Source organism: Streptococcus sp. SV2, from assembly GCF_030440175.1.
Lineage (GTDB): Bacteria > Bacillota > Bacilli > Lactobacillales > Streptococcaceae > Streptococcus > Streptococcus raffinosi.
The window spans coordinates 1-54035 of the sequence record NZ_JAQFJQ010000012.1 but is presented as its reverse complement, the minus strand read 5'-3'; the positions used below and the strand labels follow the sequence as shown (position 1 = coordinate 54035).

Annotated in this window: 45 protein-coding genes, 3 pseudogenes and 1 riboswitch; of the genes and pseudogenes, 35 read left to right on the top strand and 13 right to left on the bottom strand. The window is 40.5% G+C overall.

Going from position 1 to position 54035, the window contains the following annotated elements; genetic code table 11:
- Window positions 1-193: 193 nt before the first annotated feature.
- Window positions 194-598, bottom strand: a pseudogene (locus PCY14_RS07410) (restriction endonuclease subunit S); the annotation flags it as partial.
- Window positions 599-683: 85 nt separating this feature from the next.
- On the opposite strand from PCY14_RS07410, the gene PCY14_RS07405 reads away from it, so the two are divergent.
- The 8 genes and pseudogenes from PCY14_RS07405 (at window position 684) to PCY14_RS07370 (ending at window position 7888) form a co-directional block, all read left to right on the top strand.
- The gene (locus tag PCY14_RS07405; RefSeq protein WP_037612914.1) at window positions 684-1694 is read left to right on the top strand and encodes an ADP-ribosylglycohydrolase family protein; all 1011 of its coding nucleotides are present in this window, start codon (window positions 684-686) and stop codon (window positions 1692-1694) included.
- 5 nt (window positions 1695-1699) lie between these two features.
- Window positions 1700-3058 carry a cytosine permease gene (locus PCY14_RS07400; protein ID WP_301363359.1) on the top strand — a complete coding sequence of 453 codons (1359 nt, stop codon included), beginning with the start codon at window positions 1700-1702 and terminating at the stop codon, window positions 3056-3058.
- Entirely contained in the window at window positions 3059-3949 is an 891-nt protein-coding gene (locus PCY14_RS07395) for a PfkB family carbohydrate kinase (RefSeq protein ID WP_301363357.1), read from the top strand.
- A gap of 200 nt (window positions 3950-4149) precedes the next feature.
- Window positions 4150-4512, top strand: a pseudogene (gene pnuC, locus PCY14_RS07390) (nicotinamide riboside transporter PnuC); the annotation flags it as partial.
- A 139-nt stretch (window positions 4513-4651) separates the two neighbouring features.
- Window positions 4652-5083, top strand: a complete 432-nt coding sequence (locus PCY14_RS07385) for an Rrf2 family transcriptional regulator (RefSeq protein WP_301363356.1) — start codon at window positions 4652-4654, stop codon at window positions 5081-5083.
- A gap of 77 nt (window positions 5084-5160) precedes the next feature.
- Window positions 5161-6165 carry an NADP-dependent oxidoreductase gene (locus PCY14_RS07380; RefSeq protein ID WP_301363354.1) on the top strand — a complete coding sequence of 335 codons (1005 nt, stop codon included), beginning with the start codon at window positions 5161-5163 and terminating at the stop codon, window positions 6163-6165.
- A gap of 12 nt (window positions 6166-6177) precedes the next feature.
- On the top strand, window positions 6178-7014 hold the full coding sequence (locus tag PCY14_RS07375) for an alpha/beta hydrolase (RefSeq protein ID WP_293936113.1): 837 nt from the start codon (window positions 6178-6180) through the stop codon (window positions 7012-7014).
- A 1-nt stretch (window position 7015) separates the two neighbouring features.
- The gene (locus PCY14_RS07370) at window positions 7016-7888 is read left to right on the top strand and encodes an SDR family NAD(P)-dependent oxidoreductase (RefSeq protein WP_293936110.1); all 873 of its coding nucleotides are present in this window, start codon (window positions 7016-7018) and stop codon (window positions 7886-7888) included.
- A gap of 63 nt (window positions 7889-7951) precedes the next feature.
- Here PCY14_RS07370 and PCY14_RS07365 read toward each other — a convergent pair whose 3' ends face one another.
- Genes PCY14_RS07365 through PCY14_RS07355 form a run of 3 tightly spaced genes read right to left on the bottom strand, consistent with a single transcriptional unit; the run spans window position 7952 to window position 9344 of the window.
- The gene (locus tag PCY14_RS07365) at window positions 7952-8284 is read right to left on the bottom strand and encodes a glucuronide permease (protein WP_164376208.1); all 333 of its coding nucleotides are present in this window, start codon (window positions 8282-8284) and stop codon (window positions 7952-7954) included.
- Window positions 8285-8319: 35 nt separating this feature from the next.
- Window positions 8320-8790 (bottom strand): HXXEE domain-containing protein, encoded by a 471-nt coding sequence (locus PCY14_RS07360; RefSeq protein ID WP_042771825.1) that lies wholly within the window; start codon window positions 8788-8790, stop codon window positions 8320-8322.
- Window positions 8791-8804: 14 nt separating this feature from the next.
- Window positions 8805-9344: a TetR/AcrR family transcriptional regulator gene (locus tag PCY14_RS07355; RefSeq protein WP_231087381.1), complete on the bottom strand. Its 540-nt coding sequence runs from the start codon at window positions 9342-9344 to the stop codon at window positions 8805-8807.
- 280 nt (window positions 9345-9624) lie between these two features.
- Between PCY14_RS07355 and PCY14_RS07350 the strand changes: the two genes are divergently transcribed.
- From PCY14_RS07350 to PCY14_RS07295, 12 genes and pseudogenes are all read left to right on the top strand, one after another.
- Entirely contained in the window at window positions 9625-10521 is an 897-nt protein-coding gene (locus tag PCY14_RS07350) for a cation diffusion facilitator family transporter (protein ID WP_060933795.1), read from the top strand.
- Between the two features lie 110 nt (window positions 10522-10631).
- The gene (hemH, locus tag PCY14_RS07345; RefSeq protein ID WP_301363352.1) at window positions 10632-11726 is read left to right on the top strand and encodes a ferrochelatase; all 1095 of its coding nucleotides are present in this window, start codon (window positions 10632-10634) and stop codon (window positions 11724-11726) included.
- Window positions 11727-11822: 96 nt separating this feature from the next.
- A complete protein-coding gene (locus tag PCY14_RS07340) occupies window positions 11823-12860 on the top strand; it encodes an alcohol dehydrogenase catalytic domain-containing protein (RefSeq protein WP_060933797.1) in 1038 nt (345 codons plus the stop codon).
- 6 nt (window positions 12861-12866) lie between these two features.
- Window positions 12867-13160: pseudogene (locus PCY14_RS07335) on the top strand (IS30 family transposase); the annotation flags it as partial.
- 164 nt (window positions 13161-13324) lie between these two features.
- Window positions 13325-13720, top strand: coding sequence for a CopY/TcrY family copper transport repressor (locus PCY14_RS07330; protein ID WP_060933798.1), 396 nt, complete (start codon window positions 13325-13327; stop codon window positions 13718-13720).
- Between the two features lie 18 nt (window positions 13721-13738).
- Entirely contained in the window at window positions 13739-14110 is a 372-nt protein-coding gene (locus PCY14_RS07325; protein WP_060933799.1) for a cupredoxin domain-containing protein, read from the top strand.
- A 10-nt stretch (window positions 14111-14120) separates the two neighbouring features.
- Window positions 14121-16343, top strand: a complete 2223-nt coding sequence (locus PCY14_RS07320) for a heavy metal translocating P-type ATPase (RefSeq protein WP_301363350.1) — start codon at window positions 14121-14123, stop codon at window positions 16341-16343.
- 360 nt (window positions 16344-16703) lie between these two features.
- Window positions 16704-18479 carry a pyruvate oxidase gene (spxB, locus tag PCY14_RS07315; RefSeq protein WP_301363349.1) on the top strand — a complete coding sequence of 592 codons (1776 nt, stop codon included), beginning with the start codon at window positions 16704-16706 and terminating at the stop codon, window positions 18477-18479.
- Between the two features lie 314 nt (window positions 18480-18793).
- Entirely contained in the window at window positions 18794-19510 is a 717-nt protein-coding gene (locus PCY14_RS07310) for an ABC transporter ATP-binding protein (protein ID WP_037599909.1), read from the top strand.
- A 1-nt stretch (window position 19511) separates the two neighbouring features.
- Window positions 19512-20594 (top strand): ABC transporter permease, encoded by a 1083-nt coding sequence (locus tag PCY14_RS07305; RefSeq protein ID WP_301363348.1) that lies wholly within the window; start codon window positions 19512-19514, stop codon window positions 20592-20594.
- A 23-nt stretch (window positions 20595-20617) separates the two neighbouring features.
- On the top strand, window positions 20618-21241 hold the full coding sequence (locus tag PCY14_RS07300) for a TetR/AcrR family transcriptional regulator (RefSeq protein WP_301363347.1): 624 nt from the start codon (window positions 20618-20620) through the stop codon (window positions 21239-21241).
- 201 nt (window positions 21242-21442) lie between these two features.
- Window positions 21443-22207 carry a nucleoside phosphorylase gene (locus PCY14_RS07295; RefSeq protein ID WP_021151848.1) on the top strand — a complete coding sequence of 255 codons (765 nt, stop codon included), beginning with the start codon at window positions 21443-21445 and terminating at the stop codon, window positions 22205-22207.
- 63 nt (window positions 22208-22270) lie between these two features.
- Here the strand turns inward: PCY14_RS07295 and PCY14_RS07290 are convergent, their stop codons facing one another.
- On the bottom strand, window positions 22271-22906 hold the full coding sequence (locus PCY14_RS07290) for an HAD hydrolase-like protein (protein WP_301363346.1): 636 nt from the start codon (window positions 22904-22906) through the stop codon (window positions 22271-22273).
- A 72-nt stretch (window positions 22907-22978) separates the two neighbouring features.
- Window positions 22979-25693 (bottom strand): DEAD/DEAH box helicase family protein, encoded by a 2715-nt coding sequence (locus tag PCY14_RS07285; protein ID WP_301363345.1) that lies wholly within the window; start codon window positions 25691-25693, stop codon window positions 22979-22981.
- A gap of 214 nt (window positions 25694-25907) precedes the next feature.
- Between PCY14_RS07285 and PCY14_RS07280 the strand changes: the two genes are divergently transcribed.
- Window positions 25908-26876 carry an iron-siderophore ABC transporter substrate-binding protein gene (locus tag PCY14_RS07280; RefSeq protein WP_301363344.1) on the top strand — a complete coding sequence of 323 codons (969 nt, stop codon included), beginning with the start codon at window positions 25908-25910 and terminating at the stop codon, window positions 26874-26876.
- A gap of 44 nt (window positions 26877-26920) precedes the next feature.
- Here the strand turns inward: PCY14_RS07280 and PCY14_RS07275 are convergent, their stop codons facing one another.
- The 5 genes from PCY14_RS07275 to PCY14_RS07255 form a co-directional block, all read right to left on the bottom strand.
- On the bottom strand, window positions 26921-28261 hold the full coding sequence (locus PCY14_RS07275; RefSeq protein ID WP_301363343.1) for an MATE family efflux transporter: 1341 nt from the start codon (window positions 28259-28261) through the stop codon (window positions 26921-26923).
- Window positions 28262-28342: 81 nt separating this feature from the next.
- Window positions 28343-29041 (bottom strand): ABC transporter permease, encoded by a 699-nt coding sequence (locus PCY14_RS07270; protein ID WP_164376214.1) that lies wholly within the window; start codon window positions 29039-29041, stop codon window positions 28343-28345.
- Window positions 29034-29861: an ABC transporter ATP-binding protein gene (locus PCY14_RS07265; RefSeq protein WP_164376215.1), complete on the bottom strand. Its 828-nt coding sequence runs from the start codon at window positions 29859-29861 to the stop codon at window positions 29034-29036. Before PCY14_RS07265 ends, PCY14_RS07270 begins: the two co-directional genes overlap by 8 nt.
- 290 nt (window positions 29862-30151) lie before the next feature.
- Window positions 30152-31696: a hypothetical protein gene (locus PCY14_RS07260; RefSeq protein WP_164376216.1), complete on the bottom strand. Its 1545-nt coding sequence runs from the start codon at window positions 31694-31696 to the stop codon at window positions 30152-30154.
- 173 nt (window positions 31697-31869) lie between these two features.
- Window positions 31870-33528, bottom strand: coding sequence for an NFACT family protein (locus tag PCY14_RS07255; RefSeq protein WP_301363342.1), 1659 nt, complete (start codon window positions 33526-33528; stop codon window positions 31870-31872).
- 669 nt (window positions 33529-34197) lie between these two features.
- On the opposite strand from PCY14_RS07255, the gene PCY14_RS07250 reads away from it, so the two are divergent.
- The 10 genes from PCY14_RS07250 to nt5e all read left to right on the top strand — a co-directional run bounded on the left by PCY14_RS07250 (window position 34198) and on the right by nt5e (window position 44977).
- The gene (locus PCY14_RS07250) at window positions 34198-34998 is read left to right on the top strand and encodes a TraX family protein (RefSeq protein WP_301363341.1); all 801 of its coding nucleotides are present in this window, start codon (window positions 34198-34200) and stop codon (window positions 34996-34998) included.
- A 132-nt stretch (window positions 34999-35130) separates the two neighbouring features.
- The gene (locus PCY14_RS07245; RefSeq protein ID WP_301363340.1) at window positions 35131-35679 is read left to right on the top strand and encodes a DJ-1 family glyoxalase III; all 549 of its coding nucleotides are present in this window, start codon (window positions 35131-35133) and stop codon (window positions 35677-35679) included.
- Between the two features lie 338 nt (window positions 35680-36017).
- Entirely contained in the window at window positions 36018-36791 is a 774-nt protein-coding gene (locus PCY14_RS07240) for a dihydroorotate dehydrogenase electron transfer subunit (RefSeq protein ID WP_301363339.1), read from the top strand.
- Window positions 36792-36800: 9 nt separating this feature from the next.
- A complete protein-coding gene (locus tag PCY14_RS07235; protein ID WP_301363338.1) occupies window positions 36801-37757 on the top strand; it encodes a dihydroorotate dehydrogenase in 957 nt (318 codons plus the stop codon).
- 235 nt (window positions 37758-37992) lie between these two features.
- Entirely contained in the window at window positions 37993-38688 is a 696-nt protein-coding gene (gene pyrF, locus PCY14_RS07230) for an orotidine-5'-phosphate decarboxylase (RefSeq protein WP_293930813.1), read from the top strand.
- A gap of 87 nt (window positions 38689-38775) precedes the next feature.
- Entirely contained in the window at window positions 38776-39405 is a 630-nt protein-coding gene (gene pyrE, locus PCY14_RS07225) for an orotate phosphoribosyltransferase (RefSeq protein WP_002888403.1), read from the top strand.
- A gap of 84 nt (window positions 39406-39489) precedes the next feature.
- A complete protein-coding gene (locus PCY14_RS07220) occupies window positions 39490-40941 on the top strand; it encodes an amidase (protein ID WP_301363337.1) in 1452 nt (483 codons plus the stop codon).
- A 108-nt stretch (window positions 40942-41049) separates the two neighbouring features.
- Complete coding sequence (locus PCY14_RS07215) at window positions 41050-41898, top strand: transporter substrate-binding domain-containing protein (RefSeq protein ID WP_293930311.1); 849 nt, start codon at window positions 41050-41052, stop codon at window positions 41896-41898.
- A 58-nt stretch (window positions 41899-41956) separates the two neighbouring features.
- Complete coding sequence (locus tag PCY14_RS07210) at window positions 41957-42610, top strand: amino acid ABC transporter permease (RefSeq protein WP_021145352.1); 654 nt, start codon at window positions 41957-41959, stop codon at window positions 42608-42610.
- A 111-nt stretch (window positions 42611-42721) separates the two neighbouring features.
- Entirely contained in the window at window positions 42722-44977 is a 2256-nt protein-coding gene (nt5e, locus tag PCY14_RS07205; RefSeq protein WP_301363336.1) for a cell surface ecto-5'-nucleotidase Nt5e, read from the top strand.
- Between the two features lie 248 nt (window positions 44978-45225).
- On the opposite strand, the gene mnmE is transcribed toward nt5e, so the two are convergent.
- Complete coding sequence (gene mnmE / locus PCY14_RS07200; RefSeq protein ID WP_301363335.1) at window positions 45226-46596, bottom strand: tRNA uridine-5-carboxymethylaminomethyl(34) synthesis GTPase MnmE; 1371 nt, start codon at window positions 46594-46596, stop codon at window positions 45226-45228.
- A gap of 125 nt (window positions 46597-46721) precedes the next feature.
- The gene (locus PCY14_RS07195; protein ID WP_002888394.1) at window positions 46722-48065 is read right to left on the bottom strand and encodes a sodium:alanine symporter family protein; all 1344 of its coding nucleotides are present in this window, start codon (window positions 48063-48065) and stop codon (window positions 46722-46724) included.
- A 95-nt stretch (window positions 48066-48160) separates the two neighbouring features.
- A riboswitch (glycine riboswitch) is annotated at window positions 48161-48267 on the bottom strand.
- A gap of 312 nt (window positions 48268-48579) precedes the next feature.
- Between PCY14_RS07195 and pcrA the strand changes: the two genes are divergently transcribed.
- From pcrA to PCY14_RS07175, 4 genes are all read left to right on the top strand, one after another.
- The gene (gene pcrA, locus PCY14_RS07190; RefSeq protein ID WP_293917109.1) at window positions 48580-50889 is read left to right on the top strand and encodes a DNA helicase PcrA; all 2310 of its coding nucleotides are present in this window, start codon (window positions 48580-48582) and stop codon (window positions 50887-50889) included.
- Window positions 50890-51007: 118 nt separating this feature from the next.
- Window positions 51008-52288: an O-acetylhomoserine aminocarboxypropyltransferase/cysteine synthase family protein gene (locus PCY14_RS07185; protein ID WP_204322913.1), complete on the top strand. Its 1281-nt coding sequence runs from the start codon at window positions 51008-51010 to the stop codon at window positions 52286-52288.
- Window positions 52289-52646: 358 nt separating this feature from the next.
- Window positions 52647-53141, top strand: a complete 495-nt coding sequence (tpx, locus tag PCY14_RS07180; RefSeq protein WP_021151875.1) for a thiol peroxidase — start codon at window positions 52647-52649, stop codon at window positions 53139-53141.
- Between the two features lie 127 nt (window positions 53142-53268).
- The gene (locus PCY14_RS07175; protein WP_021145363.1) at window positions 53269-53889 is read left to right on the top strand and encodes a restriction endonuclease subunit S; all 621 of its coding nucleotides are present in this window, start codon (window positions 53269-53271) and stop codon (window positions 53887-53889) included.
- The last annotated feature ends 146 nt before the right edge of the window (window positions 53890-54035 follow it).

Genomic DNA, 54035 nt, shown 5'->3' with positions numbered 1-54035 from the left:
TCTCATAAGTTCTTCCTAATGATGGTTTGGTTGCTTTTCATTATAGTTCTTATGGGACTTTTTGTCTGCATTCAAAAAGCTCTATAATCTCTATGGTGGTTTTACCCACTACAGAAATTATAGAGCCGCAAGAACTCACATGGGTGACTTTTGTGTTTAATAACGTTTCATGATCATCGGGTGCTTCCTCAGATCGCTTTAGCTCATTAGTTCTTGAAAAAATAAAATAACTATCAAGTTTATTTTGATCAGGAACAATTGATTGAAACCCTTGATTAGTTGTATCTTCTTTGGCTAATATAGCGGTGTTTCCAATACCAGCACGAGAAGTAAATAAGACGGTTCCTACTGGTAAAATTCGAGCTTAACTCTTCTTTAGACCTAGTTCAGTAATAGTCTTTTTACTTTTACTAACATAACTTTGTTCTCCCATTTCAGCTGGTGCATACCAATCAATATCACCGTCCCAGTATTCAGGGTTCGATGTACTTTGTGTTCCACCACCAACAATATTAGATAATTCTCCTAACTTACGCTCTTCCCAAGCGTATCTACTTAAGGATAAAAAGTTTAACAAAAAGCGCCAACCACAAGACATTCCGCAACAGATAAGTTATATTATCAATATAAGTAGAAAGTACTTTTTTTTTAAAAATACAAAATTCAGAAAGAGAGGTGCAGACATGCGCAGCAAAGACAAAATCCTCGGCGTCTTATACGGCCAAGCCATAGGTGATGCAATAGGAATGCCATCGGAATTATGGCCAGTCGAGAATATTCGAGATCAATTTGGTGGAAAAATTACTACTTTTCTTGATGGCCCTGACAATAACGATATCGCCAAAAACTTTAAAAAAGGCCAATACACCGATGACACCAATCAGGCACTAGCTATATTGGATGGACTAATCGAAAACAACTGGCAACCCAATTCAGAGATCTTGGTGAAGCATATTATGGCATGGGCAGAATCAGTCGGTGCTTGGGAGAACAACATCCTTGGACCAAGTAGTAAGGCTGCATTGTCGGCCATCAAAGCCGGCCAAGACCCTCGCCCGATTACGGATCAGGCACTGACTAACGGTGCAGGAATGAGAATCTCACCAATTGGTGCTTTATTTGAGCCAAATCAACTTCCAAAACTTGTCCAAATGGTCTTTGATATTACAAAGATCACACATTCCAGCGATGTTTCAATCAGTGGAGCGTCAATGATTGCTGGAGCCGTTACGGCATCTATGGCCGATCAGAATTGGGACGACATAATCGATTTTGCCTTAAGAGCCAATGATGCTGGTTTCAAATTAGGTGCCCCCACATGGGCAGCCAAGACACATGATCGTTTGCAGTTAGGAATTGAGATTGCTCATAAATATAAGGATGATGACGGCAAATTTAGTCAGCATATTTACGACTTGATCGGCACAGGAACAATGATTTCTGAAAGCATCCCCGCTGCGGTTTCAATCGCTTATTATTGTCGCGATGTTCAAAAATGCGCCTTAATGTGCGCCAACCTTGGTGGTGATACTGACACCATTGGTGCGATGGCAACCGCAATTTGTGGCGCCAAGAATGGTCAATCTTCCATTCCTGTGGAGTGGGTTAACTTAATCGATCAGCAAAATCCCGAGCATGACTTCAATGAGTACGCGGATAAAATTTTACAGTTCCACATTAACCAAAAGGGGTGATATTCATGGATGACAATATTATCAAGATTCCAGATTCGGAGAAAACGTTGACTGCTGGCAAACTCTTTTACAACTGGTTCGCAGCCAATATCGGTATCATGGGCTTTGTGTTTGGTGCCATGATCGTCAGTTATCATCTATCATTTTTTCAAGCTATTATTGCGTCACTTGTTGGTGCGCTGTCCTTCGCGATCCCTGGTTGGGTCGCAATGATTGGTCAAAAAGAAGGGGTCACAACTTTTAAATTGAGTCGGGCGGCCTATGGCACGCATGGCAATAAAATTCCTAATGCGATTGCCTGGTTTAACATGGTTGGCTGGCTTGCCGTTAATGTCATTACGGGAACATTGTTGTTGGTATCACTATTCAGTATTATCAATGTTGAAAAGTCTTCAGTTACCACAGCGGTCGCCCTGGTGATCTTTGGTGGGCTAGTTGTTCTATCCGGTTTGTTAAAAGAAGATACCCTCGCTAAAATACAAACCTGGTTGAGTTGGATATTTGGAATTTTAACTGTGCTGATTCTCGTGTTGTTCCTCTTAAAAGCCAAATGGCAGGAAGCTTTTAGTCTACCATCGGGAAGTTGGATTACTGGAGTCCTTCCTGCTGTGAGTATCGTTGCTGCCGGATCTGGTATTTCATGGTCGATGGCTGCTGCCGACTGGGGAGCCTATGTGACCAAAAAGACAAAGCCGTCTGCTACTTTTTGGAACACTACAATGGGCGGAGCCGTTCCTTTGTTTGTCTTAATGGCCGGAGGAGTAATGCTCAGTACAATTGAACCCTCATTGGCAACTACTGGTGATCCGTTTGGCGTCATGTATTCTGCTTTACCAACTTGGATCGGGCCAATTTATTTCTTAGTTGCAGCTGGCGGACTCATTCCGCAATGTATTATTTCGTTTCGATCTGCACGCATTAATTTGGCGACAATTGGAATTAACGTCACTCAACGAACCTCATTAATGATTCATGGGGCCATCGTTTTGGCAATTCCGATTTATGTATTGTTTATTTCTGGAAACTTTCTCAGTAATTTTGAGCTCTTCTTAAATTTCTTGGGCATTTGTCTAGCAAGTTGGGTGGCAATTTTCTTATGTGATAGTGTCATGTTCAGATCACAAAGTTATGATGTTGCTCTGCTTGAAAATGATTCAAAGACACATTTCAATTGGCTGGGAATTATTTCTTGGATCTTGGCTACAACTACTGGATTCTTGTTCACAAATAACGCAATTTGGAATGGGCCATTTGCTCATGGTATCTTTAGAAATAATAGTTTAGGAGTCTTTGTCTCCGCGATTATCGCGATTATTTGCATGTTGTTGTGGAAGGTTGCCGTTCCAAATAAGAAGGGGGCATAAATGAGTAAAACATTAGTGATCGGAGCGGCCTTTGTTGATGTGTTAATGGACGTTCCAAAGCTACCAACGACTGGTGAAGATATTAGTGGTCATCTACGGGCAAATATCGTAGGTGGATCAGCCTTTAATGTATATGGCGCGATTAAATATACGGGGCAAGATGCTGATTTATTTGTGCCAGTTGGGGAAGGCCAATACGCGGACTTGGTATCGGAGGATATGGCTAAGATGGGTATTCAACCTCATCTAAAAGTTAATGGTGCAGATAATGGCTGGGATATTTCATTTGTGGAGCCGGATGGTGAGAGGAGCTTTTTGACTGTTAACGGCATTGAACAGCTCTGGCAGCCTGATTGGTTCGAGAATATCGACATTTCTAATTATGATTCTTTTTATATTAGTGGTTATGAAATGGAAGATGATAAGGTTGCGGGAGTCATCCTGGATGCGTTGGATAAACGAAATTCTGATTCTCAGGTGTTATTTGATGCTTCACCAAGAATTGAGTATATTTCTCAAAAGACCCTTCAGAGATTGTATGACAATCACGTTATGATTCACTGCAATGAAGACGAAACTAGATATCTGTTTCCGGGAGTAAGCAGCTTGGAGATGAAGTGCCAGGAAATCTTTGTTAAAACTCACGCACCAATTGTTCTGACCTTAGGTGAAGAAGGGGCTTATCTTTATGCAGGGAAGCATCATTCTGAGATGGTCCGTTCGGCCAAAGTCAAGGTTGTTAATACGCTTGGAGCTGGTGATACGTTCTGCGGTGGTTTTCTGGCTGGTCTAAGTCAGAATATGAGCTTGCCAGAGGCCGTTCAGCAGGGCAATGAGCTGGCGGCTCTTGTTGTTGGTCAAGATAGTGGGACCTTGTTGAATAAGCAATAGAATAATAGGTTCTGTTGCGAAGTTTGAAAATCAAACGCGCCCTCTCTGAACTCCAAATATCTTAGGCTGTTATTCCCATTAATACCTTGATTTCAGTGGCTCTTTTCTACCATTTGTCAAGTCTATCAAGGCTTTAAGTAAAAAAAAGAGATAAGACAGTATCTATTCTGAGGTTACTGTCTTATTATTAACACTTTTTGATCTATCAAGCCCAGTTCAAAAAAGAACAGCAGGAATTTGTTGCCCGTAAATTGGATGCGGTGGGATGGATCAAGTACTCATCAATTAGTGTGCTTTGGTGGTTAACCTTTGGTTTCATTTACCAATCCGTTGGCGCCAATCGTCCGTTCCGTGATTCTATTATCGATGCGACAAATGGTGTTGGTCAGCTCTTGATGACAGCTGTTTACCGTGAACAATGGATTTTTTGGGCTGCTACTAATGTTTTCTCTATCTACTTGTGGTGGGGAGAAAGCCTACGAATTCAAGGGAAATACTTTATTTACTTGATCAATAGTCTAGTTGGTTGGTACCAATGGAGCAAGGCAGCTAAGAAAGCTTAGTACTAATGTTTGTCAATTAATAAGAGGATTCCATAGGGTCCTCTTTTTGTTTTTTAACAGTGAAGCACAAGTCTTGCTTTTCTTTTTATTTATGGTATACTTGTTCCTGTATCAGATACAAGTTGGAAAAGGAGTCAATATGGATACGAGATTTTCAGTTGCTTTGCATATCTTAACGATGATTAGTGAGAGTAAGGAAACTCTGAGTTCTCAGGCATTGGCAACTAGTGTTGGAACTAACGCTAGTTACATTCGAAAGCTAATCGCCTTGTTGAAAAATGCAGGCTTGATTAGCTCCCAGCAAGGGAAAACAGGTTATCAACTTAACAAGACTGCAAAGGAAATGACATTGTTAGAGATCTATTACGCTACTCAAGAAATCAAACATATCAGTTTATTTCCTGTTCATCAAAATAGCAATCCGGATTGTCCCGTTGGAAAACATATCCAAGGAGCAGTTTCTCCACTTTTCGCTAGGGCAGAATCTCAGTTAGAGAAGGAATTGTCAAATCAAACTTTAGAAGATGTTATTAACAATCTTTATAAAGATGCCAAACAAAAACGAAACTGATTTGCATGCAGATCAGTTTTAAAAAGACTAGACTTGTATCTTTGCCAGATACAACAAAGAATAGAAAAGAGAAGACAATGAAAGTAGCACAACACACTACCTATAACCAAAACAATATCACACTGAACATTACAGAAATCGCTAAACCAAGTATCACAGACAAAGAAGTTTTGGTCAAAGTCACCGCAGCTGGTGTTAATCCTCTGGATAACATGATTTCCCGAGGAGAAGTCAAGATGATTGTCCCTTATAAACTCCCACAAACTGCTGGAAATGAAGTAGTTGGGGTTGTTGAAGAGACCGGTAGACAAGTCAAAAATCTCAAAGTCGGGGACCGTGTCTTTGGGCGTCTCCCACTCGACCACATCGGTGCCTTTGCAGAATACGTAGCTGTCGATAGTCAGGCTCTAGCCAAGGTTCCAGACTATCTTTCAGACGAGGAAGCGGCTGCTGTTCCTTTGACTGCCTTAACCATTATGCAAGCCCTAGAACTCATGGGAGCACAAGCTGGCAAGACTATCTTTATCTCTGGTGGTACTGGAGGAGTTGGTGGAATGGCTATTCCAATTGCCAAAGCCGAAGGTTTGAAAGTCATCACCAATGGAGCTGGAGATAGCGCTGAGCGAGTTTTGAAGCTAGGAGCAGACCGCTTTATCGATTACAAAACAGAGGATTATACAAAAACTGTTAGCCAGGTTGATTATGTCCTTGATACTCTTGGGGGTTCTGAGACTGAAAAACAAATGTCTGTCATGAAAAAAGGTGGTCAGCTTGTGTCCCTTCGGGCTATGCCAAATGGTGACTTTGCCAAACGGATGAACCTGCCAAAATGGAAACAGATGATTCTTGGCTTAGCCGGTCGCAGATTTGATAAGATGGCTAATAAATACGGCGTTCACTACCATTTTATCTTTGTAGAAAGCAATGGTGCTCAATTACAAGAGGTAGCTGACCTCTTTAGCAAATTAGAAATCAAACCATCTATCGATACAGTCTATCCATTTGAAGAAGTGAATAGCGCCTTAGACAAGGTCGCTAATGGTCGCTCACGTGGAAAAACAGTCCTCAGTTTTAAGAAATAAAAGGAAAAGATAATGTCATATCTTACAACTAAAAATCAATACATCACTGTCGACGGGAACAAAATCGCCTATCGCGAACTCAGCAAAGGCAAATCAAAACTGCCTCTTCTGATGCTGGTCCATTTGGCAGCAACTCTCGACAACTGGGATCCAAAACTATTGGACTTGATTGCTGAAAAGCACCATGTGATTGTAGTCGACCTTCCTGGTGTCGGAGCCAGTCAAGGCAAAGTGGCGCCAACCATTCCTGGAATGGCTGAGCAGACAATTGCCTTTATAGAAGCTCTTGGTTACGATAAAATCAATCTCCTAGGTCTCTCTATGGGGGGCATGATCGCCCAAGAAATCATCCGAATCAAGCCTGATTTGGTCAATCGTCTCATCTTGGTAGGAACAGGACCTCGAGGTGGAAAAGAGGTCGATAAGGTCACAGGGAAAACATTTAACTATATGTTTAAAGCTGGACTCGAGCGCATCGATCCTAAACGCTATATCTTCTATAACCATGATGAACAAGGAAAAATCGAAGCTTTTAAAGTTCTCGGACGAATGGGGATGAGAACCAAGAAATTTGCGGACAAAGACATGAGTGTGCCTGGTTTCTTGACGCAACTCAAAGCTATTAAACGTTGGGGGAAAGATTCTCAAGACGACCTAACATTTATCACTCAACCAACCTTAATCGTCAACGGGGACAAGGATATGCAGGTTCCAACAGAAAATTCTTATGACATGCATGAGAAAATAAAAGATAGTAAGCTCATCATCTATCCAAATGCTGGGCATGGTTCGATTTTCCAGTATGCAGAGGAGTTTTCAAAAGAACTCATTGCTTTCTTGGAGGACTAATATGGTCAAAACCATTCTAATAACAGGTGCTACGGATGGCATTGGAAAGCACTTGGCAAAGAAACTGGCCAGTGAAGGGCATCAGGTCATTCTTCATGGACGAAATCCTCAAAAACTTGAGTTGGCGCTTCAAGAGGTTCGGGCCGTTTCCCTGAGAAGCAGAGTTTCTAGCTACTTGGCTGATTTTTCAAAATTAGATGATGTCTATCGATTTGTGGAGGAAATCAAGCGAGACTTTCAAAGGATCGATGTCTTGTTTAACAATGCAGGCCTGTATGCAGGAAAAGAGCGAAAAGCGAGTGCTGAAAATGTCGAGTTGACTTTTATGTTATCTGTTCTGGTTCCCTATATGTTAACAACTGAGCTAAGTCCCTTGTTAGAAAAAGCGCCTGACGGCCGTGTCATTATTACCTCTTCCTATTTGCATCATTTTGCCAAGGTCAAGGGTTTGGACTTTGGATTTGAAAACAACTATCATCCAGGATTGGCCTATAATAATTCCAAACTCTATACCATCTGGATGACACGCTATCTAGCAAGAGACTTCTTTTTAAGAGGTTCAAATATCACCATCAATTCTTACCATCCGGGCTTGATTTCAACTAACTTAGGGAATAATTCTAGTGATGAAAAGACGAAAAAGTCTCTCTTTGGGCGCTTGATGAAGTCTCTCTCAAAAGATTTAGATCAGGGAATCGAAACAGGTTATTATCTCACCTTATCAGAGGAAGTCAGGGGCTTGACTGGCTACTATTTTGATGAAAAGAAATTCAAGTCTGTATCCGAAGAAGGCTACTCATTTGAAAAAGCACAGAAATTAATGGATTACTGCCAAGAAAAGGTCAAAATTTTTAAAGAAAAGCAGGATTTTTAATTCCTTATTGATTTCTTAACTACCAAAAAACTCAAGTTTTCATTGATAAAACTTGAGTTTTTCTTAGATGAGGGCTAACAAAATGGTAAGAATCATAGCGATTCCAAGCCGAATGACATGGTGGGCTGGATTGAAGTTTTCTTTGTGCTTGCCATTCCAATAGGCTCCGTAGCAAATCAACCCACAACCAATCAGCCAAAGGGATAGTGCGACAATCGAGAAAAAGAAGTAGAGGAAGAGAGACAAAGTCGCAAGGCTACTTCCGATGAGGAGAAATTGATTTCCTAGAGTGTGATTTCCTTTTTTAACTTCAGAAAGGGAGGCCAATAAATGAAGCAGGACAAAAGCAAGCGCTAAGAAGACTGTGATGATGCTAAAGATGGGATAAAGTGACATAGATGTTTCCTTTCCAAGATATGATTGTCTAAGTACTATTTTTTATGACTGATTTTATTAAGAATCATAAATGATACTACAAGATTTAAAACGATAACCAGTAAAGTCAAAAAAGAGTAACCATAGAGTTTGACTGAACTTTCAATTTTTAGAAATGTGATGGAGAACAAGCTCGTTAAAATGCCCGTTAACAAGCCGGGAATATATTTTCGAAGGACAATTGTCTGAATCAAATGTCCGAAAATATGGTAGATATAAGCAATTACAATGGTTGCATAAATAGTATAGTTGCTAAACTGGTAGCTAAGAAAAAGTGATAGAAGCAGGATCAGAAACTGCTCCAAGACAATGGCATTGAAAGTAAAAGGAGTGTAATAAGAAAGGAATCGAATATCTGGAAACTGTGCTGATAGTTTTTTGACAAAGGATGGCATCCATATGATTTCCTCAAGTTCGTGAAGCATGAATAAGGCTGGAAAGAGAAAATAAAATTGAGTGAGGGTCATTAAAAAACTTCTTTCTAGTTTGAACCAACTTTCAGTATCTCCAAATAAAACTGGACAACTTCCTGCTCGCTATAGGACTTACCTTTTTTCAGCCACCAGCTGAGAGTTTCAATGAAGTGGCTGACGACCAGATGCTTAAGGTAAGAGTGGGGAATGTTGGGGTGAGCTTTAATCAGTTCGTCAGCCACCATTGGGTAGACATCGTGTTCCAGCTCTTTTCGCAGCTGACGGATGAAATAATCGTTTTTAGATAGCAGGAGACTGGTTACATGGTCTTGATTTTTCTTGAAATGCTGAAAGATATGGGTCAGGTAGTCTTGAGGAGAGAGGTGTTGAGCACGCTCAAACAAATGGTGAAAGAGCTTTTGACAGAGCTCATCTAGTAGTAACTCCTTGCTCTCATAATGGCTGTAAAAGGTCGATCGCCCGACATCAGCCAGGTCAATGATTTCTTGAACCGTTATGGTTTCATAGCCTTTTTGGTTGAGTAACTGTAAAAAAGCGCTATAGATAGCTTTTCGAGTCTTAGTAATGCGACGATCTTGAGCTGGCATATGGACAATTTGAACAAACTGTTCAATAACGTACACAGAGAACGGTTTGCTTCTATCCTTTCTGTTGATAGTATTGGATAATAGATAAAGAAGAGAAGAGATAATAGTCTCATTTCTCAGAATATCTATAGAAATAAATGTTTGACGCAGTAGCTGATTGGACTCTTCTTTCGCTATTTGGCTCAGAAGAGCACCTAATCAGCTTTGCGGGGGTGAGACTAGGAACAAATTTAAAAAATTTGCTCAGTCTCACTCCCATTATATCAAAGGATTAAGTAATATGAAAACAAAATGTGCGGTTTGGCTGGCTTTTTTCTTGAATCTAAGCTTTGCCATTGTTGAGTTTATTGCGGGTGGAATTTTTGGTTCTAGTGCAGTTCTCGCTGATTCGGTCCATGACTTTGGGGATGCGGTTGCCATTGGCATCTCGGCTTTTCTAGAGAGCATTTCCAATCGGAAAGAAGACAGCCATTACACCTTGGGCTACAAGCGTTTTAGCCTTTTAGGGGCCATGGTGACCGCTGTGATTCTGATGACAGGGTCTGGTATGGTGATTTTGGAAAATATGGTCAAACTGTTTCACCCACATCCTGTCAATGAAGAGGGACTTCTCTGGCTTGGAATTATTGCCATCAGTGTGAATGTCTTAGCAAGTCTGGTCATTCGTAAGGGACAAACCAAGAACGAATCTATTCTCAGCTTGCACTTTTTGGAAGACACCTTGGGTTGGTTGGCTGTCATCTTGATGGCCATTGTTCTCAGGTATACTGACTGGTATATCCTGGATCCTCTCTTGTCTCTAGTCATTTCTTTCTTTATTCTCTCAAAAGCCATTCCTCGTTTTTGGTCTACGCTCAGGATTTTCCTCGATGCCGTGCCAGAAGGGGTGAATATCCAGAAGATCAAGACGGATCTGGCAGAGTTGGACCATGTCGCTAGTATTAACCAGCTTAATCTTTGGACCATGGACGGCTTAGAAAAAAATGCCATCGTCCATGTATGTCTGGAGCATGTCAAGCATATGGAGGTCTGTAAAGAGTCTATTCGAGACTTGCTCAAAGAGAGGGGCTTTCAAAATGTCACCATCGAAGTTGATGAAGACTTGGCAACCCACCGAGCTCACAAGCGAAATATCGAAGAGCTGGAAGCAGAAAGTGAGAAAGAGCACCATCATTAAGGTTTGTTTTTTAACTCTTAGAGGCTTCTCTAGGAGTTTTTTTGACACTAAACTCTCTAAAGTATGCCTTTTCATGCTAAAATAGAACAAACGTGAAACAAGGAGTAATTATGAGTAAGAGAGCTGTGTTGATGATGACCTTTGGGTCACCAGAAGAGATTACCTATGAAGGAGTAGCGGAGTTTTTCACGAATATCCGGCGTGGTGTTCGTCCTGAACCACATGAAATTCAGACTTTATATGACAATTACCTCCGAATTGGTGGAACTCCACTTCAAAGGATAACTAGAGAAGAAGTGGATTTGGTTGCTTCTGCTCTTGGAGAACGAGTGTCGGTCTACTTTGCTAATAAATTTTCCCGCCCTTTTATCACTGATGTAATCAAAGAGATGGAGAATGACGGAATTGAAGAATGTTTGTGCTTGATTTTAGAGCCTCATTATTCTTACTATTCTGTCATGGGATATGAGAAATTTTTAGAAAGTGAGCAGATTAGGTTCCAAATTATCAAGGATTGGTACCAAGAACCTTCACTTCTTCACTACTGGGCTGATGAGATTAGAAATATTTTAGATCAAATTGGAGATGACAGCTATAAGGTGATTTTTTCAGCTCACAGTGTACCAGTTTTGGCCCTTGATTTTGGCGATCCTTATATCGATCAGATTTATGACAATACTCGCTTGATTGTGGAATTTTTAGGCCTTGAAGAAGACCAGTATACCAATACATGGCAGAGTGAAAGTGATATTGGTATTCCTTGGATTAAACCTGATGTCTTAGAATACCTTCATGATGAGAAGGAACACCCTGACCACTATATTTTTGCCCCGATAGCTTTTATTAGTGAGCATATTGAGGTTCTTTTTGATAATGATGTGGAGTGTAAGGAGCTTTGTCATGAGCTTGGTGTGGCCTATCACCGTCCTCCTATGCCAAATAGCGATTCTCGTTTGATTAAAGCCCTTCTTTCAACCATTCAGTCTCATATAGACGGTGACTATCGTTACTATCAACCTCAACTAGAGACTTTTGATGAGTTGGAAGCTCCTTCAAACACAGGACAGATTTTAGAAGAGGAAGCAGATATTCAGATGCCTGATTTCGTCAAAAAATTGATTGCTAAAAAAGGTCGAGAGAATGTCAAGATGCCATATCTAGTTAAGAAAATGCTTGAAAAGAAGTATGGAAAAAAATATGATTAAGTAACTAAATATGATCCGTAATAGGGAGTGTTTGATGTGAGTGATTTCTTGTTAAAAAGTGTATACTATCAGAAACGAAAGAATAGAGGTTATTAAATGAAATCAGCAGTTTATACCAAAGCTGGGCAGGTTGGTCTAGCAGAAATTGATTGCCCACAAATCGTGGCAGCAGATGATGCCATTATCAAGATAGTACGTACTTGCGTTTGTGGATCGGACCTTTGGAGTTACCGTAATCCGGAAATGGAAGAAGGACATAGAAATAGCGGTCATGAGGCTATCGGAATTGTCGAAGAAGTTGGCGAGGAAGTTACTACAGTAAAACCAGGTGACTTTGTCATTGCCCCTTTCACACATGGTTGTGGACAGTGTGATGCCTGTCGTGCTGGATTTGATGGCTCTTGTGACAACCACCCAGGTAATAACTGGTCTGGGGGCGTGCAGGCTGAGTATATCCGTTTCCACTTTGCCAACTGGGCCCTTGTCAAAATTCCTGGGCAACCTTCAGATTATAGTGAAGGTATGCTCAAGTCACTTTTGACACTGGCTGATGTCATGCCGACGGGTTACCATGCAGCGCGTGTGGCTAATGTGCAAAAAGGTGACAAGGTGGTCGTTATCGGAGATGGGGCTGTTGGTCAATGTGCTGTCATCGCAGCTAAGATGCGTGGTGCTTCACAAATTGTCCTTATGAGTCGTCACGAAGATCGTCAAAAAATGGCTTTGGAGTCAGGAGCGACAGCAGTTGTTGCTGAACGTGGCGAAAAAGGCATTGCTAAAGTCCGTGAAATCCTCGGGGGAGGAGCAGATGCAGCTCTCGAATGTGTCGGTACAGAAGCGGCAGTAGATCAAGCTCTTGGAGTCCTTCATAATGGTGGCCGTATGGGATTTGTTGGTGTTCCACACTATGAAAACCGTGCCATTGGCTCAACCTTTGGACAAAATACAACGATTGGTGGCGGACCAGCCTCTGTCACAACCTATGATAAACAAGTTTTGTTAAAAGCTGTTCTTGATGGCGACATCAATCCAGGTCGAGTCTTTACGACAAGTTATAAATTGGAAGATATTAATCAGGCCTATAAAGATATGGATGAACGCAAGTCTATTAAATCTATGATTGTGATAGAGTAACGAATTAAGTCGATCACTTTTGATTGCGGAAAAGAATTTTCTAATTGGAAATCTATTTCGAATGCACATGACATTGATATTTTCTTTGCGGATCCAGGATGTCCTGGGCAACGAGGTCTCATTGAACATTCTAATGGCTTATTAAGACGAAATGGACTACCTAAACAAATGGATTTTACGAATATTTCTCAAAATTATTTATCAGCTACAGCTGATAAAAGAAATAGAATTCCTAGGAAGTCTTTGAATTATCAAGCACCATCCCAAGTTTTTCTGAGTTACATGAAAAATCTAACTTAATTTGACAATTTAGGGAGATAAAAATAGGGAGTGAAAAAAGCCCAACCAGACAAATCTTCAAAGGAAGATTTGTTTTTTTTAAAAACTTTTGGTTGACAAGTGTAAATCTTAGGTGTAAAATAACATCATAAGGTTTACAAATGTAGATTTAGAAAGGAGAAGCCATGCAAATTTCCAATGCGGAATGGCGCATCATGAAGATTATCTGGATGGAAGGCAAGCAGACCAGCACGGATTTGATCGCCGTCTTGTCCGAGCGCTTTGACTGGTCGAAGTCGACGATTAAGACTCTCTTGACCCGCTTGGTGGAGAAAGGATGTTTGACTAGAGAAAAATCAGGCAAAGCCTTTGTTTACTCGGCTTTGTTGAAGCAGGACCAGGGTTTAGACTTGGTGGCTGAGGATGTGAAAGACAAGGTTTGCTCAAAAAGAATTGTCCAGGTGCTTGAGAACTTGATTCAGGAGAGTGACTTTACGCTTGCAGATCTTAATCAGCTGCAGCAGGTGCTCGAAGAAAAGAAAGCAGAGGCTGTCGAAACAGTCCCTTGCAATTGTATGTAATAGAAAGAAGGAAATTCCATGTTTGGATTAGTGATTAGTATTGTTTGTTTACTTTTGGTTGTCTTTATTGCTTGGTGGTTCTTTGCAGAGCATGAAAAGGTAAGCGGCCACGCTCGTCAGAAATCAGGTTATCAAGAAATTGAAGTCGAAGTCATGGGGGGCTATTCGCCTGAAACCATTGTCCTGAAAAAGAATGTTCCAGCCCGGATCATCTTTAATCGCAAGGATCCATCTTCATGTCTGGCTCAAGTGATCTTTCCAGATTTTGGCGTTCATGAAGATTTGCCTTTAGGTGAAAAACATGTCATTGAAATTACGCCAGAAAAAGCGGGCGAATATGGGTATTCATGTGGAATGAACATGATGCATGGTCAAATGATTGTGGAATAAAGGAGTAGGTATGGTAGAAAAACAAAAAGCAGTTGTGGAAAACGGAGTGCAAAAGATCCGTATTACAGCAGAAAAGGGCTATAGTCCCAAAGAATTTCAACTTCAAAAAGGGATCCCTGCTGAAATCACCTTCCATCGGGTCAATCCTTCCGGCTGTTACAAGGAAATTTTGTTTGAAGATCAGGGGATTTTAGAGCCTTTGGAAGTCGGTGTGGATAAGGTGATATCCTTTACCCCGACAGAAACAGGGAACTTTGAGTTTTCATGTGGAATGAAGATGCAAAAGGGTTCCTACACGGTTGTGGAAAAACGCCGTCGTGTCTTAAGTTTACTGGGTCGCTTTTGGATTACTAGTATCTTTACCCTTCCTTTATTGATCTTGATGATTGGGATGTGGGCAGGATTTGTCTCCCATCCAGTCAATCGCTGGGGAGGCTTTCTAGCGACAACGCCGATCATGTTGGTAGCAGGAGTACCTTTTATCAAGAGTGCCTGGGCCTCATTTAAGAAGCACCATTCCAATATGGATACCTTGGTAGCTCTTGGAACCCTGGTAGCCTATGTCTATAGTGTATTTGCCCTTTTTACTGGTCAGCCAGTATACTTTGAGGCTGCGGGTTTTATCATCTTCTTTATCCTCTTAGGGCAAATCTTTGAAGAACGGATGCGTAACAATGCCTCCGAGGCTGTGGAAAAGTTGTTGGATTTGCAGGCAAAAACGGCTCAAGTTCTCCGTGATGGGAACTATGTCGAGGTGGCGGCAGAAGATATCCAAATTGATGACTTGATTCGGGTCCGTCCTGGGGAAAAGATTGCGGTTGATGGGACGATTGTAGAAGGAAGTACGACCATTGATGAGTCGATGGTGACAGGTGAAAGCTTGCCTGTGGAAAAATCAGTTGGTGATGCAGTTATCGGCTCCACTATCAACAGCAATGGGACCATTCTCTTTAAGGCTGAAAAAGTCGGTAGTGAGACCCTCTTATCTCAAATTGTGGACTTTGTCAAAATGGCCCAATCCAGTCGTGCTCCCATTCAAGATTTGACGGATAAGATTTCAGGTATCTTTGTTCCAGTGGTGACGATTTTGGCCATTGTGACTTTCTGGGTTTGGTCCGTGCTTCTGGGCGCATCGCTTCAAGAGGCCATGCTCTATGCAGTCTCTGTCCTCATTATTGCCTGTCCTTGTGCCCTTGGTTTAGCAACCCCAACAGCCCTGATGGTCGGAACCGGCCGTAGTGCCAAGATGGGGGTTCTGATTAAAAATGGAACAGTTCTTCAAGAAGTGCAAAAGATTCAAACCGTTGTGTTTGATAAGACAGGGACCATTACCATTGGCCAACCACTTGTAACCGATGTTGTAGGAGATGAAGCGCGTGTCTTGACACTGGCTGCTAGTCTTGAAACTTTTTCAGAACACCCACTAGCCCAAGCGGTGTTATCACAAGCAGAAGAAAAAGGTTTGGTGTTATCCCCTGTGAAAAACTTCCAAGCGATTGAAGGAAAAGGGGTCCAAGGTCAGATCGACCAGCAATTGGTGATCTTGGGAAATGGCAAACTTCATGACGGGACAGCGATGGATCCGGAGTTTGAAAAACGGATGATAAACTTGCAAGAGCAGGCCAAAACAGTGATCAGTTTGTCTGTGGATGGGCAAGTGATTGGCTTGATTGCCATTCAAGATGCTCCGAAGGCCAGCTCAAAAGAAGCGATCAAAAAGCTCAAAGAACGGGGCTTGAAAACGGTCATGTTAACGGGGGATAATGAACGGGTGGCCCAGGCTATTGCTAAGCAAGTGGGAATTGACACCGTCATTGCTGATGTCCTTCCTCAAGAAAAAGCTAGCGCCATCCAAAAACTGCAAGAAGATAGCAAGGTCGCGTTTGTTGGAGATGGGATCAATGATGCTCCAGCTCTCTCGATCGCGGATGTGGGGATCGCTATGGGATCTGGAACGGATATTGCGATCGAGTCCGGTGGCATCGTGCTCACGCAAAATGATTTGCTTGGCGTTGTGCGTGCCTTTGACATGAGTCAAAAGACCTTCCGCAGGATTTTACTCAATCTCTTCTGGGCCTCTATCTACAATATCCTTGGGATTCCAATTGCTGCTGGAGTCTTTGTAGGACTGGGATTGACCCTTAATCCAGAACTAGCAGGTCTTGCTATGGCCCTTAGTTCTTTGTCTGTTTTGACTAGCTCGCTGCTTCTCAATGTTGCGAAAATAGATTAGACTCAATAAAAAAATGGTACAGAATTCATTTAATATTCTGTACCACTTTTTTGTCTTCTCTTACAGCCACAAGAGAAGACGGGTACATAGATTTTATAATAAAATATCCTATTATAAGATAGTTTGTGAAAATTTCTCAAATTCAGCATCTGTAATGTAATAGGGATTGAGCATCTCTGAGCAAATCCTTATACATGTGAATCTCTTTGTGCTAAATTAGTACTGTAATCGTTTTGTAAAACGTTTTCATGAGAACAGTCAGAATAAATTCATTTTCAAGACGAGCTTTAATCGCAAAGATGAAGTAGAAGCGCTATGCTTCATTTTTCAGGATCAAATTAGAAATAAAGGAGAGTTAGAATGACTCAAGGGAAAATTACTGCATCTGCAGCAATGTTGAACGTATTGAAAACATGGGGCGTAGATACCATCTACGGAATCCCATCAGGAACACTTAGCTCATTGATGGACGCTTTGGCTGAAGACAAAGATATCCGTTTCTTGCAAGTTCGCCACGAAGAAACTGGTGCTCTTGCAGCAGTTATGCAAGCTAAATTTGGTGGCTCTATCGGGGTTGCAGTTGGTTCAGGTGGACCTGGTGCGACTCACTTGATCAATGGTGTTTATGATGCAGCTATGGATAACACTCCATTTCTTGCTATTCTTGGATCACGTCCAAACAACGAACTCAACATGGATGCTTTCCAAGAATTGAACCAAAACCCAATGTACAATGGTATCGCTGTTTACAACAAACGTGTAGCTTATGCAGAACAATTGCCAAAAGTGATTGACGAAGCTTGCCGTGCTGCTGTTTCTAAAAAAGGTCCAGCTGTTGTTGAAATTCCAGTAAACTTTGGTTTCCAAGAAATCGACGAAAACTCATACTATGGATCAGGTTCTTACGAACGCCGCTTCATCGCTCCTGCCTTGAACAAAGCTGAAATCGACAAAGCTGTTGAAATCTTGAACAATGCGGAACGCCCAGTGATCTACGCTGGTTACGGTGGTGTGAAAGCTGGTGAAGTGATTACTGAATTGTCACGTAAAATCAAAGCACCAATCATCACAACTGGTAAAAACTTTGAAGCGTTCGAATGGAACTACGAAGGTTTGACAGGTTCTGCTTACCGTGTTGGTTGGAAACCAGCCAACGAAGTGGTCTTTGAAGCAGACACAGTTCTTTTCCTTGGTTCAAACTTCCCATTTGCTGAAGTTTACGAAGCCTTCAAGAACACTGAAAAATTCATCCAAGTGGATATCGACCCTTACAAACTTGGTAAACGTCATGCTCTAGACGCTTCAATCCTTGGTGATGCAGGTCAAGCAGCCAAAGCAATCCTTGACAAAGTGAATCCAGTTGAATCTACTCCATGGTGGCGTGCAAACGTGAAGAATAACCAAAACTGGCGTGATTACATGAACAAACTCGAAGGTAAAACTGAGGGTGAATTGCAATTGTATCAAGTTTACAATGCAATCAACAAACATGCTGATCAAGACGCTATCTATTCAATTGACGTCGGTGACACTACTCAAACATCTACTCGTCACCTTCACATGACACCTAAGAACATGTGGCGTACATCTCCACTCTTTGCGACAATGGGGATCGCCCTTCCTGGTGGTATTGCTGCTAAGAAAGACAATCCAGATCGCCAAGTATGGAACATCATGGGTGACGGTGCATTCAACATGTGCTACCCAGACGTTATCACAAACGTTCAATACGCCCTTCCAGTTATCAACGTTGTCTTCTCAAATGGTAAATATGCCTTCATCAAGGATAAATACGAAGACACAAACAAACACTTGTTTGGTTGTGACTTCCCTAATGCTGACTATGCGAAAATCGCTGAAGCTCAAGGAGCTGTTGGATTTACAGTTGACCGTATCGAAGATATCGATGCAGTCGTTGCAGAAGCTGTGAAACTCAACAAAGAAGGTAAGACAGTTGTGATCGATGCCCGCATCACTCAACACCGTCCACTTCCAGTAGAAGTACTTGAGTTGGATCCAAAACAACACTCAGAAGAAGCCATCAAAGCATTTAAGGAAAAATACGAAGCAGAAGAACTCGTACCATTCCGCCTCTTCTTGGAAGAAGAAGGATTGCAATCACGCGCAATCAAATAATTCCTCTCGTCGAAAATCAAAAATAAATTTGTAAACTTCTTTATTAGGTTACTGCCGACGATTTCATCATTGAAACCTTAATTTTCAATGATGGAATCTAGTGCGGAGCCTTTAAAAAGTGGATAGGAGAGATTATTTCAGAGTATAGTGAATAGATTCTTAACATCAGAAGTTTTTGTCATAAACATTGGATGCTATCATCCAGTGTTTTTATTTAAAAAAAAATTCAAATTATCACTTGACAAGTGAGTGAACACTCACTATAATAATCTCGTATTTAAAAAGTGAGTAAACACTCACTGAGGAGGATGCATATGAAAACATTGCTACATTTACAAGATTTACAAAAATCTTTTGGTCAACAACTGGTGTTAAACCACGTTGGTTTTGAATTACAGTCTGGGGAAATCATTGGTCTAATCGGTCCTTCAGGTGCTGGTAAATCAACCATGATTAAAACCATGTTAGGAATGGAAAAGGCAGATAGCGGTATTGCTTTAGTCTTAGAAAATACCATGCCCAATCGTCATATTCTAGGAGATATTGGCTACATGGCTCAGTCAGATGCCTTATATGATGCCTTATCAGGTCAGGAAAATTTGCAATTTTTCGGTAAGCTCAAAGGACTTTCTAAGAAAGACTTGTCATCTGAAATTGCCCATGTAGCTCAAGTGGTAGATTTGACAGATCACTTAAACAAGGCTGTATCTGGTTATTCAGGAGGGATGAAAAGACGTTTGTCACTAGCCATAGCACTTTTAGGAAATCCTCAACTCTTGATATTGGACGAACCGACAGTTGGGATTGACCCTTCTCTTCGAAAGAAAATTTGGAAAGAGTTGATGGCGCTCAGAGACAATGGTGTAGGAATCTTGGTTACAACCCATGTCATGGATGAAGCAGAGCTGACAGATAAGGTCGGACTACTATTAGGTGGAAAAATCATTGCCTTTGATACACCATCCAAGCTAAAAGAATCTTATGGTGTTTCAAGTATTGAAGAAGTCTTTTTGAAAGCAGAAGGAGAATGAAATGAGAACAATTGTCATTGCAAAAAAAGTCTTCAAAGAATTGCTTCGTGACAAACGGACACTGGCCCTTATGTTTGTAGCACCAGTCTTTATCATGTGGCTGATGAACCTCATGTTTTCGGCTAGTACAACTGTAAATGTCAAGTTAGCGATACAAGATGTGCCAAGTAGTTTGGTAAGTAAGATGGACGACTTAGAACATGTCAGTGTCAAAACCTACAAAGACTTGGATCAAGCTAAAGAGGCTTTAAACGATGAAAAAGTAGATGCAGTTATCTCTTATAAGGATGGGGAATATCATGTAACCTATGCCAATACAGATGCCTCTAAAACTTCGGTGACCCGACAAGTATTACGCACCAGTATTGCCAGTGAAGGTACCAATCAATTATTAGCTTGTGTGAAGCAATCCCTTCCACAATTACAACTAAAGGTAAAATCTCCTGAAATTAAGGAATCTTATGAATATGGTAACGAGGACACCGGCTTCTTTGCTAAAATGATTCCTGTTTTGATTGGGTTCGTCGTTTTCTTCTTTGTCTTTTTGATTTCAGGTATGGCACTCTTGAAAGAACGTACTAGTGGAACCCTAGATCGTTTGTTGGCAACCCCAGTCAAACGTTCGGAAATCGTTTACGGCTATATGTTGTCTTACGGTCTTATTGCCATACTGCAGACAGCAGTAGTCGTTCTAGCAGCCATCTGGTTGTTGAACATTGAAGTTGTCGGAAGCCTGTTAAATGTTATAATAGTTAATGTGGTACTGGCTCTGGTGGCACTAGCCTTCGGAATTCTCTTGTCTACCTTGGCAAAATCAGAATTCCAGATGATGCAATTTATTCCTCTTGTGATTATGCCGCAACTCTTTTTCTCAGGAATCATTCCACTTGATTCAATGGGAGACTGGGCAAAAATGCTAGGGAAATTCTTGCCTTTGACCTACTCAGGTGATGCGATGAGTCAGATTATTCTTTACGGACGTGGACTTGGAGATATTTTACCAAATATTGGTGTTCTACTAGTCTTCCTTGTTGCTTTGACAGTTCTCAATATTGTCGGCTTGCGTCGTTACCGTAAAGTATAAAATATAAATATACGAGGATGAAAATGAGTGAGATTGTTTTTGAGTCGTTTGAAGCTTATCTAAAGGGTGCAGACTATCCCAAGGGAAAGAAAAAAATCATGCAGGCGGCGGTCGATTTGATTTCTACTAAGAGTTACAATGGGACCTCCACCTTACAAATTGCCAAACATGCGGGACTTAGCCAAGCAACGCTCTTCAAGTATTTCAAGACCAAAGAAGATTTATTAACGGCTATTTTGCACCCTGTTGTTCCAGGACTTTTCGGTCGTTTTTTTGAAGAACTTTTAGCCTTAGAAACGACTGAAGAAAAGGTGCATTATCTGGTCCAAAATCGTATGGCCTATCTCAAAACGAATCGCGCTTTGATGAAAATTATTCTTCAGGAAATTTTTTCAAATAAGAAACTGAGAAAAGAACAACTTTATATTTGGAATACTCTTCAGGATAAATTATTAGTACTCCATAAGGAATTGATAGCAGATTCACGAGTGAATCCTGAAATCACGGTTCCTCAAATGATTCGTATTTGTATAGGCCCCTTATTGGCCTACTTTGCCCAACTCTATATCGTTGGCGACAATAGTGACATAAGAGAAGAAGACTTAAATTTGTTGGAAAAACAGATTTTAGGTGGTTTGTGGAAATAAACACCGACTGAAATCATATTTCTTAAAATAAAACACAAAAAGGACATGTTTCTGACTAAAGCAGATTTATGTCCTTTCTTTTCAGTTATGTACATTGTTTAATTGGTTTTTCTTTGTGATTCTTGGGAAGTAGTTCCTATGAAATCATATTACAGTGGTTATTTTTTGATATAATAATTCTTAAAACTTAGGAGGCAACAGATGATACATAAACATGAAATCCCAATTTTAGAGTTTGATGACAATCCTCAGGCTGTGATAATGCCGACCCATGAGGATTTAGACTTGAACTTGCCGTCTAGGTGCGTCTACGCCTTTTTAGGAGAAGAAATCGAACGCTATGCGAATGCTATTGGCGCTGAAAAAGTTGGAGAGTTTGTCTCTGCTACTAAAACCTATCCAGTTTATGTGATGACTTACAATGGAGAGGAAATCTGCTTGGCTCAAGCTCCAGTTGGATCAGCTGCAGCTGCACAATTTCTGGATTGGTTGATTGGTTATGGCGTAAAGCAAATCTTATCAACTGGAACTTGTGGTGTCTTGGTAGACATGCCAGAGAATGTCTTTTTGATTCCGACGAGAGCATTGCGAGATGAAGGTGCAAGTTACCACTATGTTGCGCCTTCTAGGTATATAGAAGTGAATCGTCGAGCACTGACTGCCATTGAAACAGTTCTAAGACAAGCGTCCATTCCTTATCAAGAGGTTATGACCTGGTCGACAGATGGCTTTTATAGAGAGACACCTGATAAGGTTGCATATCGCATTGAAGAGGGGTGCAGCGTTGTCGAGATGGAATGTGCTGCCCTTGCAGCAGTTGCCAAACTTCGTGGAGCTATTTGGGGCTTACTTCTCTTTACTGCGGATTCTCTAGTAGATATAGACAATTACGATCAACGAAATTGGGGAGCAGAAGCTTTTGACAAGGCTTTAGAGCTTTGCCTGGATATTGCTGTTCAGATGTAATCTACTTTGACTAGTAACAAAAAGAGCATGACTATAAAATCATGCTCTTTTCATTATCAATTATTATTTCAAAATATCCCTGATTTCTTGGGTATTATGAGCAACTAAATCAGGATTTTCCGCTAATAGCGTTTCGTTGGTTCCGAATCCCCAGGTCACAGCCAATGTCTTAATGCCAACAGTTTTTCCGCCAATCAAGTCAAACTTGGTATCACCAACAATGACAGAACTGTCCTTAGGCGCCTGATTTTCAGTAATCGCCCGTTGTAAGACATCAGCCTTGTGTAAAGCAGCAGGCGTAGACCCATAAATGCCATCAAAATAGGCTGTGAGACCCAGGTGTTGGCACATCTTTTGGGCAACAGGCTCATTTTTTGAAGTAGTGATATAAATTTTCTTATTAGGATTCTGCTTCAGTTCCTGAAGAACCTCCTTAATGCCATCGTAGAGATGGGCTTCAAATTGCCCTTTGGTCTCATAATAGTCACGATAAATCTTGACAGCTTTGGTAGCACCTTCTTCACTAACCTCTTCTTTAAAGGTTACCTCGAGAGGTGGTCCCATAAAGGTACGAATTTTCTGATCACTAGGAACAGGAAGGCCTAGTCTTTCAAAAGTTTGAACAAAACCATTGTGAATACCCTCAGAACTATCAACGAGGGTACCATCAAGGTCGAAAAAAATATGTGTGAGTGTCATAGAATTCTCCAATATATTCGCTTTGGTTTATTATATCATGATAAAAACGGTTAAAGTGGTTAGGGCTATTTATCATTCTAAAGTTGACATGACTTTTTTATGTGTAACTGTTCGTTCTTGCTTATTTCCAAGTGCTTTGATACAAGCTTCCAGAAGAATAGGACGACCTTGAACACTTCGCGTATAAATGAGGTTATATTTTCCGACACTTTTTTGGATGTGTCGGAGGAAAGACTCTGCATCTGCCTTACGCTTTTCAAACATACTTGGAACGGCAAAAAATTCGGTTTGATCTTTCACCTTGTGACAAGACTTTAAGATATAGCGTTGATTTTCGATAGGAGCGAAAAACTCAGTCAAAGCCTGAGCAAAGATTTCTTTCTCCCTCATGCTAGCACCCTTGAGATAGATAGCGTTATAAATCGCCTGTTTACTATCTTTTACCACTCTAGGAGCAGATTCTTTAGTCTCAATCTGACCTGAATCCAGAAGGGCTTGGTGGATAGCTTTACCAAATGTTTCCAACCGTTTATAAGGACTCCTGTAGATAAAATATCTTCCCCAGAAAACAGCCAGTAGAAGAAGAGCAAGTAGGAGTATCGGTAGACTTTGTTCAAATGGCTTCCCAACGATCAGATATCTTCCTAGATCAATAATAAAATAAGTGGCAGCAAAGGCTTGAGAAATAAGTAAGGCCTTCATCCAATCATTAAGGTATGCTAACGGTAAAAATTGTTTGTCGACTTCAACCTCATTAGCAACTTCCATTTCTTCGTTAAGCGGTAGAGCTTCTTGCCAACGGTCCTTAAGCTCCTGACGTTTTTGAGATAGTGTAATGGCATTTTGATTAAGTTTTTCAAGACCCTTTTGGCTAAAAGTTATTTGATTGAGTTCAAGTCGATCAATGCCTGATTCGATAGTGGGCTCTTGATAATGGAGACCTAGAAACTGTGTCATACGCCTTTCTAACAAGTCTAGGTCAGGACTAAGTCCATACAATTGTAGCTCTAATGTCTCGTCATATTTTTCTTCGGCATTTTGAATCTCAATCCATTTCTTTGGTGATAAATTAATAGAAACCAAATGCCAGATATTACTTGTTTTATTAGGATTGTCAGACCAAACACGGATGGCACGACCTCGCATCTGATTGCTTAGCATGAAACTTCCAACAAAACTAGCTAAAATAAGTGAGTTAACACAAGGTGCATCCCAACCTTCGCCCAATAAAGACTTTGTCCCAATAATCACTTGGATATACCCATCTTGGAAAAGCTGGGTAAGGGCAGTCACTAGGTCATGATGAGAACCAGAAACATTGACCTTGAGATAATCATTCTTATTCAACTTACCAATAGTATCATAAGATAAACGATCCTTCGGAATTAGTGCTTCCAAAGATTCTTTTGCCGAAGTCGGGAGAATCACAAGACTTCCAGTTAAGATAGCCATAGGGACAGACCAAGACTGTTTAATTATTTCTCTACGAATAGATTCAAAGTAAGAGAGAACGCCTAGTTGGGCAAACTCTGCATTGTTATCACCTAGATGAATTTGAAAATCCTTACGTATAAAGTCTGTCAAAACAAGTTGACGAAGATTACTTCCTAGAGCCTGGTATTCTGCCTTAAAAATATCTCTAACGGCATTGAGTTTTCCCAATGATTGATTGAGCAGAACATCTTGTTTCTTATTCCGGATAAGTTTAACTTGATTTCTTTCGATAAGACCGTTTGCTTTCAAATCACTTTTCAGTTGGTTAAAGGATTCCTCAGTAAATCCAAACCAATTTGGAACCTGAAAAATAATGCCATTAAGCAAGGTTTCAAACCACTCAAGCGTAAAAGTTGGCAAGGTTTTTGTAGCGAGAAGTTCTTGAAAACGTTGAGGAAAAGGTAATTCTTTAGACCGTAAAAAAATCAGGATAGCAGAAAGATATTTAGGATTAGCCAATAGGTCATCATCGCTAATTTGGTTACTTAGTGCCGGACTAGACTGAATGGTGTTTGAGAAGTTTATATCTGTAGACAGTTTAGTTAGAAAGTTAAGTTTCTGCTTTTCAAACTGATCTAATTGTGTTCGTTCTTCCTTAGTTGGAAAGGCGAAGTAGACATAGTCCTGGTGAGGACAGAGCGTCCCTTCCTTAACCAGTTCAGGCACTGTAATTTCTTCATCAATCTCACCACACATGCTGATATAACGCTCCCAAAGTGCGGGTTCTCCCTCGTATGGGGGTGTCGCAGTTAAAGAAATCATCTTGATTTTTGGAAAAGCTTTACGAAAACTCTCCAAACTCTTCCACCATTCATTTCTTAAATGATGGCACTCATCCAAACAAAGAGTCCCTAAATCTTTATCCTCAAATGTTTTTCGGATATCGAAATCTTGAAAATTAAAATGCTCTTGTTGAGCTGTATCATCTGTGTCTTCGATAAGACCATCACCAACAACTTGGTTCATGGCACTATGTAATGCCTGATAAGTCGCAACCGTAATCATTTTAGGCCTCTTTAAGTCTTGTGAAATAAGTTGTTCTGCTTGGTTAACATCACTTAAAAAAGCTTGTTTGATCCGGTCCACCCATTGTTGGCGGATAGTAACTGTCGGAACTAGAATTAAAGTTGGATTACCAAAACGCCGTATGAATTCAATTCCTAAGGTCGTTTTTCCAGAGCCAGGAGCAGCGACCAAGTGAATCTTTCCATCACCCATAAAACTTTCTGATTTATCAAGAATACGTTGTTGATACTGTCGCCATTGTCCTTTAAATGAAAGCTGATCTAACATAATTTCCCTCCAATGTTACCTATCATTATAACACAGTTCAGATAACTAAAAGGTTGTTATTAGGGCTTAAGCATCCTAATCTAGGATTGTTTGAAGTATCAAAATAATATAATCAAAAATATAGGCTTGAACGAATCAGTAAGTGATTGACATTAAAGAAGTTTTAAGATAACTTTAAAGTAACGATTTAATCCGATCTTATCGAGGAGTTGCCATGAAAAAAATAAATCTTCTTTATTTATTAGCTATTCTGGCCATCATTTCTGGTCTTTTACTGTATTACTTGCCAGACATGACGTCTGGACATAATGCAGAGTCAAATAAAACAAGTCAAACTTTTAAGGAGAAAACGATTGTCCATGATTTTGGTACGACAGAGTTGAAAAAAGCTCCAAAACGTATCGTTATCCTCGACAACCTCTATGGCGAAATCTTGGATCCTCTAGATATCACTCCAGTAGGTGCGACAACTGGTCAAGCTGATAGTCAAGAATTTTCAACCCTCTTTAAGAAACAGTACAAGGATGCCAAGGTGATTTCTGTTGGTTGGCAGGGTAATCCAGATTTGGATAAGATTGCTGAGTTAAAACCTGATTTAATCCTTATGACAGGAGAGCAGGAAGACCTCTATGATAAGCTGTCTGAAATTGCACCAACTGTTGGCTACCAGATCAACACTGATGAAAATTGGGACTATCACGAAACCTCATTAAAGGTAGCAGAAATCTTCGACAAACGTGATGAGATGAAGAAGGACCTGGATAGAGTGGATGCTAGGGAGGCTGTTTTCGCAGAGAATGTCAAAGCTAAGTTTGGCAATCAAAAACTCATGTATCTGCGCGTGACAGACAATGACATCCGTTATTACGCTTACGGGCATTTTGGTTATCTTTATGATACTTATCATTTCAATCGTGCTGAAACCTTCAATCCAGATGATATGTTCCAAGTTATCGATCCAGATAAACTAAAAGACATTAATCCGGACCTCCTGATTGTTCAAGCGGATTCTCAAGAACTCCTAGATAACAAACTTAAAAATAGCCCTGTCTGGACTAGCCTTAAGGCTGTTCAAAATAACAAGGTCATCTATGCCGATTACTCAACCTACATGCTGGGCTTTGGAATTGTCTCCCAAGAAGCTATTATGAAACAGATTTCTGATGAATGGGGATTAAATTAAACTAAAAACGACCATGACGGTCGTTTTTTTATGTTCAAAAAAGTTTAACTGACAAACAAGCGTTTAATATGTTTTCTCAGGGCAAAATAGAGCTGAATAGTCATGGGAATCCAAATCAAGGGCTCGCATAGGATAACGCCAAGGTAACCCATAGAAGGAATGACCAAAAGAACAAAAAGAATTTTTCCAAAAAGCTCAATGAAACTAGAGGTTAAAGGTGTCAGTTTCTTACCTAGACCTTGCAAGCTATTTCTAAAGATAAAGAGCATTCCTAAAATAGGATAAAAGAGAGAACTGATACGGAGGTAGCGACTAGCATTGTCAATAATCACAGTATTATCTGAACCAGAGATAAGATCAGCCAAGAAAGGACTTGCTACATAGAGGAGGACACAAGCTATGACAGACCAAGTTATAGAAACAAGACAAGATTGCTTTAACCCAGCTACTATGCGTTTAAACTGTTTGGCACCGAAGTTCTGAGAGGTGAAAGTAGTCACCCCGGCAGCAAGTGAAGTCAAAGGGAGAACTGCGAAAGACATGATACGCCTTGCTGCAACCTGAGCACTGATAATAAGAGGTCCAAAGCCGTTAATGGCATATTGTAAGGTCACAGTCCCAATTGAAACAATAGAATTCATAAGTCCCATGGCCATCCCTTGTCCAAAAAGGTCCAAATAAAGGCTTGAATCAAGAACAAAGTCTGAATTGCTTGGTAGAAGGAAGGTCACTTTTTTCTTAATATAGTAAAGACAGAGAATTGCCGAAAGCCCTTGTGAGATGATAGTAGCTAAACCTGCAGATTGAACACCAAGATGAAGTTGTGTAATAAAGAAAAGGTCTAAAACGATATTGACTAGTGCTGAAAAAATCAGAAAATAGAGGGCGGTAAGACTATCCCCAACCGCTCTGAGGAGTCCTGCACACAGATTATAACCCAAAGTTACTCCAACACAGGAAACAATCATAGAAATATACTGGTAAGATTGCCCGATAATAGAAGAAGGCGTTCCTAAAAAACTAAGCAAAGGATAAAGACCAAAATGCCCTAAAATCATAACCAAGGCACTTAAGCCTAGACCGATGACAACAGTGGCCGCCACAGACTGACGAAGTTTCCTAAAGTCTTTGGCACCATAGTAACGTGCGATAACAACGCCCATACCATTTCCAACGCCAAGAGCAAAGCCGATAACCAAATCAAAAATAGCAGAAGAAGCTCCTACAGCAGCCAAGGCATCTGGCCCTAGAAAACGACCCACAATCATGACATCGGCAGTATTGTAGAGTTGCTGGAAAATATTGGATATCAGAATTGGTAGAGCAAAGATTAAAAGAGACCTCAGAATTGGGCCTCGTAAAAGATCAACTGACGCATTTTTCATAGACTTATTATAGCAAGATTGTAATTGTGAAACAATGTTAAAAAGCCATCCTAGGATGACTTTCAGAAGAAATTTTATAAATCAATGCTCACGTGCATTCCATTTAAATGCAAAATTTGAAATAAAGATAAGTCCAACTACCCAACAAATTAAAGCAAACACACTTGACTCATACGTTTGAAATTTTTCTAGTTTTATAAAATATTCTGTGTTAGCACCTATAAAAGAAAATCTCGTGATGTAACTCATAATTTTATTGCCCATATCAGATGAAAGCATAGGTAAAAAAGTAGCTATAATCAAGACAATCATACTAAATAATGTTGCATGAGTTTGGGTCTTAGAAAACAATCCTATGGACAAATTCAACAGAATAAATGCTAACGTAGTCAATACTACTACAACAAAATAAGTTAACCAACTTGGAATAGCTATTCCAAATATTACAGGCATAAACAAAGCCGATAAAACAGAAAAAATAAAAGGAAATGAAATGACAGAAATTATATAATTATATTTCGTAACACCACTCAATATCAATGTTCTTAAATTCTTCTTCTCTTTTTCTTCAGAAATCATCATTGAAGTAAAGGTGCCAGCTGTCATACTATAAATCAAACTAAGCCCAATGTTTAAAAAATACATTTCGCCATGAATCATAGGGATAGCTTGTAAAATAGCAAAATCAATAAACGGTGTAACTACACATACAAACAACAAAACTTTATTACTGATTAAGTATTCCCAACGCAACCATAAAAGTGCTATCAATCTATGCATTTTTTGAATCCTCCGAAATCTTTATAAAAATATCCTCAAGCGTATTTTCTAAAGTATGCACACTAGCTACATCAGAACCACCCAAATATCTAGCAGCCTCTGCTTGAGACACCATTATCGAATCTCCATTTTTAAAACGAATAACAGCTTTATCTTGCTGACTATATTTATCTATGATTTCTTGAGGAGAACCATATTCTAATATATGACCTGAATTCAACAATGATATACGGTCACAAATTTTAGTAGCTTCACTCATATCATGAGTTGTTAAAAATATTGTTGTTCCCTCATTTTTTAAATTCAACAGAATATCATGTACTTTATTTGATAAAGCAGGGTCCAACCCCGATGTAGGTTCATCTAAAAAAAGAATTTTAGGATGATGCAAAATTGACCGAATAAGAAGCATACGCTGTTTCATACCAGTTGATAGTTTTTCTGCCTTCTTATCTTTATCTTCAAATAATTCCAGTTCCTTCAACAAAACATCAAGTTTATCTAAACTCACATTGTGATACTTAGCAAAGAATTGCAAGTTCTTATAAACTGTCATCTTTCCATAGAATCCAACAGTATCACTCATTATACCAATATTTAAAAAATCCGAAGGAAGTAACCGATTAGACTCTTTATTTAAAATATAAGCTTTTCCGCTATCCTGTGATAACTGTCCTGTCAAAATATTTATAGTCGTCGTTTTACCAGCACCAGAAGGACCTAGAAAACCAAAGATTTCTCCTTCCTTAATGTCAAACGAAATGTCCTCTAAAGCGATTTTATTGCCAAAACGCTTAGAAAGATTGTCTACTTTTATCATTGGATTCCCCTTTTCTAATGTAAACACTTGCGATAATTATAAAAATGTTGAACTATACATATAATATAACTGCGAAGGTGAATGACATGTTTGTTAAAGCTATCGCTTACTATGTTACATAAGTTATTATCATTGCTGATATTAGTCGTCATGTGACCACTCACTAATAAAGAATGATATAACAAAGAAGCTATACATTAGTTTTTTATTATATCACTTTTCTTATCATTATCTAACAAAATGATAAGATTTTATCGTAGTCCGAGAATATCTATAGTTAAAAAGCCATCCTAGGATGACTTTCGCATATTTTTTAGATAGCGGCCGAGTATTTGTGTCATATGATTGTAACCCGCCGCGATCATTGGAATTTGTAAGTAAATATAAGGTAGGGTGTACTGGCTCTTAGTCTCTGATATGAGGTGAAAGAGGATGCCACCGAAGAGATAGAGGAAGGCATAGAGGCCTAGTGTTGCTCCATCTCCCATTCGTTTATAAGTGAAAGCATAGTAGAACGCACCACCAAGATATAGGACTAGGAGATAGCCTTGCATATAGGTCACAAAAAAGAGATGCAGGGTCCCATCGTGATAGATAGAAGTCGCAAACCTATTCCACAAAGGCTGAAACTTGTCTTTACTTGGACCGTTCCAGATGGACTGGAAGCTTCCCTCCGTCCAGGAGCTGATAAACTTGGTTCTGAAAAACCAACTTGCCTCATCGGGATGTGCTAGGAGGTATTGAACACGCTTATCAAAAAAATGGTTGGCGCTTTTTTCAATCTTTTCGATATTGCCCTTTTTCTTAGCATAAATGTCACGGACATAGCCGGTATACCATCCTGGCATTCGTTTAGAATCGGGTTTGTCCTGTAAGCCCATGGCCAACCAAGCAATCTGAGGTGTTCCAGAAATTTTTTGATGAGTGGTAATCTCATAGTAACTGGTTGTCGCCTTATGCAAGCTCATAGGAAAGGCAAAGAAAGCCAAAACCAAAAGTAAATAGCGGTAACGTTTCTCTCTGAGTGTCATTAGTATCAAAATACCAGATAATGCAATAATGAGAATAATATTATTGCTCCTTACCCAGTAAGCCAATGATAGCATGACCACCGAAAGAATCGCATTCCTAGCCTTACCACGTTTTAAGTAACGTAGAAAGAAGAGAATGGCAAAACTAGAAAAAAACAAACCATACATAAGTCCATAGGCAAACATAATGTTAAAGACTAGAGGCAAAAAACCGAAGCTCATGATGACAGCCAAACGACTGACTAACGGTTTCGTAAACAGTTCATCCGTGATTTTCCATGTCGCATAGTTCATACCAATGACCATGCCAAGATTCAATACATAGAAAACCGAGATGACCGGTAAAGGAATCAGATAGAGAACCAGGCGTTCAAAACTAAGCAATCCCAACTGATGAGGATAGCGGTAGAAGTAGGCTCCTGGTTTAATTAAGGAGAAGTTGCCAGCATTAAACTGGACCGCCCCTTTAAAGACAGTACCTGCATCGTCTCGGCCAGCAAAACTAGTCAGAAAAATCAAAAGGAGACCAAAACTCACAAAGCAAACGGAAAAAAAGATGAAAATCTGTTTTGTTGTCAGTTCCTTTAAAATCTTGCGCCAGAGAAGTGTCAAAAGCAGGATGACCCCACCTGAAACATAAACATACCAAGGGACGCTACTAATCTCTGCCCACTCAAAGTATCCCGTCATCATGGTCGTGCGAATGAGTAAAGTAGTCACAAATAATAGGCCGAAGACTAATAGCCCCACGTAGCGACCTAACCATTCTAAAACAGAACTCGTATATGACATAAGAGCCTTCATTGAAAGTCTCCTTTAATATTGGTAATTACCCTTATAGTTTAGCACAGTCGTCGGAAAAATGTAATGAAAACTAGAAGAAAATATCATTCATCACTGAAAGAAATTGCTCTAATGACGACATCGAAAAAACTCTCTGGTTTCAGAAACGAGAGAGTTTATTTTTATAAAGTAGATTACTTCATCCGCATACTATCAATTTTTTCTTCAGTCGGTGTGACACGTAAGGTCTTTTGTCCAGTATAAGTTACAAATCCAGGTTTACCGGCCGTTGGTTTATTAAGCTTCTTCACATCAATCATATCCACTTGAACCAAGTTTGACAGACGAGCCTTAGAGTAGTAGGCAGCCAATTCAGCCGCATCCGTTTTGACCTCGTCAGTTGGGTTAAGATTATCCTTGATGACCACGTGACTACCAGGAATATCCTTGGCGTGGAACCAGAGCTCACCCTTTTTAGCCATCTTGAAGGTCAACTCTTCATTTTGCAGGTTGTTACGACCAACCATGATAATGGTCTTGCCATCAGAAGCCAGATATTGTTCAGGTTTCTTGCGTTTCTGGCGCTTGTCAGTTGAACGACGCTTCATAAAGCCAGCTTGAACAAGCTCCTCACGAATATCTCCGATTTCATCCATATTGGCTTGAGAAAGGCTGAATTCGACACTTTCCAAATAATCAATGGTCTGCTTGGTTTCCTCAATCAATCCAGTCAAGTGCTTAACAGCTTCCTTGAGTTTCTGGTATTTCTTGAAGTAACGTTGCGCATTTTGGTTAGGAGTCAGAGCCACATTTAGAGGAATGGTAATCTTTTCACCAGTGTAGTAGTTGTTTAGCTCGACACTATCCTTGTCATTTGGCACCATGCTGAGGTAGGTGGTCAACAGTTCCCCTTTTTGACGGAACTCCTCAGCATTTTCAGTCGCCGCAAGCTCTTTTTCCTGTTTAACAAGTTTCTTCTTGTTTTTTTCCAGTTCATTTTGCACACGGTGGATCAAATCACTAGCTTGTTGAGCCACACGGTCACGCGCCGCTTTGTCCAAATAGTAGTAGTCCAAAAGGGCAGACAAGGTTTCAAACTCAGGTTGGTCCTGGCTGTCAGCAAATTTTACAGCTGAAAATGCTTTTGCCGTTAAGTTTGGCTCTACTTCATGATTGAAGAAGGCACGGAAATTCTTGAGCTTATCAGTCTCAAGTAAAGCTGATAATTCATTTGCCGTGTCACGCCCCAAACCTTGGAAAAGTTTTTGAAGGTTTCTAGCTGACAAATCCTCCGTCTGCAAGATTTCAAAGAGCTTTTCATCTGGAAGGTCAAAAGGATTCTTAGCGTCTGTCTTAGGCGGTGCGATGTAGGTTGATCCTGGCAGAATAGTACGGTAACTATTTTGGGAGAAACCGACATGCTTGATAGACTCGATGATTTTGCTCTCATTCTTATCTATAAGGATAATGTTGGAGTGTTTCCCCATGATTTCCATAACTAGAGTAACCTTGACGCTGTCACCGATTTCGTTTTTGTTTGATACGGAAATCTCCAGAACACGGTCATTTTCTACCTGCTGGATAGCCTCGATAACTGCTCCCTGAAGGTATTTCCTCATAATCATGGTATAGGTATTTGGATTCTGTGGATTTGGCAAGTCAGCCTTGGTGGTCTGAATACGACCAAAGACAGGGTGAGCCGAAAGCAGAAGCTTGTAATTCTGACGATTGTTACGAATGGTCAGGACCAACTCACGTTCAAAAGGCTGATTAACTTTCTGGATACGCCCGTAAAGCACCTGCTCACGTAGCTCAGCTGTCATATGGTGAAGAAAAAAGCCGTCAAAAGACATGATGTACTTCCTTTCTTTTTAGTGATAATAATTGTTTTATTTTAAAAATAAAATAATTTGTGAGACTTTCCTTAGGTGTTGGCGGACGTCAGCGAACTTTTACAAAGTTCCATGACTAATTAAGATACAAAGGGCGTCTGCGAATAAAGTCAAAATAGAAAGTTTGACGCAGAATCTTTAGATTCTAGGAAAACTTGTCTTTTTGACACAATTCGCAGCCCGTGTTCAATTGGTTTTGAGCCCCTTCGCTTTTTCATTTTTAGGCTCAGGCTAAAACAGTTTCCCAAACTGTTTTACTCTCAAAAATTCCGAGCGCCTGAAACTAAAAGGTTTCAGGCGCTTTTAACACGGCGGAAAGTCTCGGTTAATTGCTCGCTCTGCTCTCCAAAAAAGTTATTTCGAAAATTTGCAGAGCTTAGTTAGATATTTTTAAACAATTTGAATACGTTATGAACGTAAATATTGCCTAACCATTATAGCATAAAGCCTGTAGAAATGCTTGGGGAGGGCTGTGAATCTAAACTTATTATCTTAATGTAATATAAATTGTCATAAAAAATTGTATGACATAAAGAGTTAAAAATCATATCAAATTTCTTCAAATATTCTTTTGAATTTATGTTCTAGTTATGGTATCATTTAATATGCTGAAAATTAAAGGAGCATTAAATGAACGATATAAAAAAGATTAGCAATGCGACTAATTTAAAATACCTAGCTGTTGCACTTATGTTTTTGGACCAAATCTATCAGATGTTCGGGAGTATGGGGGCACCTATATGGTTGACGATGTTGGGACGCCTGGCTTTCCCGATTTTCCTCTTTCTTGCTGCTGATAGTTTTCACTATACACACGATCGTATGGCTTTTCTCAGGCGGTTACTTTACATGAGTTGGTTTATGATCATTAGCAACGCCATCATTGGTAGTATTTTTCATAATGGTAGTATCGGTTTAACCAATAATGCCTTCTCAACTTTCTTTATTACTGGGATTTTTATTTACTCTTGGGATTTATTGTTTAAGGGCCTTCGTGACAAGTCTTATAGGGAATTGATTCAGGGAATGGGTGTCTTTCTCTTGCCAATCCTTTCAGCGATTCCAGTTGCTGTACTAGGAGGGATTTTTGAAACACCTAATGGAAATCCATTTGTGGCCCATAGTGTGGCTTTTCTCTTGTCACTGGTTCCAAGCGTTATCATGGTTGAGGGTGGCTTTGTTATGGTTATCCTTGGTTTGCTCTTCTATATTTTCCGTACCAATCGCATGGCTCAAATCATTGTCTTAGCTGTTATTTCAGTGATTGCCCATCTTTTTGATCCGACAGGCGTTCAGTGGATGATGGTTTTTGCGGCAATTCCTATGTATTTCTACAATGGTGAGCGTGGTAGTGGTAACAAGAATTTTTTCTATATTTTCTACCCAGCCCATATTTATCTCTTGTGGATCCTAGCAAGTTTTTTCAGATAAAATGACAAAGACAGTCCTTGCGCTGTCTTTTTTCCTTATTTAAGCGCATTGTTATGGTTTGTTTCCTGCTTTTAAAACTGCTATAATTTAAGGTGAAATATAAGCTAGTGATAATTAAATTGGAGGTATATCATGACAAAAGTAGCAGTAGTATTTGCGGAAGGCTTTGAAGAAATTGAAGCCTTGAGCCCAGTGGATGTCTTCCGTCGAGCAGGATTTGACTGTAGCATGCTTGGACTCGAAAATGCGTCAGTGACTGGCTCACATGGGATTCAAGTAGCCATGGATGGCGTATTTGACGGTAATCTTGATGCGTATGATTTGGTGGTTCTTCCTGGAGGCATGCCTGGCTCCACTAACTTGCGTGATCACGAAGGCTTGATTGCTTCTCTCCAAGCAAGAAATAAAGCAGGAAAATATATTGCTGCTATCTGCGCCGCACCGATTGTTTTGAACCGTGCAGGCTTGCTTGAAGGCCGTAAATTCACTTGTTTTCCAGGTGTAGAGGAACAAATTACAGCTGGTGAGCATCAAACGGACTTGGTGGTTGTTGATGGCAATATCATCACTAGCCGTGGTGCCGGCACAGCATTGGCATTTGCCTATGCCTTGGTTGATTTACTGGGTGGCGATGGTCAGCAATTGGCTCATACTATGGTTTACGACAGATTGTTTAAATAATGTTTTTATGGCTCTTGTTCAAGAACTCTAGCACCTCTTGTCAGGAATGTTGACAATTTATGTTTCCCTATGAGATGATAGAATCCTTATCAAACAAATGCCCTAAGCATAGATTAGAGAGACCTTAGCTTAATTTTATAAGCTTTGGTTTTTTCTTTTCTCCTTTGACATCTGTTATGAAAACGGTTATAATTATCACAAAATAACCTTTAAATGAGTCCAGAGAGACTTAAAAGGTCGGACAGTTTGAAACAGCAGGGTTCTCCTGTGATTTTTTGTGCGACCTTGCCATGTGGCGAGGTTTTTTTATGACATTTTGCAGTTTAGAAAGGGTTGTCATGATTTTAGTTGAAGATTTAACCATTGTAAGTCAGCGTGAGATTGCACCTCGTATTTTCGAGATGGTGCTTCAGGGAGAGATGGTTGCAGATATGCAGGTTGGTCAGTTCGTCCACCTCAAGGTGCCAGACCCAAGTAAGCTCCTTCGTCGTCCGATTTCCATCTCAGAGATTGACTACGACAAGAAAGAGGCAACTATTGTCTATCGTGTGGAACGTGAGGGGACAGCCATTCTGTCTAAGATGGTAGCTGGTCAAACAATTGATACCATGGGCCCTCAGGGAAATGGTTTTGATATTTCTGTTGTCGATGCTGGTCAGAAAGCTTTACTCGTTGGTGGAGGTATCGGTGTGCCACCTTTGGTTGAGACGGCTAAGCAGTTGAAGGCTAAAGGTGTGGAAGTCGTGTCTGTGATTGGTTTTGCCAATAAGGATGCCGTCATCTTGGAGGACAAGTTCAAGGCTTGTGGTGATGTCTATGTGACCACTGATGACGGTTCATACGGTATCAAGGGTTACGTTTCGACGGTCATTGATGGCTTTGACTGGACTCCAGATGCCGTTTACAGTTGCGGAGCTCCAGGAATGCTTAAATATGTTGATAGCAAGTTTGAAAATCATCCTCATGCCTATGTTTCTATGGAAGCTCGCATGGCTTGTGGTATGGGTGCTTGCTATGCCTGTGTGGTTCACGTTAAAGGAGAGTCGGACGCCAAAAATCTTCGTGTTTGCGAGGAAGGGCCAGTCTTTCCTACCGGAAAAGTCATCGTCTAGGAGGTTACCATGTCAGAGATGAATTCAGAAAATCGTTTAGCTATTAGCCTTCCAGGGCTCGACTTGAAAAATCCTATTATCCCAGCCTCAGGTTGCTTTGGTTTTGGGCAAGAGTATGCCAAGTATTATGATTTGGACAAACTTGGGTCCATCATGATTAAGGCAACGACTGCTAATCCTCGCTTCGGTAATCCAACACCCCGTGTAGCAGAGACACCATCAGGCATGCTTAATGCCATTGGCTTGCAAAACCCTGGTGTTGACGCTGTCTTGTCAGAAAAACTCCCTTGGTTGCAGGAGCATTATCCTGATCTGCCAATCATTGCCAATGTAGCTGGATTTTCAAATGAAGAATATGCGGAGGTCTCTCACAAGATTTCCAAAGCCAGTAACGTCAAAGCTATCGAGCTTAATATCTCCTGTCCAAACGTGGACCATGGCAATAACGGCCTTCTCATCGGACAAGTCCCAGAGCTTGCCTATGCAGCCGTAAAAGCCAGTGTCTCTCACTCTGTTGTGCCTGTCTATGTCAAACTGACACCGAGTGTGGCTGACATCACAAGTGTCGCCAAGGCAGTGGAAGATGCCGGTGCCACAGGTTTCACCATGATTAATACCTTGGTCGGAACACGCTATGACTTGGCTACTCGCAAACCTATCATTGCCAATGGCCAAGGTGGTATGTCAGGCCCAGCTGTCTTCCCAGTAGCCCTTAAACTCATCCGCCAAGTCGCTCTAGCATCGGATCTTCCAATTATCGGTATGGGTGGCGTTGACAGTGCCGAAGCGGCCATCGAAATGTTTATCGCCGGTGCCTCAGCCATCGGTGTCGGAACGGCCAACTTCGCAGATCCCTATGCCTGCCCTAAAATCATTGACCGACTCCCTGAGGTCATGGACAAGTACGGCATCACAACACTCGAAGACTTACGTAAAGAAGTTCGAACAGACTTGTTGGGGAAATAGAAGATAAATAGCCTTTTTAAGGAATCTAATAAAGGGATAGTTACTTTCATCCCCCTTTGACATTCCTTTATAAAAGCGCTATAATAGAACAAATTGAACTGAACCTTTAATCGAGTCCAGAGAGGCGTGAAAGGTGTACTCAGATGCTACGGCATCACTAAAGGGTAGGAACTGCCCTATTTTCGTGCAACCTTCGCTGACTGGCGGAGGTTTTTTGTGTGAAAGGATATAAGAAATGAGAGAAAATCGTCCTGTTATTGCCCTTGATTTCCCGACTTTTGAGGATGTGAAGGCATTCCTTGCTAAGTTTCCTGCTGATGAAAAGCTCTATGTGAAGATTGGTATGGAACTTTACTATGCGGTTGGTCCAGAGATTGTTCGCTATGTTAAAAATCTTGGCCATAGTGTTTTCCTTGACCTTAAGCTTCACGATATTCCAAATACTGTGAAATCAGCTATGCGTGTCTTGTCTAACCTTGGCGTTGATATGACAAATGTGCATGCGGCTGGTGGTGTGGAAATGATGAAGGCTGCGCGTGAAGGTTTGGGAGATGGTCCAATCTTGATTGCAGTGACACAGTTGACCTCTACCTCTGAAGAGCAGATGCATGATTTCCAAAATATCCAAACGACACTTCAAGAATCAGTGGTTCATTATGCTAAGAAGACGGCTGAAGCAGGTCTTGATGGTGTTGTTTGCTCAGCACACGAAGTCGCCAAAATCAAAGAAGCAACAAATGAAGATTTCGTTTGTTTGACACCTGGTATTCGCCCAGCAGGAGCAGCAGTTGGTGACCAAAAACGTGTCATGACACCTGCCGATGCCCGTCAAATTGGTTCAGATTACATTGTTGTTGGTCGTCCAATTACGCAAGCTGATGATCCAGTGGCAGCTTATCACGACATCAAGGCCCAATGGAATGGTCAATAAATTTTCAAAAAGACCTTATTTCATAGGAAAATAGATTGAATTAGGTTATAATAAAGAGTAGAAAACGCTTTACGGAGGATAATAATTATGACATTAGCATCACAAATCGCTTCAGACTTGCTAGATATCAAAGCGGTTTACCTTAAACCTGAAGAGCCATTTACATGGGCGTCTGGTATTAAATCACCAATCTATACGGATAACCGTATTACCTTGTCTTACCCTGAGACACGTACCTTGATTGAAAATGGTTTTGTGGAAAAGATTAAGGAAGAATTTCCAGAAGTAGAAGTGATTGCTGGTACTGCTACTGCTGGTATTCCTCACGGTGCTATCATCGCTGACAAGATGAACCTTCCATTTGCCTATATTCGTAGCAAACCAAAAGATCACGGTGCTGGTAACCAAATCGAAGGTCGTGTGGTTAAGGGCGAAAAGATGGTTGTTGTTGAAGACTTGATTTCAACTGGTGGTTCTGTTCTTGATGCCGTAGCAGCTGCAGAGCGTGAAGGGGCTGATGTTATCGGTGTTGTGGCTATCTTTACTTACGAATTGCCAAAAGCTGAGAAAAACTTTGCGGATGCCGGTGTTAAATTAGTTACTCTTTCAAACTACAGTGAGTTGATTAAAGTTGCTAAGGTTCAAGGATACATCACTGCAGACGGACTTAACCTTTTGAGAAAATTTAAAGAAAATCAAGAAACTTGGCAAGACTAATTGCCAGATTTCAGGCGGAACGTTTCAGGCGTTTCGCTTTTTTTAGTATAATTGATTACAGATTACCTGTAGGGAGAGTATACGATGTTAATAAATGAATGGTCGGATGCGACAGCAATGGCTGAAGCAGTACGAAATAAGACAGTCAGTCCTCGTGAATTAGTAGAGGCCACTATCCGTGAAGCGGAGATGACGAATCCCAAAATTAATGCTATCGTCAGTCAACGCTACGAGAAAGCTTTAGTAGAAGCAGATACAAAAAATTTTTTAGATAAGCCTTTTGCTGGGGTTCCAATTTTTCTCAAGGATCTAGGTCAAGATCAGGCTGGTGAACCTTCGACTGCAGGTTCTCGCTTATTTACAGACTTTCGACCTAAGGAAACGGATAACTATGTTAAGAAACTGGAGGACCTTGGCTTTCTTATCTTGGGGCGTACCAATACGCCTGAGTTTGGTTTCAAAAATATTAGTGATGCCAAGATTCATGGTTCTGTCAATCTTCCTGATGATGTAACACGCAATGCTGGGGGGTCGAGTGGTGGTGCAGCTGCACTTGTAAGTTCAGGCATTTCGCCTTTGGCTCCAGCTAGTGACGGTGGAGGTTCTATCCGTATTCCAGCCTCTTTTAATGGCCTCATCGGTCTTAAACCAACTAGAGGACGAATTCCTGTAGGTCCTGGCTCTTTCCGTGGATGGCAGGGAGCTTCTGTCCAATTTGCTTTGACAAAGACTGTTCGAGATACAAAACGCTTGCTTTACCACATGCAGACTTGTCAGATGGAAAGTCCATTTATCTTACCTAAGCTAAGCAAGCAAGCTTTAGACCAGCCAATTAAGCCCTTGAAAATTGCATTCTCGACAGTCTCTCCAATTGGTGGTAAGGTTTCAGAATCTGCTATAAAGGCAACTAAAAAAGCCGTTAGAGCACTGGAAAACCTAGGACACCAAGTCCACGAATTGACGGAACAGCCCTTAAATGGTATTGAGGCCATGCAGTCTTATTACCTTATGAATAGTGTTGAGACGGCTGCCATGTTCGATGGCATTGAAGCTGGTCTGGGCCGTCAGATGACTCTTGATGATATGGAATTGATGACTTGGGCTATTTTCCAATCTGGTCAAAAGATTCCAGCTAAAGTTTACTCCCAAGTCCTCGCTCAGTGGGATCAGTATAGTCATCAGATGGCAGAGTTTCATGAAACTTATGATATTTTACTGACACCTACAGTTGCAGATGTGGCACCTAAACATGGACAATTTGCTCTTTCAGAAAGCTTGAAGACGAAACTTAAGCACATAGCTGATTACAAGTGGGAAAAGCAACAGGAGATTATCTGGGACATGTTTGCGGATAGTCTAGATTGGACACCTTTCACGCAACAGGCTAACCTGACCGGACAACCTTCAATTTCTTTGCCTGTTTATCGTGATGAGCAAGGACTTGCGCTCGGAGTTCAACTGACGGCTGCCAAGGGACGTGAAGACCTTTTGTTACAAATTGCTCAAGAAATGGAAGAAGCTTCGATTTTTAGTTAGAAAATTTTTTCTCAGTTCAATTTTTTGTAAAACCCTTTCAAATAGTGTAGGCTTGTATTATAAGTTTTTAACTTACCTCAATTTTTATTTTTAAGGAGAAAGATATAGATGAAAAAGAAATTTTTCGCCGTTATTAGCCTAGCATTGGCTGCGGTCTTTTTGGTCGCTTGTTCGTCACAAAGTTCAGGCGAGAAGAACTGGGAAAAGATTGAAAAACGTGGGACTATCAAGGTTGCGACTGCAGGAACCCTCTACCCACAAACTTACCATGATGACAAGAATAATCTGACTGGTTACGATGTTGAGATTCTTAAGGAAGTTGGAAAACGCCTCAAGTTGAAGATTGATTTCACTGAAATGGGTGTAGACGGAATGCTTACAGCTGTAAATAGTGGTCAAGTAGACATTGCCAACTACTCACTTGAAGATGACAATAAGAATGTTAACAAATTCTTGCGTTCTGAACCATACAAGTATTCCTTTACTTCAATGGTAGTCCGTGACTCTGATAACTCAGGCATCTCTTCATGGAAAGACCTCAAAGGTAAAAAAGCAGCTGGTGCCGCAAGTACAAAATACATGAAGATTGCTAAGAAGATGGGGGCTGAACTCGTTGTTTATGACAATGTTACCAACGATGTTTACATGCAAGACTTGGTAAATGGTCGTACAGACGTTATTGTTAACGATTACTACTTGCAAAAGATGGCCGTAGCTGCGGTTAAAGATAAATACCCTGTAAAAATCAACGATGGTATTTACAGTAACCCTTATTCAACTAGCTTTACTTTCTCTTTGAAGAATAAAGTCCTTCAAGAAAAAGTTAATAAAGCTATTAAAGACATGAAAAAAGACGGTACTCTTACCAAGATTTCAAAGAAATTCTTTGCTGGTCAAGACGTTACAAAGAAAACTAAAGTAAACTACACTAATATTGATATCTCTGATGTCGAATAATATAAGCGATCCATTAGGGTCGCTTATTTGCTAAAGAAATGTTTAGAAAGATAGACTTATGATTATTGATTTTCAGCTGATTTTTAAAAGTATTCCCTACGTTCTATCAGGATTGCCCTACACTTTAGGAATTTCCATTTTGAGTTTTATCGTTGGGAACTTATTTGCGATTCTCCTTGCCTTTATGCGGATGTCGCAAAAGTCATGGTTAAGATACCCTGCTCGGATTTACATTTCCATCATGCGTGGTGTCCCTATGTTGGTCGTGCTCTTCATTCTTTACTTTGGCTTGCCTTATGTTGGTGTCCAGTTACCCGCTCTGCTTTGTGCCTTTATTGGTTTCTCCAGCGTAAGTGCTGCCTATATGGCTGAGATTCTCCGTTCATCTATTTCTGCTGTAGATAAGGGACAATGGGAAGCTGCTCGCTCCTTGGGACTGCCAAAGAAGTCTATTATTCGTCACATCATCTTACCTCAGGCCATGCGTATTGCAGTAGCACCACTTGGAAATGTCATCATAGATATGGTTAAAAGTTCATCGTTGGCTGCCATGATTACAGTACCAGACATTTTCCAAAATGCTAAGATTATCGGGGGTCGTGAGTATGACTACATGTCTATGTATATCCTGATTGCCTTCATTTATTGGACCTTGAGTTTCACATTGGAATTGCTTCAAAATCATCTTGAGAAACGCTTGGCAACTTACTAATTATTGAGACATAACGATTGAATTTCTAATCAAATAGTGAAAAATATTTAATTCTAATCTTATAATATGTGGTATAATAAAAACGATTTAACATCAGAAAGGTATTTTGGAATGAAGAAGAAAACTGTCGTTGCAACGACTCTCTCAACCTTACTCGTCTCAACTGCAATCTTGGCAAATGCTGTCCAAGCTGACGAGGTAGAAACGAATGCAAATGCTACAACTCCAAGCACAGAAGTAGTAGCTACACCAGCCACTACAAATGCAGCATCGACAGCAGACTCAACTGCATCAAGTGAGTCTGCCGCTCCACTTGTTAGCGCAACATCGACACTTGCAACTCCAACAAGTGAACCTAGTGTATCAGCAGTTGCTAGTGCAAGTGAAACAGCGACATCAACTGCAGCTGCTACACCAGTAGTAACAGAAACAGTGACTAATGCTAGCACAAGCACCAATAATGATACAGTCACAGTCCTTCACACCAACGATGTCCATGGTCGTATGGTGGAGGATGACCGAAATGGTGTTATTGGTGATGCGCTCTTGTCTGGCATCGTCAATGATTATCGCTCAAAAGGAACAACCCTTGTCTTTGATTCTGGAGACTCTTTCCAAGGTCTTCCTATTTCAAATAGTTCTAAGGGTGAGGATATGGCTACAGTCATGAATGCGGTCGGCTATGACGCTATGACCGTTGGTAACCATGAATTTGACTTTGGACTTGACCAATTGCGCCGTTTGAGCAAACAGATTAATTTCCCAATCATCACATCTAACGTCTATGTCAATGGTGTTCGTCTTTTCCAACCGTCTACAATCGTTGATAAAACACCTGGTGTTGATGGTGATGAAGTCGTTGTTATTGGTGTCACTACCCCTGAAACAGCCACTAAAACACACCCTCGAAACATTGTTGGTGTGACTTTTAAAGATCCTATTTCAGAAGTCGAAGCTGTTATTGATCAAGTCGAATCAAATGCTCGTGCCGAAGGTAAGGATTACAAAACTTACATTGTTCTTGCTCACTTAGGTATTGATACAACAACTCCTGTTGAGTGGCGTGGTTCAACTTTGGCGGAAGCTCTTTCAAATTATGCACCACTTAAGGGTAAACATGTACTTGTTCTAGATGGGCACTCACACACCCTTCATACAGCAACTTACGGCGATAACGTCACTTACAATCAAACAGGTAGCTACCTTAATAATGTCGGCCGTGTTGTCTATAATTCTGACCGTATTTTGTCACATGGAGTGATTACACATGACGAAGCCAAGAAGAATTACCAAGTTAACCCTAAGATTAAAGCAATGCTTGATGATATCCAAGCTAAATACAAAGCTGATTCGTCAAAAGTTGTTATTGAAAACAGCCCTGTCAAACTGAGTGGTGACCGAATGGATGTCCGTGTTCGTGAAACCAATCTTGGTAATGTTGTCGCAGATGCTCTCTTGGATTACGGTCAATCTGGTTTTAGCCACAAATCTAATCTTGCAGTGACTAACGGCGGTGGTCTTCGTGAAACGATTGCCAAAGATAAACCTGTGACAAAGGGAGATATTATTGCTGTCCTTCCATTTGGTAACTCTGTTGCTCAAATTCAGGTTACTGGTCAAAACATCTATGATATGTTCGTCAAGTCTCTTGGTTCTATTCTTCAAGTTGATGAAAGTGGTAAAAATGTTCTTGATGAAAATGGTCAACCTTTACTTGAACCTTCAGGTGGTTTCCTTCAAGAAGCAGGAGCTCGTGTCTATTATGACACCACACTTCCTACAGAAAAACGTATCCTTTCTATTGACATTTTAGATCCAGAAACTAAAGCCTACAAGCCTCTCGACAAAACTGAAACCTACTATCTTGTAACCAATGATTTCTTGGCTGCCGGAGGTGATGGCTACACAATGCTAGGTGGACCACGTGAAGAAGGGCCTTCAATGGATTCTATTTTTGCTGATTATTTGGCAACTGCAGACCTTTCTAAATATGCTGTCATTAATCCAAATTCACGTACCATTTCAATTTCAAGCGCTAATTATGCCGCATTGACTAAGAAAGATGAAGCAGAGCAACCTACGCTTAATCCATTAAGTCCAGTTACTCCATTGGATGTTGCTAAAGAACTAACATCAACTAAACCTGTGGTTTCTAAAGTAGTAACGACACCAAACGGTAAAGTCTTCTTTGTGTCAACAACAAATGATGCTCTTAAAGAAACAGAAAAAGTAACAGAAGCTTCAGCTCAAGGCGAAGTTCTTCCTACAACAGGTGACAAGAGCTCACATGCTGGTCTCCTTGGCCTTGGTATGTTGCTTACTATCTTTGGACTAAGTGGTAAACACAGAGGTAAAGCGAAAAACTAAGCCAGTATACATGACAAGAAAAGTAATGGGCTAATTACAGTTGTAAATTTGTCTTTCTTAACACTGTCAAACACCTGAAACACTTGGTTTCAGGTGTTTTTATATGGTCGAAAACTATTCCAACAATCATAACATACTATTATAAATGGAATAGTTTGGTTTTATATTTACGTAACTAAAATTATGTAAAACTTAACCATAAAAAGAAAAAGATAACGGAGTATCTTTTTACATAAATTTAGTTATGTCTATTTTCCTAAACAGAATTGACTAAAGAGTTGCGTAATGAGTTCATCTGGAGCAGCATCACCAGTAATTTCTCCAAGAATTTCCCAAGTACGTGTCATATCAACCTGTAGTAGGTCAACCGGCATGCCTAATTCAAGACCTTGATTAACGGCTTCAAGGCTCTCAAGAGCTTTTTCAATGAGTGAAATGTGACGGGCATTTGAAAGATAGGTAGCATCTTTCTCAACCAAACCAGCATTATCAAAGAAGAGTTGATTGATGCGTTCTTCAATCTTATCAATGTTTTCATTTTTCAAGACTGAAATTGGAATGACATCTTCGGGAAGTTCTTCAAGTTGGATAGCTTGAGGAAGGTCAGTCTTATTTAGGAGAATGATGCGATTGCTATTTTGGCTGATGTCGAGGAGGGTACGGTCTTGCTCAGTTAATGGCTCGGAGCTATTAAGGACAAGGAGGACCAAATCAGCTTCTTCTAGGGCCTTTTTAGAACGTTCTACACCGATTTTTTCGACAACATCGTCAGTATCTCGAATACCAGCTGTATCGATTAACTTAAGTGGAACACCCTTAATATTAACGTATTCTTCAATAACATCACGAGTGGTCCCTTCAATGTCTGTCACGATAGCTTTTTCCTCACGTAGGAGGTTGTTGAGAAGACTTGATTTTCCGACATTTGGACGACCAATAATTGCCGTTGAAAGACCTTCTCGAAGGATTTTTCCTCGTTTGGCAGTGGCAAGAAGATTTTCTAAAAGTGCTTGGAACTCTTGCGTTTTTTCACGGACAAGATTTGTGGTAACCTCTTCAACATCATCATACTCAGGATAATCAATATTAACTTCCACCTGAGCTAAAGTATTAAGGATTTCTTGGCGGGTATTGTTAATGAGATTCTTGAGTGAGCCATCAAGTTGCGAGACGGCAACGCCCATAGCCTTATCAGTCTTGGCGCGAATCAAATCCATTACAGCTTCAGCCTGAGTTAAGTCCACACGGCCATTTAGGAAGGCACGCTTGGTAAATTCACCAGGTTCAGCCATACGAGCTCCAGAACGGATAAGGAGTTGCAGAATTTCATTAGTTACCGCAACTCCGCCGTGTGTGTTGATTTCTACCACATCCTCACGGGTAAAGGTTTTGGGAGCACGCATGACACTGACCATGACTTCATCAATGATGTCATCATTTTCCACGATATGACCATAATTGATGGTATGAGAATCAACGGTTTCAAGATTTTTCCCTTTGAAAACCTTATTAGCAATGGCAATAGCATCTGTTCCTGATAAGCGAACAATACCGATGGCCCCCTCGCCTAAAGGGGTTGAAATAGCTGTAATAGTATCAAATTCTTTGGTAATTGACATGTTTTATCCTTTGAATATTTCTTTATTTGTATTAAAACGAATTTATTTCATTGTAACGCAAATAAGCAGTAGTCGCAAGAATTGGCGCTGATAACGACAAGAAAAAAGAGCCTGAGCTCTTTTCGTTATTTATGACGTTCAAAATATGATTTGGTCTCTTTGATAATGATTGGTGAGAGGACCAGAAGAGCAATCAAGTTAGGTAATGCCATCAAGCCGTTTACGATATCCGCAATTTTCCAAACAACATCGAGTGTTAGGTAGCCACCAAGAGCAACCATGATTACAAAGACAAGACGATAGAATGAGAGGAATTTGGTAGATTTGAAAATAAATTCGAAACAACGTTCCCCATAGTATGACCAACCTAAAACTGTCGTAAAGGCAAACAAGACTAAAGAAAGTGTTAGGGCAATTTCTCCAAAAGTTCCGAAAACAGAAGAGAAGGCCGCTTGTGTCATTGGTGCACCTTCTAAGCTACCAGACCATTGTCCAGTTACGAGAATAGCAAGTCCAGTAAGGGTACAAATGATGATAGTATCGATGAAGGTACCTGTCATAGAAATCAAACCTTGTTCAACAGGTTCTTCAGTCTTGGCAGCAGCAGCGGCGATAGGGGCAGAACCAAGACCTGATTCATTAGAAAATACCCCACGCGCAATACCAAGTCGCATTGCGACCATAACAGTTGCGCCAGCAAAACCTCCGACAGCAGCTTTACCAGTAAAGGCTGATTGGAAAACCATTTCAAGCACAGGGAACAGCTGATTGAAGTTAGCAAAGATGACAATAAGTGCAGCAATGATGTAAAGACCAGCCATAAATGGCACAACTTTTTCAGATACTTTTGAAATAGATTGAATACCACCGAAAATGATAGCAGCAGTGATAAGGGCTAAGATCACACTGACAATTTTTGGTGACCAATCAAAGCTGTTTTGAAGAGATGCTGTGATTGAGTTAACCTGTGAGAAGGTACCAATACCCAACCATGCGACAAGCACACCGGCAAAGGCAAAGAAGTAGGCCAAAGGCTTAGCGATTGTTTGCCATTTCCCTTTAAAGCCATTGGTAATATAGTACATTGGACCTCCAGATACATTCCCCTGATCGTCAAGTGTACGGAATTTGATAGCTAAAAGTCCTTCGGCATATTTAGTTGCCATACCGAAGAAGGCAGCAATCCACATCCAGAAAAGGGCACCAGGTCCACCAGTCTTAATGGCTGTTGCAACCCCGACAATATTACCGGTACCGACAGTTGCGGCAAGAGCTGTCGCAAGGGCTGCAAAACTAGAAATATCACCTTCCCCTTTATCTTCAGCAAAGATAAGTTTAAAGGCTTTAGGCAGACGAATGATTTGCAAAAGTCCTAGACGGATTGTAAGGTAGATACCAGTTCCTACAAGAAGGACAAGAAGGGGAGGTCCCCATACAAAGTCATCAATGGAAGTGAAAAAATCTAACATAAGTTTAGAATCTCCTTAAACCGAGACGCCAAAAAAGAGGTTTGGCTTAACCAGACCTCTGAAAATACAAAGCTATTCATACAAGTTAAAAACTTGCAATGCTTTCTGTCCTTTTACCTGAGAGTTTCGGGTGTTATCCCTTGCCCCTTCGGTGTCTTGTAAACAGCAGTAGCTGTTTCAAGCTCTCTCCAGAAGTCCGTCAATCACCAGTCATCCTGATGATGTCATTCGGTTAATATTTTATTGTGACTATATCTTACCGAAAAAACCGAACACTGTCAATACCTATTTTCTTAATTAGCCTAAAAAATCCGAATATTACGCTTTCATTATTGCACAAGAACAAGTAAATCTCACATAGCTTAGCTATCATATCAAGAATGTCTAGCAAATATCCAAGTTTGAAACAAGTATCTCAAGTTTAGAGAATTTGATGACAATCATGACTACAGTCTGCATTTTCATCGGAAAAATGATAAAATAGTAGAGCTTATTTTTGAGAATGGAGAACATGATGAACCCATTATTAAACGGTATGAATGATAAACAATCAGAAGCAGTTCAAACGACTGAAGGACCTCTTTTGATTATGGCTGGTGCAGGTTCCGGTAAGACACGAGTGCTTACCCACCGCATTGCTTACCTAATTGACGAAAAAATGGTCAATCCTTGGAATATTTTGGCCATCACCTTTACCAATAAGGCAGCTCGTGAGATGCGTGAACGTGCTATGGCTTTAAATCCAGCAACTTCAGAAACTTTGATTGCGACCTTCCATAGTATGTGCGTGCGAATTCTTCGCCGTGAAGCGGACCATATTGGCTATAACCGAAACTTCACTATCGTGGATCCTGGAGAACAACGCACTCTGATGAAGCGTATTCTCAAGAATCTTAATCTTGATCCTAAAAAATGGAATGAGCGTGCTATTTTAGGGACGATTTCCAATGCTAAAAACGACCTTTTAGATGAAGTGGCATATGAACATCAGGCTGGCGACATGTACACGCAAATCGTTGCTAAATGTTACAAAGCCTATCAAGAAGAGCTTCGTCGTAGTGAGGCCATGGATTTCGACGATTTGATTATGATGACTTTGCGTCTCTTTGATAAAAATCCAGATGTTCTCGCTTATTATCAGCAACGTTATCAGTACATTCATGTGGATGAGTACCAAGATACTAACCATGCTCAATATCAGTTAGTGAAACTCTTGGCTTCTCGCTTCAAGAATATCTGTGTCGTGGGTGATGCAGACCAATCAATCTACGGTTGGCGTGGGGCTGATATGCAAAATATTCTTGATTTTGAGAAAGACTATCCCGAAGCCAAGGTAGTTCTCCTGGAAGAAAACTACCGTTCGACTAAGAAAATTCTCCAAGCGGCCAACGAGGTGATTAAGAACAACCGCAACCGCCGTCCTAAAAAACTTTGGACTCAAAATGATGACGGAGAACAAATCGTTTATTACCGTGCTAATGACGAGCGAGATGAAGCTGTTTTCGTAGCTTCAACGATTAATAACGTCGTTCGTGAAGAAGGTAAGAACTTTAAAGACTTTGCAGTCCTCTACCGTACCAACGCCCAATCTCGTACCATTGAAGAAGCCTTGCTCAAGTCTAATATTCCTTATACCATGGTTGGAGGTACCAAGTTCTACAGCCGTAAAGAAATTCGTGACGTCATTTCTTATCTGAATTTGATTGCCAACCCTGCGGATAATATTAGCTTTGAACGTGTCGTGAATGAACCGAAACGCGGGGTCGGTCCTGGTACTCTTGAAAAGATTCGTACCTTTGCCTACGAGCAAGATATGAGTCTTCTAGATGCTTCCGCTAATATTATGTTGTCACCGATTAAAGGGAAAGCAGCTCAAGGCGTTTATGACTTTGCTAATGTTATTCTGAATCTACGTGACCAGCTAGATGACTTAAGTATTACCGAAGTTGTTGAAGCTGTCTTGGACCAATCTGGTTATCTGGACGCTCTGTCTATGCAACAAACGCTTGAAAGTCAGGCACGTATTGAAAATATCGAGGAGTTCATGTCTGTAACCAAGAATTTCGACGAAACCAATACAGATGGGACAGAAGACGAGACGGGTATTGACCGTTTAGGACGTTTCTTGAACGATCTGGCTTTGATTGCTGACACGGACGATGGTGATGTCGAAGCAGCAGAAGTGACCTTAATGACCCTCCACGCTGCTAAAGGGCTTGAATTTCCAGTTGTCTTTCTGATTGGTATGGAAGAAGGCGTCTTTCCCTTGTCACGTGCTTCAGAAGAGCCAGATGAGCTTGAAGAAGAGCGTCGCTTGGCTTACGTAGGAATTACTCGTGCTGAAGAAATTCTTTTCCTAACCAATGCCAATACTCGTACGCTTTTTGGTAAGACTAATTACAACCGTCCAAGTCGTTTCTTGCGAGAAATCTCAGATGATTTATTGCAATATCAAGGACTTGCACGTCCTGCTAATTCATCTTTTGGTGTTCGTTTTACAAAGGATGAACCAACACAATTTGGTCAGGGGATGAGTTTACAACAAGCGCTTCAGATCAGAAAAGCCAATGCACAACCGCAAAGACATACTGGCGCTCAGCCATTTTCAAAAGCTACCGGAGGGCTACCATTCGGAAAAACGTCTGACTCAAGCAAGACAGCAACAGACTGGGAAATTGGCGACATCGCCCATCACAAGAAGTGGGGAGACGGAACTGTCCTAGAAGTGACTGGTAGTGGTAAAACCCAAGAACTTAAAATTAAATTTCCAGAGGTGGGACTTAAAAAAGTTCTAGCAAGTGTTGCACCCATTGAAAAGAAATAAAAGGACCGAAAGGTTCTTTTTATAAATCCTATCTATCACTCTGATAAGAAATTTCTATTAGACAGCTTGACTTGCTAGGTGTAGAATGAAGGCAACTTTTGTTTTGGAGGAAACACATATGACACGAGAATTTTCATTTGAAACCCTACAATTGCATGCTGGACAAGCCCCTGATAAGGAAGCTAAATCACGTGCGGTTCCTATTTACCAAACAACTTCATACGTTTTTGATAATGCCCAAGAAGGTGAAGACCTCTTTGCACTTAGAAAACCTGGTAACATTTACACTCGAATTACCAACCCTACTGTAGCAGTCCTTGAAGACCGTATTGCTGCACTAGAAGGTGGTGTTGGTGCCTTGGCAACTGCTTCAGGTATGGCTGCTGTCACTTATGCAGTACTTGGTTTGGCACACGCTGGTGATCATGTTGTTGCTGCAACAACGCTTTATGGTGGAACTTTTAACCTCTTGAAAGAAACACTCCCACGTTATGGTGTGACAACAACTTTTGTTGACGTCAACAATCCTGAAGAAGTAGAAGCTGCAATCAAAGACAATACAAAACTTGTATTGATTGAGTCTTTGGGTAACCCACTTATCAACATTCCAGATTTTGAAAAGATTGCTGACATCGCTCACAGTCATAAGATTCCATTGGTGGCTGACAATACATTCGGTACACCTTATCTTATTAACGTTATTTCTCATGGTGTAGATATCGTGGTTCACTCTGCGACTAAATTTATCGGTGGACATGGGACAACTATCGGAGGCCTTATCGTCGATTCTGGTAAATTCGATTGGGAAGCTTCAGGTAAATTCCCACAATTGGTGGATGAAGATCCTTCTTACCACAATATCAGTTATACACGTGATGTCGGTGCAGCAGCGTTTATTACTGCCCTCCGTACACAACTTTTGCGTGATACAGGTGCAGCCTTGGCACCTTTCAATGCCTTCTTGCTCTTGCAAGGCCTTGAAACCCTCTCACTTCGTGTAGAACGCCACGTCGAAAATACGAAAAAAATCGTAGATTTCTTGGAAAACCATCCAAAAGTTGAGAAAGTAAACTATCCTGGATTGCCATCAAGTCCTTACTATGACTTGGCACAAAAATACTTCCCTAAAGGACCAGGTTCTATTTTCACTTTCCATGTTAAGGGCGGACAAGATGAAGCTCGTACAGTCATTGATAACCTTGAAATCTTCTCAGACCTTGCCAACGTTGCCGATGCAAAATCATTGGTTGTTCACCCTGCAACAACAACCCATCAACAATTGGCAGAAGAAGATTTGCTTGCCTGCGGTGTCACTCCAAATCAAATTCGAATCTCTGTCGGTTTGGAAAATGCAGATGATTTGATTGAAGATTTGAAACTTGCCTTGGAAAAAATCTAAAAGTATTATAATACGAATTGACTCAGCATCTAGCTGGGTCTTTTTCAGATATCTTGAATCACATATTAAATTAGGCTATAACATCGTATTCTTAAAGGATTTAAGCAGGAGACATCTCAACATTTTTAAAATCAAACTATCGATAAATGGTGGTATTATAGTACAACACTTCTATGATAAAGCTGGACCTATGAAGCTTCTAAAAAGTAATTAAATACATGCTTATTATGAAAGGAAGTTAGCAGATAGATATATCTTCTGTGATTATGAAATGCTCTTTGTTAAAAATTTATAAGCAAATGGCTAGTCATGTTCTAGCATTTAAAGTACAATAAAGAAAAACTATTGGAGGAATATTATGCCAACATTTATCGGAAAACCAGTTACAGTAGCTGAAGACAAACAACTTCAAGTAGGAGATACTTTGCGTGATTTTACATTGACTACAACAGATTTAAGTCAAAAATCACTATCAGATTTCGATGGAAAGAAAAAAGTTATCTCTATTGTTCCATCTATTGATACAGGTATCTGCTCAACGCAAACACGTACTTTTAACAAAGAGTTATCAGAACTAGATGATACTGTGGTAATTACTATCTCTGTAGACCTACCATTTGCACAAGCTCGTTGGTGCGGTGCTGAGGGACTTGAAAATGCTATTATGCTTTCTGACTACTACGATAATCGCTTCGGAAGAGCGTATGGTGTTCTTATTGAAGAATGGCACCTTTTAGCGCGTGCTGTTTTAGTAGCTGATGCTGATAACAAGATTACTTTCGTGGAATATCTGGAAAATATTAATACAGATCCAAACTATGAAGCAGCAGTAGCAGCTGTTAAGAGCTTGTAATTAAGAGACCTAGTCTCTTTTTTTATTTTACATTTATTTCAGTTTTTACTTGCAAAAGTATTAGCTTCTTGCTATTATTGTATAGCAATACTCATTAAGGATACTTGAATATAAGAAAGGAGATTCAATGACTGAAAAAGAAAGACCTCAATTGATTGTCAATTATGAAGCTAATACTGATAAGCTTATTCGTTTAGGTGATGTTGTTGACCAGTTCAAAGGTAAAGCTGTCCCTGCTAAAGCTGAACCAGGCGAATTTGCTGTTATTAATTTATCCGATATGACACCAAGCGGTATTTCATATAAAGACCTTAAAACTTTTTCGGAAGAACGTCGTAAGCTCTTACGGTTTTTGCTAGAAGATGGTGATGTCCTCATCGCTTCAAAAGGGACAGTGCAAAAAGTAGCTGTTTTTGAGGATCAAGGTAAACGTGAAGTGGTTGCCTCGTCAAATATTACAGTTCTTCGTCCTAAAGAAAAACTTCGTGGGTTCTACATCAAATTTTTCCTTGAGACTGAGATTGGACGTACTTATTTAGATTATGCTGATAAGGGTAAGGCCGTCCTTAACTTATCGACTGCTGACCTCTTGGATATTAAAATCCCTGAGATACCAATTGTTAAGCAAGATTATCAGATTGCCGCTTATTTACGTGGCCGCGCTGATTTCCATCGTAAGATGGTTCGTGCAGAGCAAGAGTGGGAGAATATCCAACATAATGTTACGGAAGCTCTATTTGGAAACTAATTAAAGGCACAGACTCAGGTGATATAGTCCTACTTAAGTAGACAGTAAAAATACATAAAGTACTGTTTACGAAAGTAGGATTTTTATTATGTCTAGAAAAAGTAAGGTTTCTTTTGAAGGCAAGCTGAGGGCTGTTACCTGGTATC

Bases quoted from the DNA above. Each gene is read 5' to 3' on its own strand.
- PCY14_RS07405 (WP_037612914.1), top strand. From the start codon at position 684: ATGCGCAGCAAAGACAAAATCCTCGGCGTCTTATACGGCCAAGCCATA.
- PCY14_RS07400 (WP_301363359.1), top strand. From the start codon at position 1,700: ATGGATGACAATATTATCAAGATTCCAGATTCGGAGAAAACGTTGACT.
- PCY14_RS07395 (WP_301363357.1), top strand. From the start codon at position 3,059: ATGAGTAAAACATTAGTGATCGGAGCGGCCTTTGTTGATGTGTTAATG.
- PCY14_RS07385 (WP_301363356.1), top strand. From the start codon at position 4,652: ATGGATACGAGATTTTCAGTTGCTTTGCATATCTTAACGATGATTAGT.
- PCY14_RS07380 (WP_301363354.1), top strand. From the start codon at position 5,161: ATGAAAGTAGCACAACACACTACCTATAACCAAAACAATATCACACTG.
- PCY14_RS07375 (WP_293936113.1), top strand. From the start codon at position 6,178: ATGTCATATCTTACAACTAAAAATCAATACATCACTGTCGACGGGAAC.
- PCY14_RS07370 (WP_293936110.1), top strand. From the start codon at position 7,016: ATGGTCAAAACCATTCTAATAACAGGTGCTACGGATGGCATTGGAAAG.
- PCY14_RS07365 (WP_164376208.1), bottom strand. From the start codon at position 8,284: ATGTCACTTTATCCCATCTTTAGCATCATCACAGTCTTCTTAGCGCTT.
- PCY14_RS07360 (WP_042771825.1), bottom strand. From the start codon at position 8,790: ATGACCCTCACTCAATTTTATTTTCTCTTTCCAGCCTTATTCATGCTT.
- PCY14_RS07355 (WP_231087381.1), bottom strand. From the start codon at position 9,344: ATGCCAGCTCAAGATCGTCGCATTACTAAGACTCGAAAAGCTATCTAT.
- PCY14_RS07350 (WP_060933795.1), top strand. From the start codon at position 9,625: ATGAAAACAAAATGTGCGGTTTGGCTGGCTTTTTTCTTGAATCTAAGC.
- hemH (WP_301363352.1), top strand. From the start codon at position 10,632: ATGAGTAAGAGAGCTGTGTTGATGATGACCTTTGGGTCACCAGAAGAG.
- PCY14_RS07340 (WP_060933797.1), top strand. From the start codon at position 11,823: ATGAAATCAGCAGTTTATACCAAAGCTGGGCAGGTTGGTCTAGCAGAA.
- PCY14_RS07330 (WP_060933798.1), top strand. From the start codon at position 13,325: ATGCAAATTTCCAATGCGGAATGGCGCATCATGAAGATTATCTGGATG.
- PCY14_RS07325 (WP_060933799.1), top strand. From the start codon at position 13,739: ATGTTTGGATTAGTGATTAGTATTGTTTGTTTACTTTTGGTTGTCTTT.
- PCY14_RS07320 (WP_301363350.1), top strand. From the start codon at position 14,121: ATGGTAGAAAAACAAAAAGCAGTTGTGGAAAACGGAGTGCAAAAGATC.
- spxB (WP_301363349.1), top strand. From the start codon at position 16,704: ATGACTCAAGGGAAAATTACTGCATCTGCAGCAATGTTGAACGTATTG.
- PCY14_RS07310 (WP_037599909.1), top strand. From the start codon at position 18,794: ATGAAAACATTGCTACATTTACAAGATTTACAAAAATCTTTTGGTCAA.
- PCY14_RS07305 (WP_301363348.1), top strand. From the start codon at position 19,512: ATGAGAACAATTGTCATTGCAAAAAAAGTCTTCAAAGAATTGCTTCGT.
- PCY14_RS07300 (WP_301363347.1), top strand. From the start codon at position 20,618: ATGAGTGAGATTGTTTTTGAGTCGTTTGAAGCTTATCTAAAGGGTGCA.
- PCY14_RS07295 (WP_021151848.1), top strand. From the start codon at position 21,443: ATGATACATAAACATGAAATCCCAATTTTAGAGTTTGATGACAATCCT.
- PCY14_RS07290 (WP_301363346.1), bottom strand. From the start codon at position 22,906: ATGACACTCACACATATTTTTTTCGACCTTGATGGTACCCTCGTTGAT.
- PCY14_RS07285 (WP_301363345.1), bottom strand. From the start codon at position 25,693: ATGTTAGATCAGCTTTCATTTAAAGGACAATGGCGACAGTATCAACAA.
- PCY14_RS07280 (WP_301363344.1), top strand. From the start codon at position 25,908: ATGAAAAAAATAAATCTTCTTTATTTATTAGCTATTCTGGCCATCATT.
- PCY14_RS07275 (WP_301363343.1), bottom strand. From the start codon at position 28,261: ATGAAAAATGCGTCAGTTGATCTTTTACGAGGCCCAATTCTGAGGTCT.
- PCY14_RS07270 (WP_164376214.1), bottom strand. From the start codon at position 29,041: ATGCATAGATTGATAGCACTTTTATGGTTGCGTTGGGAATACTTAATC.
- PCY14_RS07265 (WP_164376215.1), bottom strand. From the start codon at position 29,861: ATGATAAAAGTAGACAATCTTTCTAAGCGTTTTGGCAATAAAATCGCT.
- PCY14_RS07260 (WP_164376216.1), bottom strand. From the start codon at position 31,696: ATGAAGGCTCTTATGTCATATACGAGTTCTGTTTTAGAATGGTTAGGT.
- PCY14_RS07255 (WP_301363342.1), bottom strand. From the start codon at position 33,528: ATGTCTTTTGACGGCTTTTTTCTTCACCATATGACAGCTGAGCTACGT.
- PCY14_RS07250 (WP_301363341.1), top strand. From the start codon at position 34,198: ATGAACGATATAAAAAAGATTAGCAATGCGACTAATTTAAAATACCTA.
- PCY14_RS07245 (WP_301363340.1), top strand. From the start codon at position 35,131: ATGACAAAAGTAGCAGTAGTATTTGCGGAAGGCTTTGAAGAAATTGAA.
- PCY14_RS07240 (WP_301363339.1), top strand. From the start codon at position 36,018: ATGATTTTAGTTGAAGATTTAACCATTGTAAGTCAGCGTGAGATTGCA.
- PCY14_RS07235 (WP_301363338.1), top strand. From the start codon at position 36,801: ATGTCAGAGATGAATTCAGAAAATCGTTTAGCTATTAGCCTTCCAGGG.
- pyrF (WP_293930813.1), top strand. From the start codon at position 37,993: ATGAGAGAAAATCGTCCTGTTATTGCCCTTGATTTCCCGACTTTTGAG.
- pyrE (WP_002888403.1), top strand. From the start codon at position 38,776: ATGACATTAGCATCACAAATCGCTTCAGACTTGCTAGATATCAAAGCG.
- PCY14_RS07220 (WP_301363337.1), top strand. From the start codon at position 39,490: ATGTTAATAAATGAATGGTCGGATGCGACAGCAATGGCTGAAGCAGTA.
- PCY14_RS07215 (WP_293930311.1), top strand. From the start codon at position 41,050: ATGAAAAAGAAATTTTTCGCCGTTATTAGCCTAGCATTGGCTGCGGTC.
- PCY14_RS07210 (WP_021145352.1), top strand. From the start codon at position 41,957: ATGATTATTGATTTTCAGCTGATTTTTAAAAGTATTCCCTACGTTCTA.
- nt5e (WP_301363336.1), top strand. From the start codon at position 42,722: ATGAAGAAGAAAACTGTCGTTGCAACGACTCTCTCAACCTTACTCGTC.
- mnmE (WP_301363335.1), bottom strand. From the start codon at position 46,596: ATGTCAATTACCAAAGAATTTGATACTATTACAGCTATTTCAACCCCT.
- PCY14_RS07195 (WP_002888394.1), bottom strand. From the start codon at position 48,065: ATGTTAGATTTTTTCACTTCCATTGATGACTTTGTATGGGGACCTCCC.
- pcrA (WP_293917109.1), top strand. From the start codon at position 48,580: ATGAACCCATTATTAAACGGTATGAATGATAAACAATCAGAAGCAGTT.
- PCY14_RS07185 (WP_204322913.1), top strand. From the start codon at position 51,008: ATGACACGAGAATTTTCATTTGAAACCCTACAATTGCATGCTGGACAA.
- tpx (WP_021151875.1), top strand. From the start codon at position 52,647: ATGCCAACATTTATCGGAAAACCAGTTACAGTAGCTGAAGACAAACAA.
- PCY14_RS07175 (WP_021145363.1), top strand. From the start codon at position 53,269: ATGACTGAAAAAGAAAGACCTCAATTGATTGTCAATTATGAAGCTAAT.